This window comes from uncultured Paraglaciecola sp. (assembly GCF_913020055.1).
Classification (GTDB): domain Bacteria; phylum Pseudomonadota; class Gammaproteobacteria; order Enterobacterales; family Alteromonadaceae; genus Paraglaciecola.
The window spans coordinates 1-53,442 of the sequence record NZ_CAJWCF010000017.1; the positions used below are offsets into that span (position 1 = coordinate 1).

A 53,442-nucleotide genomic window follows, 5' to 3' on the forward strand; every position below is an offset into this window, starting at 1 on the left:
AACGTATCGCATCAACTAAGACAGGTTCAATCACTTCAATCCAAGCAGTATACGTACCTGCGGATGATTTGACAGATCCCTCACCTGCTACAACCTTTGCTCACTTAGATGCAACAGTTGTATTGTCGCGTGATATTGCGTCTTTGGGTATTTACCCAGCGGTTGACCCACTTGATTCTACTTCACGTCAACTTGATCCACTTGTTATTGGTCAAGAACACTACGATACAGCTCGTGGTGTGCAATCAGTATTGCAGCGTTATAAAGAATTGAAAGACATCATCGCTATCTTAGGTATGGATGAACTCTCTGAAGAAGATAAGCTTTCTGTATCACGAGCTCGTAAAATTCAGCGTTTCTTGTCACAACCTTTCTTCGTAGCAGAAGTATTTACCGGTTCACCTGGTAAGTATGTTTCCTTGAAAGACACTATCAGTGGTTTCAGCGGTATCTTGAATGGTGAGTTTGATCACCTTCCAGAACAAGCTTTCTACATGGTCGGGTCAATAGAAGAAGCAAGCGAAAAAGCTAAGAACATGTAGTTTATGCCCATCTAATTTGGACGAATTGTCTCAATTAGATGGACTCGAATAACATGTTTATTTAGGAGGTTTTTATGGCAATGACCGTACATCTAGACGTAGTAAGCGCTGAAACCAGTATTTTTTCTGGTTTAGTTGAAGCTATTCAGATAACAGGTAGTGAAGGTGAGCTAGGTATCCATCCTGGTCACGCACCTTTGTTAACTACTTTGTTGCCAGGAATGGTACGTTTAGTTAAGCAACACGGTGATGAAGAGAATATCTACATCAACGGTGGCGTGCTAGAAATACAACCCGGTACAGTAACTGTATTGGCCGATACCGCTATTCGTGCAGAAGACTTAGACGAACAAGCAGCACTAGACGCGAAAAAACGCGCCGAAGAGCACATCGCCAATCCAACAGCCGATTTTGAATACGCTGAAGCAGCCATTGAGTTAGCTGAAGCAATTGCCCAGTTAAGATTGATTCAAAAACTGCGTAAGTAATCAAAAAACGTTTTATAAAAACCCAGCCTAGAGCTGGGTTTTTTGTTTTACCTAATGAAATTGAAAGTTTCTATCCTAATTATGGTCTTAATCTGCATGGATAGTGTATTTAAACTATATGTAATGAGGATAATTCACATGAAACTAAAACTACTTTTACCGATTATCGGTATGTTTGCATTTCACGCCCCAAATGCAACTGCCGACAAAGCTATTTTTGCTGGTGGATGTTTTTGGTGTATGGAATCAGATTTTGAGAAGCTTGATGGGGTAACAGATGTTATTTCAGGTTTTACCGGTGGCACCTTAGCCAACCCCACTTATGGTGGCAATCATACCGGGCACTATGAAGCGGTTGAAATTACTTACGACCCTAGCAAAGTGACTTATCAAGGTTTACTCGACCATTATTGGGTGAACATCGACCCATTTGACGAGCGTGGGCAGTTTTGTGATAAAGGCTTCAGCTATTTAAGTGCAATTTTTGTAGGTAATGAAGCAGAAAGAACACTGGCCGAAGCGTCCAAAAAAAGAGTGATGAAGCAATTCCCAAAACAAAAAGTCATTACCCCAATCTTGCCCACTACAACCTTTTATCCCATAAAAGGTGATGAAAGTTATCATCAAGACTATTACAAAAATAATCCAGTTAGATACAAGTTATATCGTTGGAATTGTGGTCGTGATCAGCGACTCAGAGATATTTGGGATGATAAAGCAACACACTGATCATTAAAGTAAATATTCTCAGGATCTGGTTCGGCCGATCTCTTAAATCTTAAGCCTTCACTGTTTATTTTTTAAAGACAGCCAATCGATGCGATTACCGCTAGATTGGCCAATTTTATCTTTGTTTGAAATACCTTCATTTGAATTGGTTTCTAAACCCAGTAAACCGATCCAGTCACCTTACTGTTTAAGTGTTTTTCTACCCAAATAGCCAAACGTGCTGCTGCCTGAATTGACAAAATACTAGATTTCATCCATTAAGCTAGGTTGTAATGCCTCACTTAATTGAGCGAAATGCGCCCCGATAATAGCCAATTGCGGAGAATAGTGGTCTGATTCAAGTTTACCCTGTTTAATCACCTCTTCTAAGGCTCTAAATGCCGCTTCAGACTGCTCCAATGCACAATCATAGGTGGCTGGGAAAAACTTATACAAATGCACTAAGGCACTGTTAATTTCATTGTTGTCTAGTGCAGCGGTTAAATCTTTAAGTGTCTGTTGTGAATGTGCAACCAATTCAGAAATCGCCCGTAGAAAATTCTCAGCACTATTATGGAGTTTAACAATGCCCTGTGCGATGTCGACTCCCGGTAGATCGATACATTGTTTAGTTAACGCTATCGCTTTAGGTAACTCGTAGGTCACTGCTATTTCGTCATCTTGCAATGCACAGTGTTCAATATCAGCAAATTTTTGACCTATGATATCGAAACCAAATGAACCTGCCGAGCCTCTTATTCTATGGGCAATCTCGCTAATAATGGTTAAATCACGCTGTTCTAGCGCTTTTTCTAAATTATTAACTTGGTCTCTTAAATCTTGTTGATAGTCTTCTATTAATTTCAACATATCGCCATTTTGAAGTGGATTATCAATATCCCCTTGTTTATTAAGATAATGAGACAGTTTACTAATAAAGTGATGACGAGAAATGGGCTTGGCTAAATGGTCAGAAAAACCTAGACGCATATAATGTTCGATTTCATGTTTCATATTATTGGCAGTAAGCGCGATCACGGGCGTGTAATTACCGGCTGCTCTAATTTGCTTAAGTGCTTCGGTACCATCCATTAGAGGCATATGAATATCCAGTAAAATTAAGTCAAATTTCTGATAAAAAACCGTTTCCAATGCTTGCTGGCCGTTTTCTACTTCAGTGACTGTTATATTCATTCGTTTTAATAGAATGGAGATCAATTCGCGATTGCTAGGATGATCGTCTGCGAGTAATACCTTATTGCCTTGAAAATTTGGTAATGCCACAGGTTGCACAGATTTAGTTGGAGTAGACTGCCATATTTCTCCCACATTATTTATCCATGGAGAATTCTGTACAACCGACAAGTCTATATTTAGGGTAAAGGTTGAGCCCTTTCGAGGTGTGCTATCTACGCTAATGTCGCCACCTAACCCATGCGCTAAACGACGTGAAATACTCAAACCTAAGCCCGTGCCACCGAAGCGTCTATTGATAGAACTGTCAGCTTGGGTAAAGGGTTGAAATAGCTGTTCCTGCTGCTGCGCTGAAATGCCTTCACCAGAGTCTTTGACTTTTATTTGTAAACGATTGTCGACCAAACCTACCGACAAGCCTATGTAACCTTGTTCGGTAAACTTTATCGCATTATTGGTTAAGTTAAATAAAATCTGTTTCAAACGTGTTGGGTCGGTATTTATTTGCGCTGGTAACGGGAACTCATACTCTAAATGAAAGGCTAGGCCTTTGTCTCTGGCTCGTTTACCGACAATTGACTCTATTTGAGCTAACACAGAGAATAAAGGAGTAGGTATCGATTCAAAGTCTAGTTTGTTGGCTTCTATCTTACTGATATCCAAAATATCATTAATAACTCTTAATAAGTGATTACCGTTTTCAGCAATGATTTTTGTCACGCGCTCTTGTTCTGCTTTGTCTATATCACCTAGTAGTATGCCGTCGGCATATCCAATTATAGACGTTAAGGGGGTGCGAATTTCATGGCTCATAGTGGCTAAAAAACGGCCCTTAGCATCGCTGGCTTCAATTAGGTCGCTATTGGTTTGTTCGAGCTGCAGGTTGGCTTGTTTAAGCTGCGCAGTCCGATTTTCGACGGTGTGTTCTAAGGTGTTGGTCAGTTCAAAATTTTTCTGTGTGACGATATTCAATCTGTCTGCTAATGCAAAGGCTAAGAATATTGCGTCAATAGCCCCTCCTAATAATGTGACTAATTCGGCGTTATCCAGTAAATCAGGGATCAAGCCAATATTCGCTGGCAAGATAAATAAAGCTGGAATTAGCAGTGACATAAAAGCAATAACGAAATAGGCTGCTGGTCTAAAACCCTTAAGCCATCGATGTACTCCAGCGAAGGTTGCCGCGACTACCCATATACCAATTGTGATTGTTGCTAAACTGTGTGCATAGCCGATTAAAAATACTGAAGATGGTAACAACGCTAAAGAAATGAATCCGTTTATCTTCAGTAGTTTTGCCAGTCTCGGTAAGTATATTTCCAGCTGCAAAAATGTCGTACAGAAATATGCGCCAACCAGTGGCAGTATAAAGAAAGGTACATAAGTTAATTCTAGCAAGTGCCAATTGAATAGATTATTAGGCACTTGAAATACTAGCGCCCATCCAGAAAAATAAGTAAATAGATAAAGTGCATAGTAAAGGTGGCTTTTTTCCCTCGAGCCAGCATAAACAAACAGGTTGTATAACCCAAGTGCAAGTAAAGTCCCAAGGGATGAAATTACAAGTACTGTGTCAAACAAGACCAATTGTCGATATTCACTTTTACTATGTATTTCGACCCGAGGTTGGGAGGCATAGTAGCGGCTATCTAAACGAATCAATAGCTGGTAAGGCTTATTTACTTCCAGCGTTAGTGGACGCCCATAATGAAAAGCATACTCGCTAGGCTCATAGTAACCGCTGGGTTGGTGCCAAAGTAACGAATCGTCGTAAAGATAAAAATCAATATTTTCTACAAGACTATTAGTGACATCTATGACCCAGTCACGCTCATGTGATTGAGGGGCAATGGTTAAGTGGTACCAATACGTACCGCCGGTGAGTTCAATTTCATTTGTTGCATTTAGAGAAGATAACCAAGCAGTTATTTTGTTAGTTTGTTTTGGAGGTAATATATTGCTATTTGACTTGAAAACTTGGTATTCGAACTCGAGCGTTTCTCTTTGATTGGTTTGTTTGGCATCTACTTCAACTGCCGTTGCCAATGCACAAGTACCCATAGTTATCATAAACAGTAATATGTTTACATAAAGACGGCACATCATTTGAGTCTGTTTGTAGTCAGTAGGTATCAACTTATTATTTTCCAAAATCGTAACTAAATTCTAGCAATGCGCGACGGCCTTCACCTTTATTGCTATTAACCAAACCTAAAAAATCGATCAAATCAAATCTCAGAGTGTCATATTCAGTATCAAATATATTCTTCACGTTGAATGTAATCTTCCATCCATAACTTGCATTATGATAAGAAATCGCTGAATCCCATAGAGTGTATCCAGGTTGCTGAGTATAAGGACTTTGATTCTGGTCAAAGTATATTTTTGACTGGTAGCGGCCCAATAAATTCAATAACACAAAGTCATTATTAGCTAAGTTAATCTGGTACCCGACTACTGCACTCGTTTGAAACTCAGGCGTAAAAGGTTGCCTATTATTAGATAGTTCTTTCCCTGTGGGGTCAATATAGTGCCCAAATTTTGCAGTTGCCATATATCCAGTGGTCAAATTAATATGAAGTTCAGGTGTGATTTGCCATTCAAATTCAGACTCAATACCATTTATTGTTGAATTTGGAATATTTTGTAGAAGTTGTAGGTTTGGCGCATCAGGTATGCTTGACGGCTGATTAATAAACACTTGTTGATTGCGATAATCGTAATAAAAAGCAGTGACACCTATTCTGGCACTTCTATCCCATAATTCGGATTTGCTGCCTATCTCATACGAGTAAAGAGTTTCAGGTCCATAAGCAGCCATTTCTGCTTCAGCCTCGGTGAATAAGAATCCACCATTAAATCCCCCGCTTTTATAGCCACTACTGGCACTGGCATAAACCGCCCAATTATTTGCAAGTTTGTAGGTGAGTGCTAATTTACCAGACCACTGATTATTTTTGATTGAATCTGTTACCGACCAAAAAGGAAACGTCAGACCTTTAACATTATCATTTTGTGGAATGTTAAGGTCAGTATTACTGGTAAAACTAATCTGTTCATTGTTGTAACGCAAACCCGCAGTTAAAGTTGTTTGGGATTTAATGTTAATATCTATTTGGCCAAAAATCGCCTTCGACTCTGTGTCTATAGTGTTGTTGTAGAAATATTGGGCTGCACCTGAAGTGGGGCCAGAAGCACGAAAGTCTCGTAAAAGATCAATGCTATTTTGTTGTTGTATATTTTCTTTTAATAAAAATATGCCACTGATCCAATGTAATTTTTCTTGCTCTCCACTCATTTGAAATTCTTGGCTGTATACTTGATTATCCAATCCAAAAAAACCAACGCAAACATTAATTGAACTAGCATCACAATGAATTTGGTGCTGTCGCTGTAAATCACTAAACGCAGTTATTGAGGTGATATTGATGTTTTGATCCAGCTTCCAATTAAGTTTTAATCTAGCGCCTAACTGTTCAGTGCTATGCGGGCTATCATTGTCTACAGAAACATCTCTAAATTCATTCGAACCGTCACTAAAACCAAAGGCATCTGTACATACTCCACTAAGTGCTTTTTCTGCACTACAAACAGTACCTTCTTCTAAATCTAATACACCAGTATGTCCGTATGGTTGGCTGATGCCACTCCAATCTGCAGCGCTTAATTTAAGATTTAAATCAAAGGAGTCGGTATTCAAACCATACTGCCATCTAAAGGTGTTCCGCTTAATCCCTTCCTGAGGAGCCGGTTCAAGGTTATTAGTTGCTGAATAGTCATAGTCCACATGCTGGAAGACAACACGAGATGCGCTGTTATCACTAATTGGCAGGTTGAGCATACCTTCTATTTTCTGGTAAGCGTCACTGCCCACACCTATTTTTGTATAGGCAGAGAATTCCTGTTCCGGTTGATGGCTAAAAAATAATACTGCTCCCCCGGAAGTGTTGCGTCCAAATAATGTACCTTGTGGGCCTCTAAGCACCTCAACTCTTTGAATATCAAGTAATTCAGCGAATTGGCTATTGACTGAACCGCCAATCACGTCATCGAAATAAAAACCAATAGGCGATGTATTGGAGGTGTTGTAGTCAATCAACCCTACTCCACGGATATTCACTGCTGGTGGAGAGCCAGCACCGGCATTTTCCGTAATAAAAACGTTTGGGCTCAAACCACTAATTTGATAACTATCTTGAATATTACTATCTTGCAGCTGTCTTTGATTAAAAGAGGTAACGGCAACCGCTACCTCTTGAATATTTTGCAGACGTTTTTGTGATGTGACTTCAATAATTTCAAGTTCAGCGGTTTTTTCAGCAAATACTGAAAAATTCACACAAAATAAAATTAACGAAAAAAAAACAATTTTAAGCACGGAAACCTTAATATCATGATTAAGTATCCGTACTTAACTATAAATTATTCAATCGTACATTCTCACGGTTTGTTACACTTTTTACAATTAAAACATGAAATAAGAGAAAGTTATTTGTACAATTAATTGAGGCTAAAAGTCTTTTTCTCCAGTAATTATTTTGGGATGACCGCATATGGCTCTTGATGTTTGCATACCTGCCATGGTGGCCGCTTCCACACAGCCAGCATTTAAGCCTATTTTAATCCAATCACCAGTGATATAGAGGTTTTTAAAGGCAGTTTTATCTGTATCCAACCTATGTTGTGTGCTGTCTTTAACTGATAATACGTAACGCTCAGAAGGGTCAATATTGGCCCGCCAAAATTGACTGTTAAACCTGTTTTCAGCTGATTGGCAATCCAAATCGACTAAAACGTTCCAATCAAAACTCCCATCTCCAGCAACCTTTGGCCATAAATGATGGATTGAATTAGTCAGATTGCCAATGGCGTTCTGTTTTACTTTTTCAGACCATACATTTGGGAACTGGTAGTCGCTTGAAGGTGGGTAGCTATCTAAAGGGAGTGCGCTACAGAAATAGGCAACATTCTTAGGCTCCTGATCTGCTGGCCAAGTTTCCTTGTCCAATAACTGATCCATAGATGCCCAAGTATCAAAAGGTTCGACAAAGGCACTTAATACAGGTTCTTCTCCACTTGGAGGAGTATTAGTCCAACCTAAATCAGAAAGGGATTTATTTCCCCAAACTTGGTAGGCCTGAGTGGCAACTGTTTTGACCTTATCTGACATTGTTTGCAAATTCGGGTCTTGTGCAAGTAATGTAGGGCAGAGATGGGGAAGTGAGGCTATTGATATTCCATATATGACCTTGTCAAAATCTACACCTTTCACTAAGGTCTTTTGCGGTAACGATTGACCAAAATTCTGCTTGTATATTTCTGACCAATTACTCCAAAAAGATTCTAAGTTAATTTTGTTTTCTTGTAATAGCGCCGCTTGTACAGGATTTAGTTGATCGTAATTTGGCCTGTCAGGCCAACAATCTAGATCCTTAACATTTACTAAAGGGTTGTATTCTTTTACTCCTTCTTTCAGGGCGACTTGTTGAGTCAGGCGTATTTGTTGAATACTATCGCTATCTGCTATCACCTCTTCTACTTTATTGAAAAACTCAAATTTAACCCCGCGAGCTTTTAGTACTTGGTAATAGGGTGTAAACATAGTATCTCCCATACCTGCTTGCATCTTCCACATGATAGCGCCCTTATAATTCAAGGCTATTCTCATCATGCTGCGCAGTATAGTGCCAGCTTCAATATTGGGTTTTGAAAAGTCGCCTTTTTCATAAGCAAAAGTTAGGTCGTAAAAACCACGAACAGGGGCCGACTCCACCGTATATTTTACGTTGGCGCCATGTTTTGTCAGCCATTCTTGGTAGTCGTATTTATTAATGACATCAAACCCTTCAGAAAACACCCTATCTTCAAGCATGCCTATTAAAATAGTGATACCTAGATCAGCGCTGATAAATAGGCGACGTAAGTTGTCATTGCTATCTAAGATCTCTGAAAACTCTTTGTTTAACCAACGTCTTAGACGTTTCACTAAAATTTAATCGCACTATGATCTTCACTATTATGTTCAGTTAGATTCTTAGGTAATGCGGCCATAAAACTCTCAAGATGATCAAACGTATCTTTCACGTCATCAACTAACTCTTTACCTTCAATTTTAATGAAGTTGGCAATTTTTTCTAACCAAGAATCGTGGTCGTTATCGTCATCAGAGTCTTTCTCGGGTAATTTGGCGCTAGAAAGTGCATCTTTTTCTTGTCGAAGATCATGTAAAAACTTTTTGATCCATATATAAGCCGTTCGAAATAAATCCCACAGATCCAGACTTTCGTCCATCCCTCCCGGGATCTGATCATTAGTTGGAAAGTCTACAGGCCAACTTTTCCATTCGTTGTTAATCAGTTCCTGCAATACGATATAACTGTGTGGTTTAAACGCTTCTTGCCAAGTTGCTAAAGGAGTTCCTGACGGTCTATCAAGCTCTTCGTAAGCTTGTTTTATACTATTGAAAGCGTTGTCGTAGAAGCCGAACCAAATGTGCAAGCCATGTTCTTCAATACGCTCAGCATAATCAGCATTGCGACCACTGGCTCCTTTCCCGCCGATTCTCCAGCCCATCTGATACAGAGTAATATCATAGTTATTTTGCCAATCAGGTTGATTGGTTAAATGGAAGGCTGCGGTAATTGCACTGACCCCACCACCTAAAATAGCGATTTTTTCGGGCTCAATAACCGAGTTATTAACTAACTCTTCGCCAGGTGTCACTTCAAAGTCGAAATGTAAATGAAATGGTAATATGGCGGCTTGAGAGCCTAATTCAAAACCTAATGTTTCAGCCAACGGGAAGCTGTCAACTTGGTGTAAGTTAAGGTCATATTCACCACCCAAAAGGCTGACAGAATGTACTTTTTTGACCACCGCTGGTGCGGCAACTATTGCTTGGTAAACGGCCTTTTCGCCGGCGCTATCTGGAAACTGTTTGAGGAATAGTTGGTCAATTTCGGGCTTCAATAACATTTCAAGTGCTTGCTCAATGCCGTGAACATCTAAGTCAAGGAATTCGGGCACTGAGGCTAAAAATTTTCCTGCTTCTACAAGTAAATCAAGAAAATTTTCCAGCTTTGTTTCGTGATTGGCTGAGTTTCGCTTCACTTCCATCAACATATGCCAATCAATTTTCGTGTCAGGTGAAAAAGGCTGAAAGGCATTAACGGCACAACTGAAATAGTCAGGTTCTTGATCGGCAGTAGGAATAGAGTATTGACAGAGATATTTTGGATAACCAAATAACTCCCGACCATTAATAAGTGCCATCGCACTGTCTACAAAAAAATGATGAGGAAACCAGTAAACGTGATCTAACTTTAACTTGCCATCGACCTCCTTCATGCTGCCGACCATAATCCAGGTGATGATATCTATTTCAGAAATAAACCCTTTATTACGGTCGACGTCTATTGCCGAATACGCCTTATTAACTCTGGTATATGTGGTTAAAACATAAGGTGATAGGACCTTAAAACACATTCTGTTATTTGCTGGTCCATTCAAACAAGTATCAACAGTACTCTGCAAATTGCCAAGCTTGCCTTTGACAAAAAAACCATACATTTGTGCATCATTTAGTACCAATGGTGTATGCATTAAGACGTTACTTTTCGAATAGATAAAATTAGGGCGTTGGCAGTTTTTCATTCTGGTTTGGTTCCATTCCATTATGACTTGTTGGGTTGAGTTTTTACCCTAACAAATCATTAATAAAAAACCGAATGCTTTTATACCAATCAGCTCAAAATCGGCAAGGGCTTTTCTAAAGGATGAGCTTTAAACAATCTGAGTGAATAAATCTTTTTGCTGATTGGAATTACTCAGACATTTTTGCCTGTGGTTCTCTAAAACACTTTTGCTGCATTTTTGAGAACAAAGTCGTTAACGGTTTACAATTAACCTTGTGAGTATGTTCAAGTACGTACACCACAGATTCTAGTGTGGATAGACTACTTTCCTGCGTTGTTCGCCTAATGTGGTATTGGTTTTCTGGGGGAGTGGAAAAATGCCAGCTAGCGCATTGTTGTAACCAAGGGTTTAGATGCCATATTTTAAGTGCTTTACGCCATGACGCATCGATGAATATCACATTATGCTTTGCTGGAAAATGTTGTGATTTTTGTGCTGGTGAAGAAACCGTCTCAATCGAGATACTTTGTTCGTGAGGGTAGACTAAACAGTAGTTTTGCGGCTCACTCGAGACCTTTTCAGCCAATTCCGCCCAGTCTTGTGGTGTCTCTCCCAGTAAAACGGACACATGTTCTAACCCTAAAGTTAATAGTTTGACGGTGTTTTTTGCATGTTTTGCTTCTTTAGGGTGCTGTAAAATAATGATGTTGAGTGGTGCAGTGATCGGGCTTACCCAAACACACAAGCAGGTACTCTGCGGGTAGCTACACTTTTTACAAACTTGTCTTTTGTTGGTTTTTTCAGTCATTATGTTTTAAATATTTAGGCCCATTGCAACTTATGCTTGGTGTTTGTGAGTAGGCTTGTTAAATTTGTTAGCCTATGTCGTTTGTGCAACTTTGCGGCTGCCTCTAACTAAAAATATGTGCTCACCGGAAATTGTTTGATTAAATTAGCTAGCTGTTTATTTACTTTAGGTTTGTCCCATGTCATTTAACAACAAAGTTGATTACATGCCAAATCAACCTTTTGCCAATGTCGGCATAGATCCATCAGAAGACCAACATAAGAGCTTTCAAAAGCGAAAATGGCAGGTTTTGATTGCTACATTTTTATTGATTTTGATTATTGCTAATGCTGTGATTTGGAGTCGAGCACCTATTTATCAAAGCCAAGCTATCTTGCATTTTTCTTATACATCACAAAACGAAATACAGCTTACTGAGCTAGCCCAAAGGCAAATTACCTTGCATCAGCAAAGGTTAAAAAGTAACAGTGTACTGAGCTTAGTGTCCGACGAACTCGCACAAAATCAGATGTTAATGATTAACGTACAAACACTTTTTGATGCTCTGACGGCAGAAGCAAGTTTGACAGGGCGTATTATTACTTTAAAAGCTAACGGTACCGAGCCACAAATTATTAAACCAATGTTAGATGCATGGGTAAAAGTGTATCTGCAATTAGTTGAATCCGAAATGCAAGAGAACAACAGTGAAGAGTTGCTGGTTGCAGACGAACGATTACTGCTACTGGAATTGAAAATATCTGAACAACAACAATATTTACAATTTTTTGCCAGTGAAAATAATATTACCTCACTTGAAAGAGATGAAAATCGAGCCTTAAGTCAGACTAAAAATCTAGGGAATAACCTTGACAAAGCCTTAGCCGATGAGTCACATGCTAAAGCGTTATTGAATAGTTTGCTTGAAGCCACAAATAACGGGCAAATTATTATTCGACCAGACGACAAAGCAACAATTGATGCAACAAAACAAAGTCTGCGAGAAATTAATGCGAGTTTGTCCGCTTTATCTGAAAAGTATACTCAAGCTTATTTAGAGCGAGATCCCACTATTGTCGCTAAGCAGAAAAAAGTGCAGCAGCTGCAGATTCAGCTGGAAGAGCAAATACAAACCAGCCAAACAGACTATTTATTGGATGTACAACGTGATCTGAGCGCCGCTAAAGGTAACGTTCAGCAGATGAATACTCAGCTTGTTGAGCAAAACAAACTCGCCCAAGTGTTTAGCCAAAATCTAGAGCAATTTAAAAGATTAGACGACGAATTAAAGGCACTTCAATTTCAGGCTCAGACATTAAAAAATCAACAAGTCGCACAAGAAGTGTCGAAACCCTTCGATGCCAAGGTTTCGTTACTAGAGCCAGCTTTTATTCCTGATTTTGCCGTCGGCCCAAACTATCAGTTTAATAGTCTAATGAGTGTGATAGCGGCAGTTATCGTGGCTATCTTAGCCTTATTGTTGTTTAGTTTTATCTTCAAACAAAAAGCGTCAGGCACTTCAAGTCACTTTGTTGTGATCCCTGGGCAAGCTGGAACGAATGACTATTCAAACCTTGGATATGCGCAAAATAGGCAACTTGCAACGCCCGATCCTCGGCTATCTGCCGAACCCGCTAAATTAACATCCGTACCTCAAACATTACGTTTATTAAGCTTTGAAGAGTGCCAGCTGCTTTATTCTGTTGCCAATAAACAAGGTAAGGCATTAATAGGCCTGACGTTAAGTGGAGTAAATATTGACGAATTATTGTTAGTTGGGAAAGCGAATTTCGGTCAAAACTATTTGCTGTTACAGATAGATAACTCGTTTTCTCGCGCTATCAAAATGCAAGAAAATCTGGCTGATGTTGTGCAAGCAATATGTCATAACTTAGCCGCGGAACAAACAATTTGGTCGAATATCAACAACCAACAAGACTTAGTGCAGTTATTGGTAAATATTGGACATGATGCGCAGTTGGCTTTTCCGGAGCAACTATCACTTCATGTTTTACGGCATACTTATTTAACCTATTTAGCCAGTCAAGGCGCAAGGCTCAACGATATTGAGCAGGTAGCTGGATATACTTCGCCAAGCGATTTAGCGCTATATCGAAATGTAAACCAACAGGGCAAGTTGCTTGATTTAGATCAGATCAATATTCAATATCCTTTTGTAGTGACAAGTTGAGCAGTTGTTATGTCCGAGCACCCTCAATACGCTAAAATTTGGCGCACTGTGCAGCTCATCCCTTTAGGTAAAGTGGCGAGTTATGGCCAAATTGCCGATCTTGCTGGGTTACCTGGACGGGCGAGGTTAGTAGGCAAGTCACTAGGTTTTGTACCAAAGGATATGCAAGTACCCTGGCATAGGGTGTTACGTTCCTCTGGACAAATTGCCTTCCCCAAGGGGTCTGAACAATCACAGAGCCAAACAGGCTTATTGCAACAAGAAGACGTCGCTGTTTTTAACAACCGAGTCAAATTGAGTCTTTTTCAATGGCAACCTGATTTGGCAGAAATGCTATGGAAATTAGAGTATTAGCTTAGTATTCTGCATAGTTAATCTTGCTCTTAAGGGGTAAATCAGATATTTTTGCTAACTATTTTGTGAATTCACCTACTCGAGATTTTTGTTGTGTTAAAAACCTTTGATATAGACGACGTTGAAGAAGGGATGTTCGTTGACTCTATAGCAAAACAACAGGGGAAATTTAAGATCACCAGCCGTGGTAGGGTCACGTCTCTTGCCGCCATAAGTCAACTCAAAAAGAAAGGTATTCTGTCGGTTGTTGTTGATATGAGTAAACAACTGAAGCCCAAAGTGGTTGAGCAAGAAGAGCCAGAAACACCTCCTGAAGAGCCTGAACATAACATTGAAGTGACTTTTGAAGAAGAACTTGAAGTCGCCACTAAGCTTCATGCCAAAGGTAAACACCTACAAAAAACAATGTTAGAGAGTGTGGGTAAAAATCTACCCGTAGACATTGCCATTCCAGAAGCATTCACTAACAACCTTGTATCGTCTATTGATCGCAATCCAAATGCTTTGATGTGTATGACAAAAATACGAGAGAAAGACACTTACCTGTTGGAACATTCGTTAAACGTGGCAATTTTGTTAGCCAATTTTGGTACACATGTCGGTTTAGATGAAGAACAAATACAAGAATTAGCGTTGTCAGGTTTTTTACATGACATTGGAAAAATTAAAATTCCGGATGAAATATTACATAAACCTGGGCGTTTGACTGACCAAGAAATGACAGTTATGAAAGACCATGTGTATTACGGCACAAAAGTGCTGATTGAGATGGGAATTCCTGATTCAATCGTTGAGACTATAGTCCAACACCACGAGAGACTTGATGGTTATGGTTACCCTGATGGCCTACGAGGTGATGAAATCACTCAGTTTGGTCGCATGATTGCTATTGTAGATACCTATGACGCGATAACCGCAGACCGATGTTATAAGGTGGGTATGTCATCTAAAAAAGCGTTACAAATTTTGATGCAAGATGCACCTGAAAAATATGATGAGGGGTTAGTAAAACAATTTGTGCAATGTATCGGAATTTTCCCCGTTGGCAGTTTAGTCAAACTCAACAATGAAAAAATAGCCATGGTACTCAAGCAACATCCAGTACAAGCCACTAATCCTGTAGTCAAAGTTTTTTATTCGATTCGAGGCAACCATTATTTGCAGCCCAAGGAAGTAGACTTAGCTACATCCAGCAATGGCCTCAAAATTGTTGATGCGGTCATCGCCAGCGATTTTAAGCTGGACTTCAACAAATATTTTAATGAATCAATAGTGGTCTAGGCCAACACACTCAAAAACTCTCAACCTTTCTTAAGCCAATTCTAGGTTAACTATTTTTCGCTTCTTTCAATATGACTCTGAGTTGATCAGTTGTTACATCAGAGGGGCACACCCCTTTGTTGACCAACTCTTCACGAATACATTCAGGATCATTAGAAGAAAAACGAGGGCTGTTTTTCTGCACGTAACGCGTTAGTTTTTGCTGCAATTTTCGAGTTAAACAGGACATCTGTACATCTTAACCAGTTAAAAGTGAAACATAATTTATGGGCAAGCCATAGATATAAGAAATTTATATAATGCATCTTAATTTCTATACTTTAAATTATAATCAAAAACTGAGCCAACAAAATTTTAACAATATAATTCAATAAGATAGATGATTTTAAATTATTGAAAAAATCGTACCTGTAAAAATAACTGACAACTATCTATGCTTATCTAATTGAATTACAGGGATTATTTGTAAATTAATTGTTAATTTAAATGGCTTTACGTTGTGCAAACCGTTTAGGGATACAACTGTATTATGCCGCTGTCACCCGCCCAGTCACCTACCATCCAAATTTGCTCAAATGGATGATTGACGGGTACATCGATACAATGTTGCAGCGCTTTAATTTGTGGTGTTTCCCATGCAGGATGAGCGTTACGGATTACTAGCCATACCCGATTCGACTTGTAAGATTTATGAGATTTGTTAATTAAAATTCGGTTCAGTGCATTTAGTAGCCGCTGATTGGGTTTGAACATTTTATTTAAATTGCGCAGCTCCAAAATGGTTTTATCATCCAGCTCATGACCTAAAATTTGCCTGGCTTCTGCTTCAGAGCCATATAAATGAGCGACTTCTATATCCAAACGCTGCCCTTCGAGCCAACAGGACACATCTGGTTTACGTGGGCGATTATGCCAAATGTGACGTATTTTTTTACCACTGTCGTGTTCATACCAGCGCATAAATATTTTTGCTGCTTGGTGCTCAAGAACAATTTTTTCACGTTCACTGTTTTTAAATTCTGCCACCAACACCCACCTAAAAAACATCCAATACATTGCTATATAAACGCTCAGTAAAGAATAACACAGCCTTGAGCCAGCGGGATAAATTGAGCCAGCGGGATAAATTGAGCCAGCGGGATAAATTGAGCCAGCGGGATAAATTGAGCCAGCAGGATAAATTGAGCCAGCAGGATAAATTGAGCCAGCAGGATAAACTTGGTTTCAGAAGGCAAAGCAAATAATGTGCTGCCACAATGACTATTCTGAAAAATAAGCGACAACTTATTATTACGACATGGTGAGAAATACATAATTATCTACACACTCCCTGAATCGTGTCCGCAGCAGCAAGACTGCGGAGCTTGGCTCAAAGGTGTCGGTATCTATTCCAACTTATTTAAGTGTTTATTCTATATTCGCGATCTGCTCACGCATTTGTTCAATTAGTACTTTTAATTCTACTGCTGACTGCGTTATGTCGGTGTTGATGGACTTTGAGCCTAGGGTATTTGACTCGCGGTTAAATTCTTGCATCATAAAATCCAATCTGCGGCCAACTGCGCCGCCTTTTTTGAGGATTTTGTGGGTTTCACCAATATGTGATAACAAGCGGTCGAGTTCTTCGGCTACGTCTACTTTTTGTGCCAGCATTACCATTTCTTGTTCTAATCGTGTTGCGTCGAGTTCAATTTTGGCTTCTTCGAAGCGAGCTTGAATTTTCTCTCGTTGCCATTTGATTACATCTGGCATGTGAGCTGTGACTTTTTCTACTTCTACATTAATGCCATCTAAACGTTGTTCGATCATGGCTTTAAGGTTAGTGCCTTCGGTTGCGCGAGCGGCGATAAAGTCAGTGAGTGTGAGGTCAAATTCAGCTAACACATCACCTTGGATACTGTCCATATCGGCTTCTTCGGCAGAAATAACGCCAGGCCAACGTAATACATCAAGAGGGTTTACACCGGCAGATTGGCCGTGGGATTGCACCCAGTCTGCGGCGTGCATCACTTGTTTGGCTAAGTCTTCGTTAAGGCTTAATTTGCCCACTGCCGCGTCATTAGCTACAAAACGTAATGAACACTCGACTTTGCCGCGTTGTAGTTGTTTGCGAAAACGTTCGCGCAGCACCGGCTCCATGCTTTTAAAGTGCTCAGGAAGACGGAAATAGGTTTCAAGAAACCGTTGGTTAACCGAACGTATTTCCCATACGGCTGTGCCCCAATCGGCTTTAAGTTCACGGCGGGCGAAAGCTGTCATACTGTAAATCATAAGATGTCCTATTTACTGCGACTCAATATCTGAATAGGAATCGCTATGTATTTCTGTGTCTTTATATTAACTCAATCCAATATGTTCGTTGTGCTCTTTTTTGCTTAATAGCATTCGAGGACATTTATTTATATTTCAATTCCCCGTATCCAGCTCATTGCGTTATAATCCTGCGCCATAACCATCCCCCCAATAATTGTGGAGTACAGCATGCGTCCAAGTGGCAGAACAGCCGGGCAAATTCGTCCCGTTACCATTACCAGAAACTTTACTTGTCACGCCGAAGGTTCTGTCCTAATTGAGTTTGGCAATACCAAGGTGCTTTGTAATGCATCGGTAACAGAAGGTGTGCCTCGTTTTATGAAAGGCCAAGGTAAAGGCTGGGTAACCGCAGAATACAGCATGTTACCTAGAGCGACTCATACTCGTTCTGACCGTGAAGCGGCTCGTGGTAAACAAGGCGGTCGTACTCTTGAAATTCAGCGTTTGATTGCACGTTCATTACGCGCAGCGGTTGATTTAAAGTTGTTGGGTGAAAATACTATCGTTGTTGATTGTGATGTTATTCAAGCTGACGGTGGTACCCGTACTGCCTCTATCACCGGCGCATGTGTGGCACTAGCCGATGCATTAAGTTGGATGCGTGCTAAAGGTATTTTAAAAGCGAATCCAATTAAACATATGATTGCTGCTTTATCTGTTGGTGTTTACAAAGGCGTCGCTATTGCTGACTTAGAATATCTTGAAGATTCTGATGCTGAAACAGATATGAACGTTGTAATGACCGACACTGGTAAATTCATCGAAATACAAGGCACAGCTGAAGGTGACCCCTTTGATTCTGATGAGCTAAATGAAATGTTGGAACTGGCTAAAAATGGTATTCGTGAATTGTTCGATGAGCAAAAATTGGCTTTGAATTAGGACGGTAAAATGCAAGATTATCAACGTAACTTTATTGAATTTGCCCTAGCACGCAATGTTTTGAAATTTGGTCAGTTTACCCTTAAGTCCGGTCGAACTAGTCCCTACTTCTTTAATGCGGGTTTATTCAATACGGGTGGTGATTTGGCCAAGCTCGGTCAGTTTTACGCGCAAACTTTGCAAACATCTGGTATCGATTACGATGTGTTATTTGGCCCTGCCTATAAAGGTATTCCTATCGCCACTACTACTGCTGTGGCGTTAGCAGACAAACACAACGTAGATAAGCCTTATTGTTTTAATCGTAAAGAAGCGAAAACCCATGGTGAAGGTGGCAATTTAGTCGGCAGCCCGCTTGCAGGTAAAATCATGCTGGTGGATGACGTTATTACTGCAGGTACTGCCATTCGTGAGTCTATGCAATTGATTGAAGCAAATAATGCCCAGCTTGCAGGCGTGTTAATTGCCCTTGATAGGCAAGAAAAAGGTCAAGGTGAGCTGTCTGCTATCCAAGAAGTTGAGCGTGATTTTAATACTAAAGTGGTGTCTATCGTCAGCTTGGCCGATTTGGTTGACTATCTCAGCGATAAACCTGATATGGCCGAGCACTTAGCTAATATCAAACAATATCGTTTGGATTACGGGATATAGTCATCGATGGGTAATGTTAGTGCTTTTGATGACGCCAATTACCAATTAGACGCGATAGGCTTACGCTGCCCAGAACCCGTAATGATGGTGCGCTTAAAAATACGTGAGATGCAAGTTGGCGAGACAGTTACTGTAACCGCCGACGATCACTCCACTACTCGAGATATCCCCAGCTTTTGCCGATTTATGGAACATGAGTTGCTGGACTCACAAAGTGTTAATTCTCCCTATCAATATTTGATAAAAAAAGGCCGCTAACTTAGCGGCCTTTTTTTATCTACAGAATCTTATCTAATTGGGTTTGCGGAACTTAATAGTCCAGCGATCTGTATTGCCAGTGACCGATTTAGCGCCCACTTCGTAGCGTAATTCATCATCTGCGCGATAGTGTAAGTTGGAGTAGTCAACCAGTTCAAAGCCAGCTTCTTGAATTTCTTTAATCGCTAAAACAGGGTCAACACGGCGACCGTTAAAGGGATTGGATTCTTCCATATGGCGAGCAGTGTGATCCACTACAGCATAAACACCGCCTGGCCTGAGGGCTTCGAAAGCCAACTTATTCATGTGGCGACGACCTTCTTCACCAAAGTTATGGTAATTGCGAAAAGTCAGCACCATATCTAGATCTTTTACTTCAAGTGAATCTGCGTCTAATGAATAAAAACGTTCGCCATCTTTTCTATATAATTTTGCATCTTCAGCGACAATTTTTACTTTTTCGAAACCAGGCTTTTCAGTTAAACCTTTAATACGCCCTGTGCCCATCGCAGCATAATACTGACCTTTTTCACTTACTACTGGGGCTAAAATTTTTGTGTACCAGCCACCACCAGGGATCAGTTCGATAATTTTCATATCATCACGCAAACCAAAAAACTCTAAGGTTTGTAAGGCTTTTCGGTTTCTATCACGGTCGGTTTCTGCTTCGGTTCTGATTTCCGCTTTTAATGCCGATTTAATTTTTTCTGCGGTAGCGTCAAAGTTATCAGCCGCTATTGAGCTGACACTCACTGCGAGTAACAATATGGGTAGAAGTTTCTTCACTGATGTATCTCCATTTTTTTTATTGTTTAAAATTGTGAAAGTGGTTTAGCCTATCGCTGTTACAGACCGTTGAAATTAAACATAAATTTCAAATTAATCAACAGCCTACTGATGTTTATAAACCACACCATCTTTCATCACAAAACTTACCTGTTGTAGTAGTGATATTTGCGCTAAAGGATCACCTTTTACTGCGACTAAATCGGCTAATTTGCCCACTTCGATTGTACCAAGGCGGTCGCTAATTTTTAGTAAGTCAGCTGCGCTTTGTGTGGCACTTCGAATGGCTTCAATTGGTTTCATGCCCGCTTCTACCATCAAAACAAACTCTAGGCCGTTGTCACCATGAGCAGACACGCCAGAATCAGTGCCAAACGCAATTTTCACTCCAGCTTCATAAGCTTTGGCAAAAGTTTGTTGAATGAGTGGACCAATAGCCGCTGCTTTAGGTCTAACAAGGTCGGGAAAAAAACCATCAATTTTGGCTTTTTCTGCAACCCAGTTTCCAGCCATAATAGTTGGCACATAATAAGTGCCATTCTTTTTCATTTGTCTAAATACTTCTTTATCCATGTAGGTGCCGTGTTCGATAGAAGTAACCCCTGCTTTGATAGCGCGCAACATGCCTTCTTTGCCATGGGCATGTACTGCGACCGTCATACCATAGTCTGTAGCAGTTTCTACTATGGCGGTAAGTTCGTCGTCCATAAACTGTGGGTTTTGACCATTTTTAGCCACGCTTAACACACCGCCTGTTGCAGTGATTTTTATTAAATCAGCCCCGTCTTTATAACGCTGTCGCACTGCTTTGCGAGCTTCTGCGACACCGTTCACTACACCATCGAGAGGTCCAGGGTTACCCATAATTGACTTGCTGCGGCCATTAGTTGGATCGGCATGCCCACCTGTAGTCGCGATGGATTTGGCGGCAGTATAAATGCGCGGCCCTTTGACCAAGCCTTTATTAATCGCGTTTCTAAGAGCAACCGTTTCATTGTGGCCATCACCCAGATTACGTACAGAAGTAAAACCCGACATCAAGGTTTTTTCTGAATAGTGAACGCCCTTAATTGCATAATCTGCTTCGTTTAGGGTAAATCGTTCCATGTAACTTGCTGGACCGTTATGTTGGCTGGATATGTGTGTATGCATGTCCATAAATCCAGGCATCAGGGTGTAAGCTGATAAATCAATGACAGTGTCTTCGCTGCCACCTTCAGTGAATCCTTTGTTGATAGCGGTAATTTTGTTGTCGGTGACAATCACAGTTGCATTTTGAATGACTTTATTTGAGGTGCTGTCAATTAGACTGCCAGCATGAATAACCGTGGCAGCCATTACTGTACTGGCTATAAAAGATTGGGCTATCGCTGCAAAGATTAGCGTTGATTTTAAGGTTTTGTTTTTCATATTAATACTTCCTGTTATAACTCGCCAAGGCTAAAGCTGAAGTCACCGCTGTTAAGCATTAGATGGTGCTTACCATCTACTATTTGCTCTTCACCCAACTCAGCGAGTTGGTAAAATACATTTTGATGTAAACGAGCCCATAAGTTTCTGCGAACTAAAGCATAAGGTAGATATGCAGCTGTTTTTTTATCTGCAAATATTTGAATAGGATTTTCTGAACTAACAACTAAATCGTCGCCAGTGTTGGTTGTAAGAGCTAACTTACCGTCTTCTTTGTGCCATTGAGTAATGATAAAGGGGGCGTCTTCGACTTGAATTCCCACCTTTTCTACAGGTGTCACTAAAAAGTAATGATCGTCTTCGCGCTTTAAAACGCTGGAAAAAAGCTTAACTAATGCTTTGCGACCAATGGGTGTGCCCATGTAAAACCAAGTGCCGTCATGTTTTATTTGTATGTCTATGTCACCGCAAAACTCAGGGTTCCATTTATCCACGGGAGGTAAAGCCGCATTTTGAGAGCTGATTTGTTGTTGAAAAGCACCTAAGTCAAAACTCGCCATTAAAGCGTTTCTTTTATCTCACGTAATTTAGCTTTAATACGACGCATGTTTTCCGGTCCTGTGCGCAATAATTGCTTTTGCGGGGCAGTTAACGATTCTAGTTGGCTATCTGCAAACTTGTACATAACGCTATCAGTATATACTTCGACTGGAAAAGGTACTTCTGGGGTATCGAGTAATACATCAATGGCCTCTTCAAGCTTTTCATCAAAGCTGTCAGATGGGTTACCAATTTCAGCAAATATCCGTTCAATTGCTGGTTTGTACTCCTGATAAAGCTGCAATAGTGATTCTGTTTCGAGAGACTCAAGCACCTCTACATAAGGTGCATAACGTTTATAACTCGCAGGATCTATCCATTCTTTATCGGCTTGTCTGTATGTTCGAAATGGTTTGTCTGGTTGAACTAACATTCTATTGTTAGTGGCTATTTCTTCCTCGGCTAGTGTATTGGTCATTATAACGAAGCGCTCTAAGAGTGCGTCATTAACAAGCAAACGTGCAAAGGCATCATAATCAGATAAGGTTAATAATTTAGTTTTTACCGTGCCATCGCTTGTATCTAATGGCTCTGGCTCAGGAATGATTTCTGGTTCAGCTTGTTCCTTTACCGGGGCTGGGATAATAGCGACAGGTTGCTCTTCAATAATGGGTTCGACTGTTGGTTCAATAACAGGAGTGTATGGCTCAACAACAGGTTCAGGCTCAGGTTCGCTAGGCCAAAGCACAACGGCCAAAATAATAGCCAGTACTATTAAACCTATAGTGAAATGGGGAACTAACGACTTTTTCGATTCTTCACTCATGATTTTCCTGTTGACCAAATACCCTAAATTACACTAACACTTCAGCCTACTTAAAATTCCATCTAAATGATACGCGTAGATTGTAAAATACTGTAATTACATTCTTATCTGGACTGACCATTAAGAGGTAACTAAACTGGCTATGTGGTTCACCTAATTTTAACGTGTGTGGAAGTCTTTTGAATATTATTTTATATGCAGTGCCATTGTTTTTCCTGTTAATTGCTATCGAATTGTTATTAGAAAAAGCAAAAGGTACCGATTATTATCGTGTTAACGACAGTATAAACAGCTTAACTGCTGGTGTATTAAGCAGAATGACTGGCATTATCAAGCAGTTATTTCCCCTAACAGTATATGTGGTGGCGTATGAGCAGCTGGCCTTGTTTGAAATTGAACCAAGCTGGTGGAGTTGGCTCGGTGCCTTTGTAATTTATGATTTTTGTTACTATTGGAATCACCGGCTAGGTCACGAAATGAATATTTTGTGGGCTGCTCATGTCGTGCATCACTCAAGTGAAGAATACAATTTAACCACGGCTTTAAGGCAAAGTGGTAGCAGCGTGTTCAGCTGGATTTTTTACTTGCCTATGGCCATATTAGGCTTTGATCCTATTGTTTTAATCACGGTAGGTTCGTTAAATCTGATATATCAATTTTGGGTGCATACTCGGCATATTCCCAAGTTGGGCTGGTATGAATGGGTATTTGTGACACCTTCCAATCACCGAGTGCACCATGCGCAAAACCAAATCTATATAGACCGCAATTATGGTGGCGTGTTTATTCTTTGGGACCGAATTTTTGGTTCATTTCAAGAAGAATTGGATAACGATAAGCCTATTTATGGTATTCGAAAGGCGCTCAAAAGTTGGAATCCATTGTGGGCAAATGTGCATGTGTACAGTCAATTGGCCAAAGACTGCTGGCATGCAAAACGTTGGCAGGACAAACTACTGATTTGGTTTAAACGCACAGGTTGGCGACCTGCAGATGTTGAGCAAAATTACCCACTGAGTAAGGTTGATCTCACTAAATTTAGAAAATTCGATATTCCGCTAACGTTGATCAATAAATTTTATAGCCTGTTACAGTATTTATTGATTACTTTTGTTGGTTTGTTACTAATGATGAACGTTGCAAGCCTAACTTTAGCAGAACAAATTTTAGTGGTGATATTTGTTCTTTATGCCAGTTTATCCGCGGGCTTAGTGATGGAAAATAATCCTATAGCTATTTATTTAGAATGGGTTAAATATTTGCTAGTTTTAATTACTCTGCTTATGTATTCGTTACCTGAATGGATCGAATGGGCACTAGGAATTAGCATGCTCATAAACGTAGTGGTTTTGTTATTTAAAAAGAACGATATTATCAATTCAACTGGGCCTTTGATGGAGGCTAATAATTGAAAAAATCACTCATAGATTCAGCGCAATCGGTATCAATATAGAAGGGTTTGAAGAATTTTCGCCGATTGTCGCTTAGGTCCAAAGTACCTAACTTAATACACTAAATCAGTTTGTCGAAAAGTAACCTTAACTTAACGGTATAGTGACTCTAGTCACTCCATCACATTTTAGATAAAGAAGAATAATAATATGATATTTTTAAGATACTTAGTGCTCCCCTTTCTCCTTGGTAGCGTTGCGGTCATGGCTAAACAAGCACCATTGGTCTCAATCCCCACTCACGATGCTTTTTTCTCCAGTATTGCCCAGTACTGTGGCAAAGCTTTCGAGGGAAAAGTTGCGGTAGATAACCAGCCTAGTCCGGCATTTGAAGCCAAATTAGTTATGTTTGTGCGCAGCTGTAATGACGTTGAATTGCAGATCCCATTTTATGTGGGAGACAATGCATCTCGTACCTGGATTATTAAAAAAACTGGCAGTGGTTTAAGTCTAAAACATGACCATCGACATAAAGATGGTACTTTTGATCTTGTGACTATGTATGGTGGGCATACACTCGACGCAGGTTATAAACAAATACAGTCTTTTCCTGTTGACCAATATTCAAAAGAATTGTTTGCCGAACATGGATTGCCTCAATCTATTACCAATACATGGCAAATGTATATATACCCAGATTCGTTTTCTTATCGTTTAGTGCGTGAAGGAAGAGAGTTTAGAGTGGATTTTGATTTAACTCAGCCTATACCAGTGCCTGCTGCTCCTTGGGGATATGAGGAATAGATTGTTGTTTCACCACTGCACACCACCATAATGCATTGAGGCTAAACGGCCCAATTCGGAACCAGATAACAATGCTTGTTGTATATCATTGTGTCTAAGGTAACTGCATGTGAACCCAGCTTGAAAGGCGTCTCCACATCCCGTAGTGTCGACCACGTTTGTAGGCAACGCAGGCTGCGTAAATTGCTGCCCTTTATAAAACGCTATGCTGCCATTTTTACCTAGAGTAAGAACGATAAGTGATGTGTTTTTTGTAGATAAATTAGCTAGTTTTCCAATCATTTCTACATCACCACCGACATAAGCAATATCGACATTGGTTATAGTATCCGCCAGCACCTGAAAAGCAGGAAGATGTAAATAATCCACAATTAAACTGCTTTTGCCTCTTCTGGCTAACGTTTGCTGAAAATTAGGGCAGCTAGAATGGGTTGTCCAAATATCAAAATTAGAGATTTTCTGCCAGGTTTCCTCACTAATTTTATAGTTTTCGAAAACACCGCCATTCCAAGCACCTTCTTCTCCAAACCTTTCGCCAAAATCGTCGTTAATAATACGATTGTTAGCGGTATGCCCTTTAAGTATTTCCACGAGAGCAACATCAACATTATTTTGTTTTAGTAAGGAATATATTTTATTACCGTGATTATCATCGCCCAATGCACCTGCGAAGTGACAATTAACACCCTGACTCGAGAGCCGAATAGATTGATTGAGTGCATTTCCCCCAGCAAAATGTTTTTTCTGTTGTGGGAAAAAATCCATAGCGGCCACACTAAAACAAGCAGCTTTCATAGATATACCACGGCTGGAACTTCAATAAACCTAATGAGGCATACGTAAAACTGATCGGGAAATAACACCTTTTAAACCTTAGTAATTTTTAACTTGTGATTACTTTTCTCTGATTAAATTGGATTTTCAATTTATAGTGTCGTTAGTATTGACGTAACTAGTTGACAATTTGGGCGTCAATTATCCATTTTCTAGCTTGCTCAACAGATTCAAAAAATAGTGGTTTACTCGCTCTATCTTTATGGATATCCGAAAATAAAGCTTCGTAAAAAGAATGCCCTTCATCTCCTGGGAATACAAATGCACTAGGGTATTCAAATCCTTTATTTATTCGCCACGCCTGTAGTGCTTGAAGTTCTTTTTTTGCATCATGGGTAACGATGCACTCTCCTCGAAGAACAGTAATACATCCTATACACGCATGCCCCACATCGACTTGAATAGTTTTCATTTGTTCTATAAATGACAATACTGATTCTATATTCCAAGGCCCCACACCTTCGACTAGAATAATCTGGCCATCAAATGTAGTTTTGTATTGTCCATGTTCTTCAAAATTCACTTTAATTACCTTTAAACATGTCGAAAAAATGCTTCTTGTGCACATAACACATTAAATAAACCAATAGTCGGCTTGACGACTTTGTTAGGTGGTCCCTTGTCGATTCTCAAATAACGTTGCACTCAAGACTACTCAGAAGTAATAACTCTAATGGCTAGCAACGCCCACATTGAAAGTAAGATAAGCCAGCTAGAAAAATAAGCATAGACTCTTGGCCATATTTTGTTACTACCCGTATGAATATAAGTGTGAATTGCCCTTGCAGCGACATATGCCCATGCTAGTAGAAAAAATGGGAGCCCAGTCGTATTGACTGAAATAGCAGATACACAACAAACATAGAAAAGAACAGGAGCTTCATACAAATTAGTAAAGTTTCGCGCTAGCTTCGCAGATTGTTCTGGCTCAGCTTTACCTTGATAAATACTGAAATATGCAGGGTCAATTTCCCCTGCTCGGGCCAATTTTGATCGTAAGCTGAACAGCCGGACCAAGACAGAGAATGTGAGTAATACCATTGCGAACATGGGGAAAACTAAGTAGTGATTATTGATATCCGTATCCTCTATAAATTTTTGAATAACACTCTCAACTGAAGAGTGTTTAACCGTTTATTAGGTGGAAGTAGGGTTAAATATAAACACTACTCTCATTCTTACCTCAATATTCAGGTTAATTTTTTCTACAGCATTTCATAAATTTAAGCGTTTGAAAAAGCTAGTTTATATTTGTTGTTTTGTGATTAACCCAAGATAGGTATCTATTTAGAAAAATGTGAAAAATGATTATTGAACTACTATAAGGATAGAAACGTATTGCGTATCTATACTTTTAGCTAAATCTGAGATGGCCCTGTGCATCAAATCAAATACCAATTAAAGCATGTCTTAACTCAATCCCCAGTGGTCGAGATGTTGACTGTGCGTTCATACGAAATGAATATCTATCTTGTTGAGCTTAGAGTGGGTGATGAGATGGGGTTGGTTTATGAGGGGGATAGGCCAAAACGTTTTCATAGCACGCAGCATGTCCGCGATACGTTTGATAGTTGCATCATTTTGGCTGCACAAATGCTACACGAGTCGCCCTATGATGAGATGATAGGTAACCCTGAATCAGCACAAACTCTAGGCGCCTTGCCTTTCTCTATGGGCCAGCCGTACTAGTTTTTTGCTTGTAGTGAAGAGTTATCGCTTAAAGTTTTTCTTTAGTATTGTGGATAAATAAGTACGTATAATAAGCACCCATCACTACCATTATACCAATGCCAAGAATAGAGCCCCAAGCGACTGGGTCGTTCAATATTAGATCCCACATAATGATTCACCTTTGTTAGATAACGTTTTAACTAAGGTGATCTTATGCAATTAACACTGGCTCATATTGATCTAGATCAGTTTTGCGGCAAGGCTTTATTGAGTTTTAAATGTGAGTTTTAGTAGTTCAATTGAATCTGTAAATGTCAGTGTTTGTAATTTTCCTTTGCCTTCAACATTAATCGTATTGACTTGCTCTGGCCAAAGATCACGAAGTGCGTCGTGACGTATTGTCAGATTATCTAATGTGGTGGGTTGTGTGGTTTCCTGGTATACCCAAAAAAACTGACCTTCTAACTCAACGCCGACCATTTTTAATGGCAGTGGTTGTTGATTACTGGCAAACAAATTAAACCGTTGATTAACGTATTCGCCAAATTGGTTTTGAGTTTTTTTCGAGTCGATGATATCTGCATCTTTACCAAATATTTGTTTTACCGCGTGTTCAGCATCATGCACTCTAAAGCGGTGCATGATTTCAATGTTTTCAGTACGCGGATTAAACAATACTGTGCTAATCGCGGTTTTTTGCTGGTGGGCTGAAAGTGAGAACGCTGCAAACAGCAGCGCTCCTATCGCCCAATTTACGATTTTATTCATCGTTGTTTTGGTCGTCTTTTTTAATATCTTTGTCTTCTTTCAGCTCAGTTTTAATATCTTGCATGATATCGCGAGATACTTTTCTAGTGCTTTTTTTCCTTTTGTAAGCTTCGATACGTGACGGGATGATTTTGCGAGGGTAATGATTATTACTCACATCAACATCTGCAGTCTCCCAACGTGGATCAACAGTAACACTGACCAATTCTTTGTTTTTGTCAGTGATAATCATTTTATTCACTGCTTTGGGAGTACGACGCCAAATTTCTGCAGGAATGTATTGATTTTCCGTACTACCGTCAGCAAACGTGAGTTCCATGATGATTGGCATCACTAACCCGCCTTTGTTTGAAAACTCTAAAACGTAATAGTTTTTGTCTTCTTTTACTGCGCGCTCCAAAGCTGTTTTTTCCCAAGGTTTCAATTTTTTTAGGAATTTTTTATATTTATTACGTTCTTTGTTGGTCACGGTAAAACGATCGTTTTCGTCATAAAAGTCTGTGATATCAGAAAAACGCTCGACCCAAAGATCTTGGCCTTCAGCTTTATTACGTTCGTCGGTTAACGACATAGGTTTGTCTAATTCTTCTTGGCGTAAACGATCAAAGTCTATATCTGGGTTTTTGGTATCCAAGCGCAACTTAGAAATTTTATCTAAGGAAATATCCACGTGATCAGTGCTGTAAAACCATCCACGCCAAAACCAATCTAAATCAACACCTGAAGCTTCTTCCATAGTGCGGAAAAAATCTGAAGGTGTAGGGCGTTTGTATTTCCAGCGCTGTGCGTATTCCTTAAAGGCAAAATCAAATAATTCACGACCTAAAATAGTTTCGCGCAAAATATTTAATGCCGCAGCAGGTTTGGTGTAAGCATTCGGGCCTAAACGTAATACGCTATCTGACTGAGTCATAATTGGCACTTGAGTAGAGGATTTCATATAGCTGACAATATCCCGAGGCTCTACACCCCAAGGAATAGTGGGGTCCCATTCACGGCCTGCAACACCGTCTAGAAAGCTGTTTAATCCTTCATCCATCCAAGTCCACTGACGTTCATCAGAATTGACGATCATAGGAAAATAGATGTGCCCTACTTCGTGAATAACCACACCAATTAAAAAGCGTTTTTCAGCTTGCGAATAGGTTCGGCTTCCGTCGTCTTGCAATTCGGTGCGAGGACCATTAAAGGTGATCATGGGATATTCCATGCCGCCTACTGGGCCGTTAACTGATTGTGCTACGGGATAAGGATAATCAAAAGAAAAACGGCTATACACTTCTAATGTTTGGATAACAGCTTCGGTCGAATATTTTTTCCATAAATCGCCGCCTTCTTTGGGATAAAAAGACATGGCCATAACTAAAGGTTGATCTGCACCACCTTGTTGATGACCACGAGCATCCCACATGAATTTACGTGATGAAGCCCATGCGAAGTCACGCACATTTTCAGCGCGGAATTTCCATGTTTTGGATTTGTTGCTGCCTTCTTTTTCATTTTCTAAGGCTTCTTCTTCAGTGACAACAAATACTATACGGTCAGCTTTTTCAGCTTCTTTTAAGCGTTTGCGTTGCGTTGCGGTGAGAACGCTTTTTGGATTTTGTAACGCACCAGTAGAGCTAACAATATGATCGGCTGGCACAGTTAACTCAACATCGTAGTTGCCAAATTCTAAAGTAAACTCACCACGGCCAATAAATTCTTTGTTGGTCCAAGCTTCATAATCTGTATAAGCATGTAAACGTGGGAACCATTGGGCTAACAAAAATATATCGTTACCGCCAACTCGTTCGTCATCAGGAAAATGCTCATAACCTGAACGTGCCGATACCGCATCTTCTTCAACAATATTGAAAGCATAGTTGATTGAGAATTCGACTTTTTTACCCGGCTTTAGGTGCACAGGTAAATCGATACGCATATTGGTACCAACAACGGTGTGCTTAAGGTTTTTGCCCTTATTGTCTTTAACCGCTTGAATGTCATAACCCAGCACGTTGTCGTCAGTAAATTGTTGGCGGCGTAATGCGCCCAAACTCATCTGTGCTGGTTTACTGCTAGAGGCTGTTGATGTGGCTGGTCCACGATTTCCAATGCCACCGAAGGTGGTAGTCATGGCCGACATAGAGTCATGACGAAATTTATTCTGATCCAACTGCACCCAAAGGTATTTAAGGGTATCAGGTGAATTATTGTGGTAAGTGATTTCTTGGCTAGCTTCAATTCGACGCTTTTCTTCGTCAAGTTTTGCTTTGATTTTATAATCTACTTGTTGTTGCCAATATTCATGGCCGGGTTCACCAGCCGCGTTACGGTATACATTGGGTGTAGGCAGTGACTCATCTAATTGACGAAATTTATCTTCAAAATCGCCTTTTGTTTGGTTAATCGCCGCATTTGCCGAGCCAATAGTTGCAAGCGACAGGACTGCTATCGTTATAAATTTCTTAAACATTGTATTCCCTGGTTGTCGTGATGTAGTAGTTAACGGCGTAATTTTTATTGTTATTTTGCCGTCGGCGGGGATCTTATTACAATTTTACTGACAGTTCTTTGCTGAACTAACCAGTATTAAGAACGTTTTGTTAGCACTTTTCGTTCAAAACCGTTGTTTTTGCATGAATGAATTGGTAAATAGTGTGTTTTTAGACCATAGCTTATAACTACATTAGCTTGTTAATCCCTTGTTTTATCGTACTCTAAGGGCATAGCGAAGTGAGGTGTTGTATGTTTAAGGTAAACTGGAAGCGAGCAGTGATTAAAGTAGGTAGCAGCCTGATTGCGCCTAGCAATAATCAATGCAGTCAAGAGTATCTAAGGCATATTGCACAATTTATTAGTGATAGCCGAAAACAGGGAAAAGAGGTTATTTTGGTCTCTTCGGGTAGTGTTGCTGCTGGAAAGGGTAAAATTGCTTTTAAACACCGCCCATCTATTACTGAAAAACAAGCCATGGCCGCAATAGGTCAAACCCAGATGATGGCAAATTGGGCGAGTTTGTTTGATTTTGATTGTGCACAAATATTGCTGACATCGGATGATTTACATAATCGCACTAGATACGTGAATATCAAAAGTACCTTGCGCGAGCTGCTAAAAAATTACGCCTTACCCATAGTTAATGAAAATGACACTGTGGCAATTAACGAACTAAAGGTGGGCGATAACGATAATTTGGCGGCCTATACTGCATTAGTAGCTGAAGCCGACACCCTTATCATTTGTTCGGATATCAATGGTTTATATGATGCCGATCCCAGAAGTAACCCCTCTGCTAAGTTAATACCTGAAGTCGACGTTATTGATGACAGTATTTATCAATTAGCCGGTGGCGCAGTGTCCGAGATGGGCACTGGTGGAATGCAAACTAAAATTCAAGCTGCGCAAAAATGCGTAGATTCAGGTATTCAGACTTTGATCGTTAACGGCCGTGACCCAGCTGCGTTCGAAACACTGGCCAAAGGTTATTCACCAGGTACTTTATTCAAGCCAAATAAAAGTTTAGCCAGTGCCCGTGATAATTGGTTACGACATACCTTAAAAGTGAAGGGGCATATTGAAGTTGATCAAGGTGCAAAACGTGCACTATTGGAAAAAGGTGCATCATTACTACCTTCAGGCATAACCGCTGTGAACGGGGCCTTTGTATCTGGTGAAGCGGTCAATGTGACCTTTGAAAGTAAAGTTATTGCCAAAGGTTTAGTTCTTTACAGCGCCAAAGATTTAGCCAACATACAAGGCTTAAATAGCCAAAAAATAGAAGCTACTTTAGGTTACTCATTTGGTGAAGCTGCCATCCATCGAGATGATTTAGTGCTGCTTTGAGTTTGCTGATTACATTATTTATACAAGGATCCACAAAATGAGTTTTTCGATTACAGACGCTGCAAAACAAGCTAAAAAAGCAGCTAGGCAAGTAGCGAATCTAACGTCTGGGCAAAGAAATCAACTTTTGTCAGATATTGCTGAGGCGTTGATATCTAATACATCATCTATTTTGTTGGCTAACGAGAAAGACTTAGCTGCAGCCAAAAGCAATGGTTTAGATGCCGCTATGCTTGATCGTCTAGCTTTAGATCCAAAAGGGATTCAAGGCATTGCCAATGCGGTGCTTGAAATTGCTGGTCAGCCAGATCCCGTTGGTTCAATTTCCAAAATTGAACGTATGCCAAGTGGCATTCAAGTGGGCAAAATGCGCATACCTTTGGGCGTGATAGCGATGATTTATGAATCACGGCCTAATGTGACCATTGATGCGGCGGCATTATGTTTAAAGGCAGGCAATGCAGTGATATTGCGCGGTGGTAAAGAAGCAATACATTCTAATTTGGCTTTGGCCAAATGTATTGAGCTTGCCCTAGCTAAAAAACACCTAGACCCAGCAGCTGTGGTGGTTGTGCCTGATCCCGATCGGGCAGTGATGAACGAATTAATGACGCTTAATGAATCCATTGATTTAATTATCCCTAGAGGTGGTGAAGGGTTGATTCGTTTTGTTTCTGAAAATAGTCGTATTCCTGTGATCCAACATTACAAAGGTGTATGTCATTTGTATGTGGATAGTGCAGCCGATGAAGTGAAAGCATTGAACATCCTTAAGAACGGTAAAACCCAACGCACAGGTGTGTGTAATTCACTTGAAACTTTAGTGGTACATCAAGATCTCGCCTCTTCGTTTTTGCCAAAGGCCGCCGCACTATTAGCCGAGCACAATACGGTTATTCATGCTTGTGAAGACAGCATTGAATACTTTGATGGCGCACAAAAGGCGACTGAAGACGATTGGCACGCAGAATATTTGGCAATGGAGATAGCCGTAAAGGTGGCTGACGATTTTGAACAAGCTATCGCCCATATCGAAGAATACAGCTCGGGTCATACCGAAGTGATTGTCAGCCAAGATTACTCTAAAACCCAAGCCTTCATTCGCCGGATTAATTCGGCTGTGGTGATGGCCAATGCATCATCGCGTTTCTCAGACGGTGGTCAGTTAGGTTTGGGTGCTGAAATTGGCATATCCACCAGCAAATTACATGCTTACGGACCAATGGGTGCTGAATCGCTCACTACCGAAAAGTTTATCGTGATGGGTGACGGCGAAGTCCGTAGCTAATTTCAAATGATAAAGACGCAACACTACTTGTTTGATTGGGGTGACACCTTAATGGTTGATCTGCCTAGTCAGACTGGTTCTATGTGTGATTGGCCCAAAGTACAAGTTGTTGACGGGGCTAAAGCATGTTTGCAGCGATTAAGTGAGCACGCTTATTGTCATTTGGCGACCAATGCCGAAGATTCTTCAGAAGCACAAATTCGCTTGGCGCTAAAAAGAGCAGGGTTAAGTGATTATATTGAACGTATATTTTGTCGTGAAAATCTTGGTGTCGGGAAAACAGCTCCGAGTTATTATCACAAAATAACCGAGCGCTTAAATGTCAGCCCAGAACATGTCACCATGATCGGAGACTCACTCGAACGAGATGTTCATCAAGCGTTAAAAGCTGGTATAAAAGTGGTTTGGTACAATCCTAATGGCGGTCAAGCTGAGTTCGACACTTTAACTATCAATAAGTTAAATATGCTGACTTAGTGAGTCTCAGATTTATTTAGGATAAAACAGTATGATGGTTTCATTGTTTAAGGGATCTATAAAGAAGAAGGTTGAGGCTGCACTTTCTTTGATTATGAGACAATAAAAACAAGCATGACCACTAAAGAAACTTAAGTCGTCACGATTATCTATTACTCATAACCCACCATTTCAATTTTTACTTATATGCCAACGCAGCCCGGCATTTTATGGCATAAATGTTGTACCACTAAAGTGGATAAATTGTTATGCCACCGTCCATCACTATTGACTGTCCTGTCATAAAATCACTCTCTTTTGAAGCCAGAAACACTGCCACGCCTTCCATATCTTCAACTTGTCCATAACGTCTAGAACACGAACGCCTGAGACATGCCTCTTTGAATGCCTCTGGTGTGTCCGTGGTAAAGTCAGTTTCTACATAGCCAGGTAATAAAGCGTTTACTTGTATTTGATTCGGTCCAAGCTCAACGGCAAGTGCGCGTGTCAGGCCAACCATTGCTGTTTTAGTTGTAGAGTAAGAAGCCTGAAAACCAGTGCCTATTATTGCTGCAGCAGAAGAATTAATAATCAGTTTACCGGGTGATTTTCTTTCTAGTAGGTGAGTAATCACTGGTTTAAAGGTATTCACCACTCCGTTGATATTTATATCCATCACCCGGTCCCAATCGGCCTTTTCGGTTTGATGTAAATAACCTCGTGTGCCTGAGCCCCCGGCATTGGCAAAACAAATGTCTACCTTTTTGAATCTAGACAAGGTGGCAGCAAATGCAGCATTTACTTGTTCAATATCTGTAACATCGGCTTCAAATGCCTCTACGTCAGCACCAAGAGCACGTAAGATAGCAATAGACTCGCGGTTTTTGTCAGGGTTTCGCCCCCATACAGCCACCTTAGCACCACACTTCACTAACCCTTTTGCAAAGGCTAAACCAATACCGCCATTACCGCCTGTTATTAGCGCGACCTTGTCCGTTAAATCAAACATTCTTGAATCTCTTGCTATCAACATTTTATTTCAGCGCCGTCCTTAACCGGACACCCCTGTAATCTATAAAATAAAAAAGCCCCACCAAGAGGTGGGGCAAAAATACCTGAGAACACAGTCCAGGATTTTTTACGCAAATTTAAAAGGTTATTCGAAGCGATAAGTGACACGTATACCGTAAGTCCTTGGGTCAAGATAAGTGGGCGTTCGGTAACGTCCAACCAATGAATTATCGACACCTAAACCTGTTACCGAGGCTTCGTCTGATGCATTTTTAATAAAAGCTTCAAACTCCCAGACATCGTTTAAATCTCTAACCGTTACACTTAAGTCAGTTTGTTGCCAGCTATCTTGTAAGTCCGTGGCAATGTTATATAACCTTGTATAAAACTCATCCTGCCAAAACGTTTGTAACCGGTACGCAATTTCCCAATCTCCAGCTAATCCGTGGGTATATTGAATACCAAACTGAATTGAACTTTCTGGTGAGAACAACAAAGTATTCCCTTTCAAATTAACTGGACCAGATCCGGAAGCGGCAGAAATATCGGGTGAGGTGAAAAACTCTTCATTGATTTCAGAGTCTAGCAAAGACAGGTTCAAATTCATTCGTAAGCCGTCTATTGGCGCAGCAACAAATTCAAACTCAGCGCCTTTTACGTCCGCATCAACGTTGGTATTAAAAGTGGTACCGTCACCTAAAATCCCACCCACTTGAAGGCCATCATATTGGTAGATAAAAGCAGTCACATTGGCCTGAAACATGCGGCCTGCAAAAGTGTTTTTAGTGCCCATCTCTAATGATTTGATGTATTCAGGATCGAAGGTTGGAAAAGACGACTCGCTCGCTCCTGGGTTAATACCTCCCCCTTTATAGCCACGAGACAAAGTACCAAAGAACAAGGTTTCATCGGTCATATCAAAATCTGCCGAATAACTGAGCCCGATTTTGCCTGTTACTTCTTCCCAAGCACCTTCACCGTCAACGAAGCTGTTGTCTAAATCAAAAGCGGGGTTGAGAAACGAAAGAGGAGAAATTGTTCGTGTTTTTACTTCTTTTTCTTCATCGGTATACCGCAGTCCGACTGTCAATTTGAGGTCATCACTAAAGTCATAATAACCTTCACTAAATACGGCCCAAGATTTAGTGGTTATTTCTGGCGACTGAAAGCTAAAAGTGGCAAGTTCATCAGGTAATCCCAGATAACCGACTACCGCTGTTAACTCTGGTAGGTAAAAATTGACAAAAGATTCACCGTCATAATCAAAGTAATAAGCACCTGCAGTAAAGTTAAACGGCCCCTCACTATAAGATGCAACTCTAAATTCCTGACTCATTTGCTTACTGGCACCTTCATCTGTGCGAACCGTACTATGACGTGTGGTTAATTCAGTTCTGCCGCTAGGCAATAGCAGAGTTTGTGGGGTCAACATGCCATCTGCACCATCTCCGCTATCAAAATCTCGTTCGGCCTGAAATTCTCTATCATGGTAAGCAGAGACTGATGTAAACACATAATCGCCAAACTCATAATTGAATTCAAACGAGACTAAGAGGTCGTCGCCATTAAATACAGGCTGGGTATCCATGCGCACTTGTCTTGGGTCGCTTGGGTTGCTACGAACAGAGCCATCCAGGTTGGTATTATAAAAATTATCACGTAAACCGTAACCCAACGCACCTAGTAGGCCAGACAAACCACCATTGGCCAATGCGCCGTCGGTATGACTGGTATTAGGGAATTCACTAGCCAGGGTTTCACTATTATCACAACCCAGAACTGGATCTGACTTACACAAGACACCCACCACCCCACTGCGGTCACTGTGCTCTTTAAAATACTGGACGAATAAAAACCCATTGGCTTCTTCACTAAATTCGAAGCTGGTTGAGCTGCGCACAGACCATTGGTCTCGTCCGTCAAGCTCTTCGAATCCAACGTCTTCAGCCACGTTCTCGGTGTAACCATCACGTTTCACCGTATTAAAAGCAAAGCGCTGTAAAACGGAGTCACTAAGAGGAATGTTAAGGTAACCTTTTGTTCTTAAGCCATTAAAACTAGCAATTTCTGTTGTTAACTCAGCTTCAAATATATCATCAGGCTTTCTTGTGAGTGAGTTCAGTACGCCGGATGTAGTGTTACGGCCAAAAAGTGTACCCTGCGGGCCACGTAAGACTTCAATGGATTCCAAATCGTAAAATTCGTTTTGGATAGAATTGGCCCTTATATATACGCCGTTAACATGGACTCCCATGCCAGGATCAGCAGTGGAGGAAACAGCGTTATTACCGACACCACGCACACTATAGCCTGAGCTACGAGATACCATAAGATTAGGCACGGCATATTGAATATCTAAAGCATCTTCAATATCCTGATCGTCTAGCATAGCGCGGCTAAAGGCACTGATGGCAATAGGCGTTTCTTGCAAACTGTTTACACGCTTTTGCGCGGTGACTTGAATGACTTCAAGGCCTTGGTTTTCTTCTTCTAAGTTATTAACTGCCTGCGCAACGTCTTGTGCAAGTGCAGAAAACGCAAAGGGCAATAAGGCAATGATACTCAACATTGGGTTTTTGGTGTTTCTCGCTGGCATGATAGGCTCCCAGTTTTTATGTTTGTGTGGTGATATTAGATTCAGACAGTAGTCATCTCGGCCGCTACTAAGCAATGTGTCAATAAGGTCAATTTATTGACAAAACGTTCAATAGTCAACCTGTTTAGTTGCAATTATGTTAATTTATTAGAAATTTTTGGGTTTGATATAAAAATGAAATTTTTAAAACATCAATATAAACAACAAATTAACATGATTTTTTGAAAGTATTCTGTTATTAACTTATTGTTAATTAAAAATTTACAGTTTTTATTGTACCGCCATCAACACGCAGATTTATCCCGGTTATGTTGGATGCAACTGGACTGGCCAAGAAGACTGTGGCGTTTGCCACCTCTTGTGCCGTGCCTAAACGACCAAATACCGACAGGGCTTGGGCCCGCTTATACAAGTCGGGTTTATGTTTTTCTACCCCTTGCCAAAAACCATTTTCATGATAGATCGGCCCCGGAGAAAGCAAGTTAACCCGAATGTTTTCTTTGCCTAACTTATGGGCCAATTGCGAGGCGTAAGAAATAAGCGCGGCCTTCATTGCCCCATATTCAGTTTCAGTCGGCATGTTTGCACTCATAATTGAGGCAATGGATGCGATATACACAATGGATGCATCTTTGCCTTTGCGCAGGTGTGGTAGCGCCAATTCGGTGGCCCTAATATGTTGCATTAGATCAGCCTCAAAGGCCTGTTTCCAGCGGGCTTCACCGCTATATTCATTGTTACTGGTAACATTAGATACAAACACATCCAGGCCACCAAGCTGTTCAACTGCAGACTCAAACCACTGGCCAAATGCCTGGGAGTCACTCACATCTACAGTGGCACCGTAAGCTGTTGCACCTTGTGCGCGCCAATCGGCGAGCGCGGCATTTAAGGCATCGGCTCCCCGAGCACAGGTTGCAACTGCCGCCCCTTCATTAATGAGTGTTTGCGCCGCAGCGTGACCGATACCGCGACTGCCACCCGTGACTATTACCCGCTTATTAGCAAATCCTAAATCCATACCAAGCCCTCATGACTATGTAATAAAATTGTTAATTTAAACCCTACATGGTATTGAACTGTTCGTCAATAAGGTTTACATTACTGATTATGCGGATAAAAGAAAAAACAACTTTTGTGTTGAGTTGTTAGCGGTGAGAATTAAAATGGCAAATAATCGTCGAATTGGTGTTTTACAGGGATTGCGGTCTGCGACCCTGCTAGGTCTGTGGTTTACGAATATGGTGATTGTACAGGCAGAAGAGTCAATTGATGCTGGGAAGATTTTCCAGACTAACTGCGCAGCTTGCCATTCGGGAGCCCTGCTCGAAGCACCCAAAGTTGAAGCTTTTAAACTCTATCCTCCCGAAAGAATAGTAAAAGCCCTAGAATCGGGTTTAATGAGTACCGCAGGAATGGCCTTATCCCGAGAGGAAAAATACGCGGTGGCTGAGTTTTTAAGCGGCAAAAAAATCGCTGAATCCAGCGCTAAAGTCACTGCTTATACCTGTAAAAGAGCCGGTATTGACATGCCTAGAGACGCAGCTGATTCAGTCTGGAATGGGTGGGGCGGTAAAACTGCCAATAGACGACATCAAGACAAGGATCAAGGTTTGTCACCGGATAATGTGGCTGCTCTCAAATTGAAATGGGCATTTGCTTTTCCTGAGGCAACAAGAGTAAGGGCACAGCCTGTTGTCACTCAGAATATTGTGTACGTTGGCAGTCAGGCCGGGATTGTTTATGCTCTTGATGCCCAAACAGGCTGCGTACACTGGGAGTATAAAGCCAAGGCTGAAGTGAGAGGTGCGCTTTTTTTACAGCAAAACACCCTGCTATTTGGTGACTTAGATGGCAATGCTTACGCATTAGATGCTCAATCAGGCGAGTTGAACTGGCGTAAAAAAGTACATAGCAGTCCATTAGCAGTAGTAACCGGTTCAGTGATCGCTGATGAGAATAAGGTCTATGTACCGGTTTCATCGCTGGAAATTATCCCTGCGGCGAGAGTGGACTACGAATGTTGCTCGTTCAGAGGGGCGGTAGTTTCCTTTGAGATTAAAACAGGTAAAAAAGTGTGGACCACTTACACAGTTGACGAGCCTAAACCTACCTATAAAACCTCGGCTGGCACTCAACAGCATGGACCTTCGGGAGCCCCAGTTTGGTCTGGACCAACTCTAGATGTGAAACGTAATTTACTGTATGCCACCACAGGGCAAAACTATTCAACTCCTGCTACCGGAACAAGTGACGCTGTATTGGCTATGGACCTAAGTTCGGGTGAGATAAAATGGGTTACTCAGGTCACCAAAGGCGATGCCTGGAATGGAGCCTGTTCCCGTAAAACGCCCAATTGTCCTAAAGAAGACGGCCCCGATTTTGATATAGGTGCTTCTGCGATGTTAACTAGCCCGGAAAACGGTAAACAACTGCTTGTCATCGGTCAAAAGGGTGGCATGGTGTATGCCTTAGATCCTGATGCCAAAGGTGAAATTGTATGGCAGCAAAGGGTTGGAAGCGGCGGTACCATGGGTGGCGTGCATTGGGGAATGAGCAGTGATAATCACAAGGTTTATGTGGGTGTGTCGGACTTGCCTACTAATAACCCTTACATCGTTGGTGAGCCTCGTCCAGGGCTGCACAGTCTAGATCTGCTGAGCGGTAAGTTTGTCTGGCGCACAGCATTGCCAAACGTTTGCCCCAAAGAGCGCAAGTTTTTATGTTTTCCCGGCATATCAGCAGCGGTATCAAGCTCTGCAGACTTAGTTTATGCAGGTAGTCTGGATGGCATGTTTAGAATTTTCTCTGCAGACACAGGTGAAATACTTTGGCAGTACGACACTAAACTAGCGGTAAACAGTATCAATGGGGTAAAAGGCTTTGGTGGCGCGATTGAAGCTGACGGCCCGGTTATTGCCAATGGCAATATCTATCTAAGCTCAGGCTATGACAAGTGGGGAGAAATCCCGGGTAATTTACTGATGGTGTTCTCACTTGATGGCAAATAAACCTTAGCTTGGCCTAAAACAAGATTCATCTAGCAATAAACCTAGAAATAAAAGCAAGTGTAGCGTGTTTGAAACTTTCATTTGGAGATAAATATGCATCTAATTAAAAACCTAACGACGGTGGTTTTTTTATCAATCGTTAGCTCGTCTGTTGGGGCGATAGAAATAGACAAAACTGCCACTATCAAAGATACCAAAACCACTATTATGGGGATCAATCATATTGGCTTGTCTGTGAAGAACCTCGATCAAGCGCTGGCTTTCTATCTACAGGCTACGGATTTTGAGCTAGTAAAACGAGAAAAAATATTCGCCAATAGCCACTCGGATGCATTGTATGGTGGGCAAAGCCTGGAATATGAAGTGGCGACCCTTAAAGCGCCCAATATGTTGTTTGAGCTGACTGAATTTGCCATTAATAAAGAGCTAAGATTAAGCGATATGCCCGCTCAGGGCCCCGGTATGACCCATACCTGTTTTCAATCTCCTAAAGCTGAATCCGGCTACGATAAATTTGTCGCCGCAGGCGCTCGTTTGCTCACGCCGGGAAATACCCCAGTTGACTTAGGCGGATACGGCGTAACTTATGCTTATGGATATGATCCAGAAGGCAATATGTTTGAAATGGAACAGCTGGATGGGAAAATTCTGGCTCGCGCCGGTTATGACAATGCCTGGCAAGAATGGGACAGCCCTATGTGGATGACACAAGTTGCTTTTGCCACCCCGGATATCGAAAAACTAATGGACTTTTATCAAGACGTATTAGGCATTAAGCCTTATCGAAAAGCCGAAATCAGCAAAAATCCCAAAATTGATCGTATCACCGGACTCACCGACTCAAATGTACTAGCTGGTTGGTTCAAAATGAACGAACAGTCAAAGATGATGGAGTTTTGGCAATTCAAAACACCTAAAACAGAGGCCTTCACCGGCCAGCGTAAAGCAAGTGATTTAGGGTATAGCTACTCTCTAGAAGTGGGTGATATTCAACAAGAGTACAAACGTCTTATATCTCTTGGCGTTGACTTGATCAGTGCCCCGCAACAAGTTGGTGGATATTGGCAGATGTACGCCAGAGATGTAGACGGCAATATATTTTCACTTCGTCAAGTGATCAAGGCCAATTCGAACTATTCCATTGTTAGCTTTGAGCTACCTGGCTAAGTGCCTTTTACCGATTTTGTGAAGTATCTGTAGAAAGGTAACCTATGTAGATCCATTAAAATGTGTGTGAAAGCTCACCTTCTTCTAATGATTAATGGTTTTATATGAATATTAGTGAAAATGTTGCCAATCGGATTGCACGATTCAAAATTGACATGTAGTCACCACTGTTAGAATTTATCGGCCCGATAGGGGCCACAACTGCGAGAATTCTTTTATGTTAGATAAGCGATATTCCAAATTAGTAAGCATTGCTTGCTACTTGTTGATTGCACCGTTTGTGCTGATCTCCAACCTTGCCTTCGCGGCCGCACCGCTAGCTGAGACCGCATCGACAACTGAAACTATGACATTAGGCTATGACTCCAAATATGCCACGCTTAATGGTCTGAAGTTTCACTATGTACAAAAAGGTGAAGGTGATTTAATCGTCTTTTTGCACGGATATCCCTTTTTTGGCGCGTCTTGGGACAAACTTCTGTCTCATTTTTCAAATACATATCATGTAGTTGCTCCAGACAATCGAGGTTACAACTTATCGGCAAAACCAGAAGGGGCTGAAAACTACAAAATTGAACTACTAGTAGAAGATGTAAAAGCCCTGATTAAGCATTTTCCAGCAGATAAAAAAGTTACTCTGGTGGGTCATGACTGGGGCGGAGCGTTGGCATGGACAACGGCGCAAAAATACCCCGAATTAATTGACAAGGTAGTGGTTATTAACGCCCCCCCTTACAATGTTTTACTGCACATGATTGTCAACAATGAAGAGCAAAAAAAATCCTCCGCTTATATGGAAAGACTCAAGAGCCCGAAAGTTGAAAAGGTATTTGCAGAGCATGGACCAGAGATGTTATGGCGTTATGGCTTTGACCGAGGTTATGCAAACGGACACCTAGACGACGAATTCAAGCAGGCATTTTTCGCCGCCTGGAATCAACCGGGTGCGCATACCGGTGCAGTGAACTGGTATCGCGCCAACGTACCTGCGGTAGCCGATATAAACGATTCGTCTTACTGGCCATCAAAAATGGCCAGAGTTACGGTGCCTAGTTTGCTGATATGGACAGAAAATGAACGCACCTTTGTGCCGGCTATGCTGGACGTAATCCCCAAGTATGTAGATGATTTAAGCATCACTGTGATCCCAGGCTCAGGGCACAGTCCGTTTTTTGATAAACCGCAGGATGTTATCAAAGCAATGGAAGCGTTTCTCAAGCCCTAAACATTGACTTGTTAGCATCGTTAAATGCTTCACCGTTGTATCTTCAAGAAACTACTAATTGTGACTGCCAATAAATAAGTAGGGCAGTCTGTTGTGCACTTTCGTACATTTTAAGAGCTGGGATATCGTCTATTCTTGCGAAACATTATTAATGGAACGTTTTCAATGAAATACCTTGTACGCATCTCTATTTCCTTATTCCTTGTTCTTATTGTTACTGCTGCACTAGGGTATGTTTATTTGGCTCCTGTCACTAAGCCAGAACCTGTATCATCAGATGCAACTCGCGTTTCGATAAATAGTGGAGACTTAATTGGTTATCAAAACGAGCTCGACGTGTCGGTCTGGCAAGGTATTCCTTATGCAGAACCGCCCATTGGCGACTTACGTTGGAAAGCACCACGCCCAGTAGCCCATTGGGAAGGGCAAAAGTCTGTCTTGAAAATTGGTCCTGACTGTGCGAGTCAAAGCTTCAAAACATCAATCGACAACAACCATTTTAACGGCAGCGAGGATTGTTTGTACTTGAACGTTTACGCTCCAGAAAAAGCGGAGAACTTGCCCGTATTGTATTGGATTCATGGTGGTGCAAACAATGGAGGTAGCAGCAGTAATCCTGTCTATGATGGTTCTCAGTTAGCATCAAAATTTGATGTTGTCGTTGTTAGCATTAATTATCGTTTAAGCGTTTTTGGTTGGTTATCACACCCAGCACTGCGAACCAGCCCAGACTTACCTGAAGACGCATCGAGTAATTATGGCATTCTTGACCAAATTGAAGGCTTAAAATGGGTACATCAAAATATTGTAAAATTTGGGGGCGATGCTAATAAGGTGACTATTTTTGGTGAATCTGCTGGTGGCTGGAATGTCATGGCTTTAATGGCTTCACCTCTTGCAAAAAACTTATTTCACGGTGCAATTGCCCAAAGTGGCGGCTTGGATATTGAGACCATTGCTAGGGCAGAAAACTACGAAGATGCAGGAGGTCATCAACATAGTTCTCGGGAATTTATTACTCAACTCCTCATAAGTGAGGGAAAGGCTAACGATATCGCTAGCGCTAAAGCGATACAAAACAGTATGACTACAACTTCCCTTGCAACATATTTACGTAGTAAAAGTACAGCAGAGGTTTATCAAGCTTTTCGTAGTGAAACCGGTGGCAAAGTTTTCAGAAATCTAAATTTAATTGGTGACGGCGTGGTATTGCCCAAAGCTATAGCGTCTGAGACTCTTTTTTCAGATCCAGCTAACTACAATGCCGTTCCAGTGATGTTAGGGACCAATCGCGATGAAATGAAGTTGTTTTTAAGCTTTAACCCCGACCATGTGGATATGTTGATGGGATTGCCCATCGGCATTAAGGATAGCAAGCGCTATGACAAATTCAGTCACTACGGCAGTAACCAATGGAAGATTAAAGCGGTAGATCGTTTAGCTGCTGTTATGCGCCAAGGCCAGGGCAACAATGTATTTGCCTACCGTTTTGATGCCGATGATTTACGTGATTTTGGTTTTATCGATCTAAAAGAGTTGTTTGGGGCAGCGCATGGACTCGAAGTGTCTTATGTGTTCGGAAATTTTGTCACAACGATGAGCCGTATTATCCACCCGACAGAAAATCATAAAGCAAGAAATGCGCTATCACAAACCATGATGTCATACTGGGCCGCTTTTGCCCACCATGGGACGCCTGGAAGAGGCTATTTCGGAAAACAAATTGAATGGTCAGCTTGGCAAAATAGCAGTAATGAAAATCGAGTGATGATTTTAGACACGAGTTTAGATGGTGGTATTCGTATGTCTTCTGAACAATTATATATGGATAATTTAAGGAAAGCATTTTTGACAGATACGAGTTTTGTCAACCAACAAGAGTTTTGTTCTGCATATAAATTGTTATTTAGAGGAAAAGATTTTGTGCAGAAAGAGTATGATTTCTTAGGCGAAAAAGGCTGTTCCGACGTCGAATCGTAGACAATGATTGCTTAACGCAATGCTTTAATGAGCGGTTTAAAACGAAAAAAATCTTCAAGTTAGCTATTTATTTTTGTTTCTTAAGCAGTGGTTTTAGCGCCGTATCGTAGTTGCGTTTTAACCCTTCAATGCTACCAATCATCATAGCAACGGTTATGTCTTCAATTGTTTGCCGGCTGACATCATGGCGGGTAAGGTAATGACCAGCCGCTGCAGGCATACCAAAAGAAATATCTATGGCGATTAATGCGATACCCATATCGATTCCAAAATGATCATGCACGATTTCAGCCACATATTTAACTGCTGTTCCTCGGCTGTATTCGGTGGGATCGCCATGCTCAGACAAACTAGGCTCAGCCGCTAATCTATCTAAGATTAAGCCTCGTTCGTCAATATAACTCAAATAAGCCTTGGTCGTTTGCCGGACCAATTGCTCAATGGTTTCAGCACCTTCTGCTGCTTTTGATTGGCGTATTCTTAAGCTTTTATATTCTCGTTTGAGTAAGGTAGCCAGCAATTCCTTCAAACTAGGATAATAAGCATATACCAACGACTTACTGATCCCAGCTTCCTGCCCCAGTCGTTCCATGCTTATCGCAGAGACACCTTCAATTGCAACCATTTCGGCCGCGTGATCAAGGATTAAATTTTTTCTAACCTCAGGTGAAAGTCTGGTGCGTGTTTTTTTGGATTCTGTCATAGCAATAGAACTGGCCCATTAGAGGTGAAAGGTGAGCGCTAATAGTATGGATGATAGTGATAAATGCAAGCTTTGTTAAGACACATTGGCTGGTTAATACTGTTCACTTACTCAAAAAATGAATCGAAAGCAAAATCATTACTTTGGGCTAGCTATAAATTTGGTTTTGGAGCTTGGTTGGTTTGCGTATATTGCTTAGGGTAATATCTAGAAACCCATTAAAGTCTCTAATTAGGTGTGACTGATCAGCATAATCCAAGTTAGCAGCCAGCTCCGTTAATGAAAGTTGTCTATTCTCTAACATTTCTAAAGCGTGGCTTAGCCGATATTTTCTAATTAACCACTTGGGTGGTAAACTAACATAGGTTTTAAATAAGCGTTGTAGCGTTCGCACAGATGTACGGGAAATGTCTGCTAGCATTTCAACGCGCTTAATTTCGTTGTTATTTTTCATCTGTTCAGCAAGTGCCTGCACGTTACTAAGTGCTGAGTCCTGCGGCATAACTATTTTTCGTAACGTTTCATCTAAATGGGTAACTACGTCTTTATCACAATCTGCATTGAGCGTATTTTCTACTAGCTTCTGCTGATCAAATAGCAAAATATCAGCGGCTTCAAATTCAGTATCCACAGCTTTATCTATTGGGCAAGGGAGTCGTTTGGCTAATACCCCTAAATTGAACTTCACCCCGATAATTTTGCCTTGGCCCTGCATGCAATAGTGATACTTTTTACTCACCGGCCCCAGCACTTTTGCACCTTGTTGGCTAATGACCAAGTGCATATTCGGGTCAGGCAAGTTTTGTTGATTGTGGGGCTGTTGGCCGCGCAAATCCCAATCCACCAGCCAAAATTGCTCAATTAAAGGCGCCAGAGTTGACTCTGGTAGGTAGCGCCTTAATTGAAAGTGTTGGGCACTGGAATTTGGGTGCAATACACCTGATATTTTTTTATCGTTGCTTTGCATTAATCGAATAATATGTCGTGTTTGTTCAATATTGACTGTCGATCATGCATTAGGGTATGGGCTGTTGATCTTTCATATATCATCGAGACTGAGGTCATTTATTTGGATACCTAGGCGTTTGCCTTGAAGTTTAGCCATTCTAAACGAAAGGTAAACAACGAAGGTAGGCGAATAAATGGCCCAGCCCGAAGGGTTTTCCTCAAAACGCCCTCACTCTGCGTTAAAATCTGTTTATTTGGATGGCCAAATTTCACAGATTTGGCCTTGATTGAGCACATTTTGAGAAAAATCTCGGTGACATATGAAAGATAAACAGACCATTGTATTTTGAGCAAACGTCATGGGGATAAATATGCACACTTTAACAGGGCAATTTCAGATAAAAGATTGGCAAGAAACTACTCAGAGTGAATATAAAGTAGGAAAACGTAGTTTAGCGAACGTTAAACTTGACTATACCGGTCATGTTACTGGGTCCAGTGAATTGCAGTATTTATTAAGTTATCAAGCAGATGGCAGCGCTGATTTTGTTGGATTTGAAAGTCTACAAGCAAGCGTAAATGGAACATCGGGTAGTTTAATAATAAGGCATATTGGTCGTTTTGTTGCTGGGGTGGCGAGCAGCCAATTTGAGGTGATCCAAAGCACCATTACAGATAAGCTTATTGGTTCAAAGGGACACTTTACTTCAGGTGAAAATGGGCAAGCTGAATACACTATTGAAGTCAGTTAGTAATGATTATTAGGAGGATATATGAGTGAAAAAATTAGCGGTGGTTGCCTTTGCGGTGTAGTTAAGTTTGAAGTAGAGAATGACTTTAAACGTTTCTATTTTTGTCATTGTCAGCAATGCCGAAAAATTACCGGTTCGGCCCATGCATCCAATTTATTTGCACGCCCCGACGCTATAACGTGGATAACAGGCGAACAACATAAAAAACAATTCAATTATCCAGACCGTGATTTTACCGTGGTATTTTGCAGCGAATGTGGTTCAGGTTTGCCTTTTGTGACTAAAAGCGGAAAAGCCTTACTAGTGCCTGCAGGTAGTTTAGATTCTGAGCCGAACATTCAACCCAATAACAATATATTTTGGGCTGAACGAGCTGCTTGGTATGACAATGGAAAACTGGCGACTACCTGTGAGGGTTTTCCCAGCTAATTAGTCTGAGCTTCACCGCTGGCAGTTTGTTCTAACATCGCATAATAAAACTGGATGGCGTTGAGGTAATCTTGCACCGAAATTTGCTCATTCAGACCATGGAATTGTTCTAATGTCTCTGGATTCAGTGACACCATCATAAAGCGATAAATATTCTTAGACAGGCTTTGAAAATGTCTTGAATCGGTTGCCCCTAAAACTAAATAGGGAGTGACGAGTACATTGTCGTCCAAGCGCCTTATTGAGCTTTCAATTAACTTAAATCCAATGTTATCGGTAGGTGATACAGCCGATGCTTCGTTGGCTAGTTCGGTAGCAAGTGTCACTCTAGGGTCGTCAATTACACGCTCTAGGTGTGCTTGAATACTCGCCACCGTATCGCCGGGTAATATCCTAAAGTTGACTACTGCTGTGGCAATAGTGGGCAGTACGTTTGATTTAGTGCTGCCTTGTAACATAGTGACCGCTGTTGTTGTGCGAGCGCTTGCTGCTGAACTAGGACTTTTCAGTAAGGTACTGAGTACCACAGGTTCAAATAACCATAAATTAGCCAAAGGTAAGCGCTGTGATAACGGCATTGAATAACCAATGTTATCGAACATTAAATCAAAAAATTCAGTTCGAGCATCAAAAGGGTTGTTTTCAACATTGACTATGGCACTGGCTAAAATACCCGCAGCAGTATGTGCTGGTGGTTGTGATGAATGTCCACCCTCTCCTTTAACAGTTAACCTAAAGTTAACGAAACCTTTTTCAGCCACACCCACTAGGCCTATAGGTTGAGTGGTGCCGGGAATAATGCCGTCGGTGATCACGCCGCCTTCGTCTAAGATAAATTCGAATTGAGTCTTTTTCTCAGCAAAATACTCAGCTATGGCTATTGCCCCTTCACCGCCTGTTTCTTCATCGTGACCAAAGGCAAAATAGATATCTCTTTGTGGTTGGTTATTTTGTTTTAGGTACCATTCAAGTGATTCCATCAGTGCAAGCACACTGACCTTGTCGTCAATTGCACCTCTACCCCAAATGATGCCGTCTACCACTTTTCCACCAAATGGTGGTTGTAACCATTGGTCTTTGGTTTGTTCGTCAACCGGTACAACGTCCATATGCCCCATAAAAAGTGCGGGTTTGAGTTGTGGGTTTTGGCCTTTTAAGTGGAAAACCATGCTGTAATCATTGAACTTTGTTAGCTCTGTTTTTTCGAACACTAAGGGAAAAGATTGTTGCAAATGTTGGTGAAAGGCTTGAAATGCCGAGTGATCTAGCTTGCTTGAATCGTCATAAGAAATAGTGGGAATTTGTAGTGCTTGACTAAACCTCTCTATGGCTGCGCTTTCATTTAATGTAATCGGTGTAAGAGATTCTGTGACCTGGTATTGGTTATTTTCAAAAACGCTAGTGGCGCGATAAAACAAAATAGCTACTAAAACAACAATGAGGAACGCGGCAGACAACAGTATTTTTTTCATTAGGTAGTCACTTATTCTTATTTACTGGGTAAACTTGTCAGCAGTATATCCTTTCACCGAGATTAATAAAGCCTTGTCTAACCCCGTTCTGTTTTCTGTTGTGGTGCTTATTTGGGGATCAACCTGGCTGGCCATTACTTATCAGTTTGGCGAAGTCGACCCTACTCTTTCGGTTGCTTATCGTTTTTTAATTGCCGCGACGATCCTATTTACCTACTGCAAAATCAAAAAGTTATCTTTGCATTTACCTACGCATATTCATGTCAAAATGGCTGCTGTTGGTTTGTGTTTATATACTCTTGATTACACGCTTTTATACCAAAGCCAGCAGTATATTATTAGTGCGATTGTAGCGTTGATGAGCTCAGGCATGGTGTATATCAATGTGTTGTTGCGTCGGGTGTTATTGAAAAAACCTATTCGCAGTGAAGTCATGATAGGGGCGACCTTGGGCATGTTTGGCATTGGTCTAATATTCTTGCCGGAGTTTGCCAAAGTCAGTGCTAATCAATATCTGGTATTGGGTATTAGCTTGGCATTTGCCTCGTTCTTTTTTGCTTCTTTGGGCAATGTTGTATCTGAGCGTATTCTGGATCATGGCACACCTGTCATTCAAATGAATTTTTGGGCTATGAGTTACGGCGTTATTTTTATTTTCACTGCAGCCATGTTTAATGGTGCGGAATTTAGCCTACCCACTAATCCTAATTATTATTATTCAATGTTTTATTTGTCGGTATTTGGTTCGGTTTTGGCCTTTGGAGGCTATATGCAGCTAGTCAAACAAATGGGCTCAGATAAAGCCGCGTATGTAGTGTTAGTTTATCCCATTATTGCCTTGATTTTGTCGACAATGTTTGAAGGTTATCAATGGCACTTGGAGGCATTTATTGGTGTGGCAATAGTATTGTTTGGCAATGCGGTAGCTATGGGCAAACTACCGCTTCCATTTGGTAAAAAAGCTTAGTCAAAGTTGATTCAGCTTTTGGTTCAGCTCATAACTAGGTTCAGTGACAATTTTTTCCAGTATCTGCACTCTTTCTGTTAATTGTTGAATTAGCAGATTTTTTTCATCCTGACTTGGTGTGGTTTTTTGTGTTTGGCTAAATGGGTTACTGCAACGGCCATTTAACCAGTCTGCTAGTTGCCAGTTGTTTTTGTGATCCAACCAACAAACAGCCAAAGAAATCACAGCGATAATCGATAATATAAGGGTAAATTTGAGTGGATCCATAAGTTTCTCCTGAGTGATTGGTTATATAAATGTGTTGTTTGTTATTTGCCTTTAACTCAGTAGTCTTAGCTAAGCAAAATTTATTACAGAATATTTGTAATAAATTTATTAAGTTAAAGACTATGTTATTGAACCTATTATTTTAATTGCCTTTTTTAGGGAACATTGAGCCACTTGAGCACGGATTTTAGCCAAGTTTTACGAGAGCATGCCGCCTTATTGGGCCGTGTGGCTGCGACCTATGAAGCCAATTTTCATAAGCGCCAAGAGTTGCTTCAGGAAATTACCTTAGCGGTGTGGCAGGCTCTGGATAAATTTAAAGGTGACAGCAGTATAAAAACCTATGTATTACGAGTGGCTCACAATAAAGCTATTACTCATGTGGCTTATCACGCTAAACAACCTCGCAACGATAGTTATTGTGAAATGGAGTCCCCTGAACCAAGTCATAAACCATCTGCAGTTGAGCAAATTGACCAACAGCAAAAATTTCAAATGATGTTGGGCCAAATTCGACAAATGCCCATACAAACTATGCAAGTGGTGACCATGTCGATGGAAGGTTTGAGTTATGACGAAATAGCAGACGCTTGCGGTATTAGTAGCTCAAACGCGGGTGTAGTGCTCAATAGAGCAAGAAAAGTATTGATGGAGAGCATGCAAAATGGCTGATAATCAAGATCCGCTAAAGCAACTTTGGTTACAGCAAGAAGTCGTGTTGCCAGATCTTTCCCAAGTGAGCAAAAATTGGCATAAAGTCAGACTTAAACAATGGTGTTATGTTGCATTGGATGTTTTAAGTTTATGTTTTTGTTTTTTAATTGTATGGCTTAACGCAGATAAGTTGGATGGTTTAAGCATGACATTAATGTTAGTAGTCATGTTAGTGTCAGTTGTCTTTGTCGCGTACATCACTTGGTTGCGGCGTTTTTCTTTTGGTTGGTCTAATGCTTCAACAGACGAGCATATTCAAAGGCTACTAAAACAAATTGAAAGTAATATTAAAATCGCTAATTTGAGTTTGCACTTGGTGTGGTTTGTTACATTGTTGACGGTGATTTTTTATGCTGGCTTGTATTATTTTGAGGTGTTTCCAGAAGATAGGTTTATTCGCAAACTTACTGTTACTCTAGGAATACACGCTGTTGTGATGCCTGGTATCTGGGTTTGGGCTTCTAGGCGCAAAAAAAGATTCATTAAAGAATTGTCAGAACTAACTAAATTATTAGCGGGTATCAAGGTCTGATTGCCTTTCGGGTTGGGCCATTTATTCGCCTACCTTCGTTGTTTACCTCTCGTTTAGAATGACTAAACTTCAAAGCAAACGCCTCGGTATCCAAATAAATGACATCAGTCTCGAGGACGTATGAAAGATCAACAGCCCCTAGTGTTATCTTTCTGGTCCCTTAAAAAATCGGACTTTTTGAGACTAAAGTAAGCTGTTATGCTGTGTTATGTTTTTCATTCTGGCTAAAATCAAAACATGACAGATGTTTATCAAAACTTCCTGCCAAAACAACATTTTTCTGACCTGCAACGCTTGTTCATGACCAACATCTTACCTTGGCATTATTCTGATCGTGTGGTGTCTACGCAGCGACACTTTATGTTTGGGCATACGTTTATGGAAGATGGCCAGATTGTTAATCCAACCTATTTTGAGCCTGTAAGAGGTATGTTGTTACAATTACAACAGAAGGTTAAATTTATTGGTGTGAGCCGCATTCGAGCTGTGATGTATACCAATCAAGGCAAAGAAATAAAACACCCAACTCATGTGGATATTCCTCTCGATTCAGGGGTATCAGACAAATTTCGTATTGCTGTTTTTCATGTTAACACCTGCAATGGAAAAACGGTGATTGGCGATAAAGAAATCGAGTCCCAACAGAATCAACTTATTTTGTTTAAAAATGTTCCGCATTACGGCACCGTACAAACTGACACGGACACGCGAGTTGTCATAAATTTTTCTCTGAGAATTGAATAAGAAATATTGGATTCTTTTAACTTACAAGTTGGGCTGTGAACTCAAAACCTTAGTAAATTTGTGGTTGAAACCTTTTGTTATGCCTTTACTCTACTGATATATAAATCAAACTGATTAAGAGACTATTATGCCTGACATTGTTGTCATGTTTTTTCTGCTTGGCCTGATTGCTGGCTTAGTTCGCTCTGATCTAAAAGTCCCTAAAGCCACCTACGACACTATGAGTTTGTTGTTGATGTTAACCATTGGCCTCAAGGGTGGCATGGCTTTACATGGAAAGTTGAGTTGGGACTTAGTACCTGAACTTTTGTTGGTTGGTGCCTTGGGCGGCATTATTCCGCTATTACTATTTCCGATACTGAGGAAGCTGATACAGTTGTCATTAGCTGACAGCGCCAGTATTGCAGCGCATTACGGTTCAGTAAGTGCAGGTACATTTGCTGTGGCATTGGCTTATGTTGAAACCAACCAACTCGCGGTATCCGCGCAAGTTACTTTATATTTAGTCTTATTAGAACTGCCTGCCATTGTGGTGGGATTGTTGTTGTATCGCCGATATCAAACTGGCACTGCTTCTACTAGCATGGGTAATTTATGGCATGAGTCATTTACCAATAGAGGCGTTATTTTACTATTGGGCGGTGTGATCATTGGTTTTATGTATGGTTATCAAACCGGTAGTGAAGTCACCGAAATGTTTACTGGTGTCTTTAAAGCCGTGCTTGCATTGTTTTTATTAGAAATGGGCTTAGTGGCGGCAGGTACATTGCAACCTATTCCTTTTAAACATTGGCGCTTGCTAGTGTTTGCTCTATTAGCACCTAGCTTGTTGGCTGGTTTTGGTATTGCAACGGGTTATGTGTTGGACTTAAGTGTGGGCTCTACGGTTATTCTAGCCAGCCTACTCGCCAGTGCTTCATACATTGCAGCACCTGCAGCGATCAAAAGTAGCATTAATGAAGCTGATATTGGTTTAGCCATGTTGGCTTCGTTGGGGCTGACATTTCCGTTTAACGTGATAATCGGTATCAGTTTTTA

The 53,442-nt window shown here is 40.9% G+C and carries 49 protein-coding genes and 2 pseudogenes; 26 read left to right on the top strand and 25 right to left on the bottom strand.

Translation table 11 applies throughout. From position 1 onward, the window contains the following. The 3 genes and pseudogenes from QZ488_RS05425 to msrA all read left to right on the top strand — a co-directional run. Window positions 1-542, top strand: a pseudogene (locus QZ488_RS05425) (F0F1 ATP synthase subunit beta); the annotation flags it as partial. A 74-nt stretch (window positions 543-616) separates the two neighbouring features. Beyond that, window positions 617-1,030 (top strand): F0F1 ATP synthase subunit epsilon, encoded by a 414-nt coding sequence (locus QZ488_RS05430; RefSeq protein ID WP_293746789.1) that lies wholly within the window; start codon window positions 617-619, stop codon window positions 1,028-1,030. Window positions 1,031-1,201: 171 nt separating this feature from the next. Next, window positions 1,202-1,759, top strand: coding sequence for a peptide-methionine (S)-S-oxide reductase MsrA (msrA, locus tag QZ488_RS05435; RefSeq protein WP_293746834.1), 558 nt, complete (start codon window positions 1,202-1,204; stop codon window positions 1,757-1,759). Between the two features lie 243 nt (window positions 1,760-2,002). Here msrA and QZ488_RS05440 read toward each other — a convergent pair whose 3' ends face one another. The 4 genes and pseudogenes from QZ488_RS05440 to QZ488_RS05455 all read right to left on the bottom strand — a co-directional run bounded on the left by QZ488_RS05440 (window position 2,003) and on the right by QZ488_RS05455 (window position 11,375). After that, window positions 2,003-5,083 carry a response regulator gene (locus QZ488_RS05440; protein ID WP_293746790.1) on the bottom strand — a complete coding sequence of 1,027 codons (3,081 nt, stop codon included), beginning with the start codon at window positions 5,081-5,083 and terminating at the stop codon, window positions 2,003-2,005. After that, entirely contained in the window at window positions 5,073-7,310 is a 2,238-nt protein-coding gene (locus QZ488_RS05445; protein WP_293746791.1) for a TonB-dependent receptor, read from the bottom strand. Before QZ488_RS05445 ends, QZ488_RS05440 begins: the two co-directional genes overlap by 11 nt. Before the next feature lie 132 nt (window positions 7,311-7,442). Continuing rightward, window positions 7,443-10,585, bottom strand: a pseudogene (locus tag QZ488_RS05450) (NAD(P)-binding protein). Between the two features lie 169 nt (window positions 10,586-10,754). Next, window positions 10,755-11,375: a tRNA-uridine aminocarboxypropyltransferase gene (locus QZ488_RS05455; protein WP_293746792.1), complete on the bottom strand. Its 621-nt coding sequence runs from the start codon at window positions 11,373-11,375 to the stop codon at window positions 10,755-10,757. Window positions 11,376-11,553: 178 nt separating this feature from the next. Here QZ488_RS05455 and QZ488_RS05460 point away from each other — a divergent pair, with 178 nt between their 5' ends. The 3 genes from QZ488_RS05460 (at window position 11,554) to QZ488_RS05470 (ending at window position 15,180) form a co-directional block, all read left to right on the top strand. After that, window positions 11,554-13,545: a tyrosine-type recombinase/integrase gene (locus QZ488_RS05460; protein WP_293746793.1), complete on the top strand. Its 1,992-nt coding sequence runs from the start codon at window positions 11,554-11,556 to the stop codon at window positions 13,543-13,545. A gap of 9 nt (window positions 13,546-13,554) precedes the next feature. Beyond that, window positions 13,555-13,899, top strand: a complete 345-nt coding sequence (locus tag QZ488_RS05465; protein ID WP_293746794.1) for an MGMT family protein — start codon at window positions 13,555-13,557, stop codon at window positions 13,897-13,899. Window positions 13,900-13,992: 93 nt separating this feature from the next. Beyond that, on the top strand, window positions 13,993-15,180 hold the full coding sequence (locus QZ488_RS05470; RefSeq protein ID WP_293746795.1) for an HD-GYP domain-containing protein: 1,188 nt from the start codon (window positions 13,993-13,995) through the stop codon (window positions 15,178-15,180). Between the two features lie 46 nt (window positions 15,181-15,226). Here the strand turns inward: QZ488_RS05470 and QZ488_RS05475 are convergent, their stop codons facing one another. From QZ488_RS05475 to QZ488_RS05490, 4 genes are all read right to left on the bottom strand, one after another. Then, entirely contained in the window at window positions 15,227-15,409 is a 183-nt protein-coding gene (locus QZ488_RS05475) for a hypothetical protein (protein WP_293746796.1), read from the bottom strand. A gap of 281 nt (window positions 15,410-15,690) precedes the next feature. Next, on the bottom strand, window positions 15,691-16,227 hold the full coding sequence (locus tag QZ488_RS05480) for a hypothetical protein (RefSeq protein WP_293746835.1): 537 nt from the start codon (window positions 16,225-16,227) through the stop codon (window positions 15,691-15,693). A 23-nt stretch (window positions 16,228-16,250) separates the two neighbouring features. After that, window positions 16,251-16,493, bottom strand: coding sequence for a hypothetical protein (locus QZ488_RS05485; RefSeq protein WP_293746797.1), 243 nt, complete (start codon window positions 16,491-16,493; stop codon window positions 16,251-16,253). Between the two features lie 94 nt (window positions 16,494-16,587). Beyond that, complete coding sequence (locus tag QZ488_RS05490) at window positions 16,588-17,451, bottom strand: YicC/YloC family endoribonuclease (protein WP_293746798.1); 864 nt, start codon at window positions 17,449-17,451, stop codon at window positions 16,588-16,590. 210 nt (window positions 17,452-17,661) lie between these two features. On the opposite strand from QZ488_RS05490, the gene rph reads away from it, so the two are divergent. From rph to tusA, 3 genes are read left to right on the top strand one after another with little or no spacing between them, the layout of a single operon-like run. After that, complete coding sequence (gene rph / locus QZ488_RS05495) at window positions 17,662-18,375, top strand: ribonuclease PH (protein WP_293746799.1); 714 nt, start codon at window positions 17,662-17,664, stop codon at window positions 18,373-18,375. Window positions 18,376-18,384: 9 nt separating this feature from the next. After that, window positions 18,385-19,026, top strand: a complete 642-nt coding sequence (gene pyrE, locus QZ488_RS05500) for an orotate phosphoribosyltransferase (RefSeq protein ID WP_293746800.1) — start codon at window positions 18,385-18,387, stop codon at window positions 19,024-19,026. A gap of 6 nt (window positions 19,027-19,032) precedes the next feature. Further along, window positions 19,033-19,284 carry a sulfurtransferase TusA gene (tusA, locus tag QZ488_RS05505; RefSeq protein ID WP_293746801.1) on the top strand — a complete coding sequence of 84 codons (252 nt, stop codon included), beginning with the start codon at window positions 19,033-19,035 and terminating at the stop codon, window positions 19,282-19,284. Window positions 19,285-19,317: 33 nt separating this feature from the next. Here the strand turns inward: tusA and QZ488_RS05510 are convergent, their stop codons facing one another. The 4 genes from QZ488_RS05510 to QZ488_RS05525 all read right to left on the bottom strand — a co-directional run bounded on the left by QZ488_RS05510 (window position 19,318) and on the right by QZ488_RS05525 (window position 22,846). Then, window positions 19,318-20,070 carry a methyltransferase gene (locus tag QZ488_RS05510; protein WP_293746802.1) on the bottom strand — a complete coding sequence of 251 codons (753 nt, stop codon included), beginning with the start codon at window positions 20,068-20,070 and terminating at the stop codon, window positions 19,318-19,320. A 105-nt stretch (window positions 20,071-20,175) separates the two neighbouring features. Next, window positions 20,176-21,480 carry an amidohydrolase family protein gene (locus QZ488_RS05515; RefSeq protein WP_293746803.1) on the bottom strand — a complete coding sequence of 435 codons (1,305 nt, stop codon included), beginning with the start codon at window positions 21,478-21,480 and terminating at the stop codon, window positions 20,176-20,178. Window positions 21,481-21,494: 14 nt separating this feature from the next. Further along, complete coding sequence (locus QZ488_RS05520) at window positions 21,495-22,040, bottom strand: DUF1285 domain-containing protein (RefSeq protein ID WP_293746804.1); 546 nt, start codon at window positions 22,038-22,040, stop codon at window positions 21,495-21,497. Beyond that, complete coding sequence (locus tag QZ488_RS05525) at window positions 22,040-22,846, bottom strand: DUF3014 domain-containing protein (RefSeq protein WP_293746805.1); 807 nt, start codon at window positions 22,844-22,846, stop codon at window positions 22,040-22,042. The genes QZ488_RS05520 and QZ488_RS05525 overlap by 1 nt, the downstream gene beginning before the upstream one ends. Before the next feature lie 179 nt (window positions 22,847-23,025). Between QZ488_RS05525 and QZ488_RS05530 the strand changes: the two genes are divergently transcribed. Together QZ488_RS05530 and QZ488_RS05535 are read left to right on the top strand one after the other, a co-directional pair. Then, on the top strand, window positions 23,026-24,258 hold the full coding sequence (locus QZ488_RS05530; RefSeq protein ID WP_293746806.1) for a sterol desaturase family protein: 1,233 nt from the start codon (window positions 23,026-23,028) through the stop codon (window positions 24,256-24,258). Window positions 24,259-24,447: 189 nt separating this feature from the next. Further along, complete coding sequence (locus QZ488_RS05535; protein WP_293746807.1) at window positions 24,448-25,041, top strand: hypothetical protein; 594 nt, start codon at window positions 24,448-24,450, stop codon at window positions 25,039-25,041. 9 nt (window positions 25,042-25,050) lie between these two features. Here the strand turns inward: QZ488_RS05535 and QZ488_RS05540 are convergent, their stop codons facing one another. The 3 genes from QZ488_RS05540 to QZ488_RS21485 form a co-directional block, all read right to left on the bottom strand. Next, the gene (locus QZ488_RS05540; RefSeq protein WP_293746808.1) at window positions 25,051-25,836 is read right to left on the bottom strand and encodes a carbohydrate kinase family protein; all 786 of its coding nucleotides are present in this window, start codon (window positions 25,834-25,836) and stop codon (window positions 25,051-25,053) included. Between the two features lie 157 nt (window positions 25,837-25,993). Further along, window positions 25,994-26,398 (bottom strand): hypothetical protein, encoded by a 405-nt coding sequence (locus QZ488_RS05545; RefSeq protein ID WP_293746809.1) that lies wholly within the window; start codon window positions 26,396-26,398, stop codon window positions 25,994-25,996. 128 nt (window positions 26,399-26,526) lie between these two features. Then, window positions 26,527-26,925 carry an MAPEG family protein gene (locus QZ488_RS21485; RefSeq protein WP_366508984.1) on the bottom strand — a complete coding sequence of 133 codons (399 nt, stop codon included), beginning with the start codon at window positions 26,923-26,925 and terminating at the stop codon, window positions 26,527-26,529. A 327-nt stretch (window positions 26,926-27,252) separates the two neighbouring features. Between QZ488_RS21485 and QZ488_RS05550 the strand changes: the two genes are divergently transcribed. Beyond that, window positions 27,253-27,564, top strand: a complete 312-nt coding sequence (locus QZ488_RS05550; protein ID WP_293746810.1) for a DUF6482 family protein — start codon at window positions 27,253-27,255, stop codon at window positions 27,562-27,564. Window positions 27,565-27,592: 28 nt separating this feature from the next. Here the strand turns inward: QZ488_RS05550 and QZ488_RS05555 are convergent, their stop codons facing one another. The 3 genes from QZ488_RS05555 to QZ488_RS05565 all read right to left on the bottom strand — a co-directional run bounded on the left by QZ488_RS05555 (window position 27,593) and on the right by QZ488_RS05565 (window position 30,772). After that, window positions 27,593-27,715 carry a DUF3149 domain-containing protein gene (locus QZ488_RS05555; RefSeq protein ID WP_293746811.1) on the bottom strand — a complete coding sequence of 41 codons (123 nt, stop codon included), beginning with the start codon at window positions 27,713-27,715 and terminating at the stop codon, window positions 27,593-27,595. Window positions 27,716-27,810: 95 nt separating this feature from the next. Continuing rightward, window positions 27,811-28,314 carry a DUF6702 family protein gene (locus QZ488_RS05560; RefSeq protein ID WP_293746812.1) on the bottom strand — a complete coding sequence of 168 codons (504 nt, stop codon included), beginning with the start codon at window positions 28,312-28,314 and terminating at the stop codon, window positions 27,811-27,813. Beyond that, on the bottom strand, window positions 28,307-30,772 hold the full coding sequence (locus QZ488_RS05565) for a M1 family metallopeptidase (RefSeq protein ID WP_293746813.1): 2,466 nt from the start codon (window positions 30,770-30,772) through the stop codon (window positions 28,307-28,309). The genes QZ488_RS05560 and QZ488_RS05565 overlap by 8 nt, the downstream gene beginning before the upstream one ends. Window positions 30,773-31,044: 272 nt before the next feature. On the opposite strand from QZ488_RS05565, the gene proB reads away from it, so the two are divergent. Genes proB through QZ488_RS05580 form a run of 3 tightly spaced genes read left to right on the top strand, consistent with a single transcriptional unit; the run spans window position 31,045 to window position 33,907 of the window. After that, window positions 31,045-32,142, top strand: coding sequence for a glutamate 5-kinase (gene proB / locus QZ488_RS05570; protein WP_293746814.1), 1,098 nt, complete (start codon window positions 31,045-31,047; stop codon window positions 32,140-32,142). A gap of 37 nt (window positions 32,143-32,179) precedes the next feature. Then, window positions 32,180-33,430, top strand: a complete 1,251-nt coding sequence (locus tag QZ488_RS05575) for a glutamate-5-semialdehyde dehydrogenase (protein ID WP_293746815.1) — start codon at window positions 32,180-32,182, stop codon at window positions 33,428-33,430. Window positions 33,431-33,436: 6 nt separating this feature from the next. Next, a complete protein-coding gene (locus tag QZ488_RS05580) occupies window positions 33,437-33,907 on the top strand; it encodes an HAD-IA family hydrolase (RefSeq protein WP_293746816.1) in 471 nt (156 codons plus the stop codon). Between the two features lie 229 nt (window positions 33,908-34,136). Here the strand turns inward: QZ488_RS05580 and QZ488_RS05585 are convergent, their stop codons facing one another. From QZ488_RS05585 to QZ488_RS05595, 3 genes are all read right to left on the bottom strand, one after another. After that, the gene (locus tag QZ488_RS05585) at window positions 34,137-34,895 is read right to left on the bottom strand and encodes an SDR family oxidoreductase (protein WP_293746817.1); all 759 of its coding nucleotides are present in this window, start codon (window positions 34,893-34,895) and stop codon (window positions 34,137-34,139) included. 147 nt (window positions 34,896-35,042) lie between these two features. Continuing rightward, the gene (locus tag QZ488_RS05590) at window positions 35,043-37,493 is read right to left on the bottom strand and encodes a TonB-dependent receptor (protein WP_293746818.1); all 2,451 of its coding nucleotides are present in this window, start codon (window positions 37,491-37,493) and stop codon (window positions 35,043-35,045) included. Window positions 37,494-37,746: 253 nt separating this feature from the next. Then, complete coding sequence (locus QZ488_RS05595; protein ID WP_293746819.1) at window positions 37,747-38,514, bottom strand: SDR family oxidoreductase; 768 nt, start codon at window positions 38,512-38,514, stop codon at window positions 37,747-37,749. 145 nt (window positions 38,515-38,659) lie between these two features. Here QZ488_RS05595 and QZ488_RS05600 point away from each other — a divergent pair, with 145 nt between their 5' ends. The 4 genes from QZ488_RS05600 (at window position 38,660) to QZ488_RS05615 (ending at window position 44,876) form a co-directional block, all read left to right on the top strand. Continuing rightward, window positions 38,660-40,504: a PQQ-binding-like beta-propeller repeat protein gene (locus tag QZ488_RS05600; protein ID WP_293746820.1), complete on the top strand. Its 1,845-nt coding sequence runs from the start codon at window positions 38,660-38,662 to the stop codon at window positions 40,502-40,504. Window positions 40,505-40,597: 93 nt separating this feature from the next. Then, window positions 40,598-41,671 carry a VOC family protein gene (locus tag QZ488_RS05605; protein ID WP_293746821.1) on the top strand — a complete coding sequence of 358 codons (1,074 nt, stop codon included), beginning with the start codon at window positions 40,598-40,600 and terminating at the stop codon, window positions 41,669-41,671. A 217-nt stretch (window positions 41,672-41,888) separates the two neighbouring features. After that, window positions 41,889-42,896 carry an alpha/beta hydrolase gene (locus QZ488_RS05610; protein WP_293746822.1) on the top strand — a complete coding sequence of 336 codons (1,008 nt, stop codon included), beginning with the start codon at window positions 41,889-41,891 and terminating at the stop codon, window positions 42,894-42,896. A gap of 165 nt (window positions 42,897-43,061) precedes the next feature. Beyond that, a complete protein-coding gene (locus QZ488_RS05615) occupies window positions 43,062-44,876 on the top strand; it encodes a carboxylesterase family protein (RefSeq protein ID WP_293746823.1) in 1,815 nt (604 codons plus the stop codon). A gap of 67 nt (window positions 44,877-44,943) precedes the next feature. Here the strand turns inward: QZ488_RS05615 and QZ488_RS05620 are convergent, their stop codons facing one another. After that, window positions 44,944-45,579, bottom strand: a complete 636-nt coding sequence (locus QZ488_RS05620; RefSeq protein WP_293746824.1) for a TetR/AcrR family transcriptional regulator — start codon at window positions 45,577-45,579, stop codon at window positions 44,944-44,946. Window positions 45,580-45,727: 148 nt separating this feature from the next. Continuing rightward, the gene (locus QZ488_RS05625; RefSeq protein WP_293746825.1) at window positions 45,728-46,546 is read right to left on the bottom strand and encodes a helix-turn-helix transcriptional regulator; all 819 of its coding nucleotides are present in this window, start codon (window positions 46,544-46,546) and stop codon (window positions 45,728-45,730) included. A 352-nt stretch (window positions 46,547-46,898) separates the two neighbouring features. Here QZ488_RS05625 and QZ488_RS05630 point away from each other — a divergent pair, with 352 nt between their 5' ends. Then, window positions 46,899-47,279: a DUF3224 domain-containing protein gene (locus QZ488_RS05630; protein WP_293746826.1), complete on the top strand. Its 381-nt coding sequence runs from the start codon at window positions 46,899-46,901 to the stop codon at window positions 47,277-47,279. A 21-nt stretch (window positions 47,280-47,300) separates the two neighbouring features. Beyond that, window positions 47,301-47,708 (top strand): GFA family protein, encoded by a 408-nt coding sequence (locus QZ488_RS05635; RefSeq protein WP_293746827.1) that lies wholly within the window; start codon window positions 47,301-47,303, stop codon window positions 47,706-47,708. On the opposite strand, the gene QZ488_RS05640 is transcribed toward QZ488_RS05635, so the two are convergent. Beyond that, entirely contained in the window at window positions 47,705-49,180 is a 1,476-nt protein-coding gene (locus QZ488_RS05640; RefSeq protein ID WP_293746828.1) for a M20 family peptidase, read from the bottom strand. The genes QZ488_RS05635 and QZ488_RS05640 overlap by 4 nt on opposite strands. A gap of 73 nt (window positions 49,181-49,253) precedes the next feature. Here QZ488_RS05640 and QZ488_RS05645 point away from each other — a divergent pair, with 73 nt between their 5' ends. After that, the gene (locus QZ488_RS05645; RefSeq protein WP_293746836.1) at window positions 49,254-50,147 is read left to right on the top strand and encodes an EamA family transporter; all 894 of its coding nucleotides are present in this window, start codon (window positions 49,254-49,256) and stop codon (window positions 50,145-50,147) included. Here the strand turns inward: QZ488_RS05645 and QZ488_RS05650 are convergent, their stop codons facing one another. Next, window positions 50,148-50,414, bottom strand: coding sequence for a hypothetical protein (locus QZ488_RS05650; RefSeq protein WP_293746829.1), 267 nt, complete (start codon window positions 50,412-50,414; stop codon window positions 50,148-50,150). Between the two features lie 174 nt (window positions 50,415-50,588). Here QZ488_RS05650 and QZ488_RS05655 point away from each other — a divergent pair, with 174 nt between their 5' ends. The 4 genes from QZ488_RS05655 to QZ488_RS05670 all read left to right on the top strand — a co-directional run. Beyond that, entirely contained in the window at window positions 50,589-51,086 is a 498-nt protein-coding gene (locus QZ488_RS05655; protein WP_293746830.1) for a sigma-70 family RNA polymerase sigma factor, read from the top strand. Next, window positions 51,079-51,660: a hypothetical protein gene (locus tag QZ488_RS05660; RefSeq protein ID WP_293746831.1), complete on the top strand. Its 582-nt coding sequence runs from the start codon at window positions 51,079-51,081 to the stop codon at window positions 51,658-51,660. The genes QZ488_RS05655 and QZ488_RS05660 overlap by 8 nt, the downstream gene beginning before the upstream one ends. Window positions 51,661-51,897: 237 nt before the next feature. Next, window positions 51,898-52,404 carry a hypothetical protein gene (locus QZ488_RS05665; RefSeq protein ID WP_293746832.1) on the top strand — a complete coding sequence of 169 codons (507 nt, stop codon included), beginning with the start codon at window positions 51,898-51,900 and terminating at the stop codon, window positions 52,402-52,404. A gap of 127 nt (window positions 52,405-52,531) precedes the next feature. Next, window positions 52,532-53,442 (top strand): sodium-dependent bicarbonate transport family permease (locus QZ488_RS05670; protein WP_293746833.1); only part of this gene is annotated, 911 nt, incomplete at its 3' end.

What these genes read in the sequence shown, in the direction of transcription:
- QZ488_RS05630 (WP_293746826.1), top strand. Translation starts at nt 46,899, where the DNA reads ATGCACACTTTAACAGGGCAATTTCAGATAAAAGATTGGCAAGAAACT.
- QZ488_RS05515 (WP_293746803.1), bottom strand. Translation starts at nt 21,480, where the DNA reads ATGAAAAACAAAACCTTAAAATCAACGCTAATCTTTGCAGCGATAGCC.
- QZ488_RS05595 (WP_293746819.1), bottom strand. Translation starts at nt 38,514, where the DNA reads ATGGATTTAGGATTTGCTAATAAGCGGGTAATAGTCACGGGTGGCAGT.
- QZ488_RS05480 (WP_293746835.1), bottom strand. Translation starts at nt 16,227, where the DNA reads ATGTTTTTTAGGTGGGTGTTGGTGGCAGAATTTAAAAACAGTGAACGT.
- QZ488_RS05490 (WP_293746798.1), bottom strand. Translation starts at nt 17,451, where the DNA reads ATGATTTACAGTATGACAGCTTTCGCCCGCCGTGAACTTAAAGCCGAT.
- QZ488_RS05455 (WP_293746792.1), bottom strand. Translation starts at nt 11,375, where the DNA reads ATGACTGAAAAAACCAACAAAAGACAAGTTTGTAAAAAGTGTAGCTAC.
- QZ488_RS05605 (WP_293746821.1), top strand. Translation starts at nt 40,598, where the DNA reads ATGCATCTAATTAAAAACCTAACGACGGTGGTTTTTTTATCAATCGTT.
- QZ488_RS05665 (WP_293746832.1), top strand. Translation starts at nt 51,898, where the DNA reads ATGACAGATGTTTATCAAAACTTCCTGCCAAAACAACATTTTTCTGAC.
- QZ488_RS05580 (WP_293746816.1), top strand. Translation starts at nt 33,437, where the DNA reads ATGATAAAGACGCAACACTACTTGTTTGATTGGGGTGACACCTTAATG.
- QZ488_RS05635 (WP_293746827.1), top strand. Translation starts at nt 47,301, where the DNA reads ATGAGTGAAAAAATTAGCGGTGGTTGCCTTTGCGGTGTAGTTAAGTTT.
- QZ488_RS05640 (WP_293746828.1), bottom strand. Translation starts at nt 49,180, where the DNA reads ATGAAAAAAATACTGTTGTCTGCCGCGTTCCTCATTGTTGTTTTAGTA.
- QZ488_RS05620 (WP_293746824.1), bottom strand. Translation starts at nt 45,579, where the DNA reads ATGACAGAATCCAAAAAAACACGCACCAGACTTTCACCTGAGGTTAGA.
- QZ488_RS05575 (WP_293746815.1), top strand. Translation starts at nt 32,180, where the DNA reads ATGAGTTTTTCGATTACAGACGCTGCAAAACAAGCTAAAAAAGCAGCT.
- QZ488_RS05625 (WP_293746825.1), bottom strand. Translation starts at nt 46,546, where the DNA reads ATGCAAAGCAACGATAAAAAAATATCAGGTGTATTGCACCCAAATTCC.
- pyrE (WP_293746800.1), top strand. Translation starts at nt 18,385, where the DNA reads ATGCAAGATTATCAACGTAACTTTATTGAATTTGCCCTAGCACGCAAT.
- QZ488_RS05460 (WP_293746793.1), top strand. Translation starts at nt 11,554, where the DNA reads ATGTCATTTAACAACAAAGTTGATTACATGCCAAATCAACCTTTTGCC.
- QZ488_RS05535 (WP_293746807.1), top strand. Translation starts at nt 24,448, where the DNA reads ATGATATTTTTAAGATACTTAGTGCTCCCCTTTCTCCTTGGTAGCGTT.
- QZ488_RS05520 (WP_293746804.1), bottom strand. Translation starts at nt 22,040, where the DNA reads ATGGCGAGTTTTGACTTAGGTGCTTTTCAACAACAAATCAGCTCTCAA.
- QZ488_RS05610 (WP_293746822.1), top strand. Translation starts at nt 41,889, where the DNA reads ATGTTAGATAAGCGATATTCCAAATTAGTAAGCATTGCTTGCTACTTG.
- QZ488_RS05430 (WP_293746789.1), top strand. Translation starts at nt 617, where the DNA reads ATGGCAATGACCGTACATCTAGACGTAGTAAGCGCTGAAACCAGTATT.
- tusA (WP_293746801.1), top strand. Translation starts at nt 19,033, where the DNA reads ATGGGTAATGTTAGTGCTTTTGATGACGCCAATTACCAATTAGACGCG.
- QZ488_RS05660 (WP_293746831.1), top strand. Translation starts at nt 51,079, where the DNA reads ATGGCTGATAATCAAGATCCGCTAAAGCAACTTTGGTTACAGCAAGAA.
- proB (WP_293746814.1), top strand. Translation starts at nt 31,045, where the DNA reads ATGTTTAAGGTAAACTGGAAGCGAGCAGTGATTAAAGTAGGTAGCAGC.
- QZ488_RS05475 (WP_293746796.1), bottom strand. Translation starts at nt 15,409, where the DNA reads ATGTCCTGTTTAACTCGAAAATTGCAGCAAAAACTAACGCGTTACGTG.
- QZ488_RS05650 (WP_293746829.1), bottom strand. Translation starts at nt 50,414, where the DNA reads ATGGATCCACTCAAATTTACCCTTATATTATCGATTATCGCTGTGATT.
- QZ488_RS05465 (WP_293746794.1), top strand. Translation starts at nt 13,555, where the DNA reads ATGTCCGAGCACCCTCAATACGCTAAAATTTGGCGCACTGTGCAGCTC.
- QZ488_RS05590 (WP_293746818.1), bottom strand. Translation starts at nt 37,493, where the DNA reads ATGCCAGCGAGAAACACCAAAAACCCAATGTTGAGTATCATTGCCTTA.
- QZ488_RS21485 (WP_366508984.1), bottom strand. Translation starts at nt 26,925, where the DNA reads ATGTTCGCAATGGTATTACTCACATTCTCTGTCTTGGTCCGGCTGTTC.
- QZ488_RS05555 (WP_293746811.1), bottom strand. Translation starts at nt 27,715, where the DNA reads ATGTGGGATCTAATATTGAACGACCCAGTCGCTTGGGGCTCTATTCTT.
- QZ488_RS05560 (WP_293746812.1), bottom strand. Translation starts at nt 28,314, where the DNA reads ATGAATAAAATCGTAAATTGGGCGATAGGAGCGCTGCTGTTTGCAGCG.
- QZ488_RS05485 (WP_293746797.1), bottom strand. Translation starts at nt 16,493, where the DNA reads ATGTATTTCTCACCATGTCGTAATAATAAGTTGTCGCTTATTTTTCAG.
- QZ488_RS05565 (WP_293746813.1), bottom strand. Translation starts at nt 30,772, where the DNA reads ATGTTTAAGAAATTTATAACGATAGCAGTCCTGTCGCTTGCAACTATT.
- msrA (WP_293746834.1), top strand. Translation starts at nt 1,202, where the DNA reads ATGTTTGCATTTCACGCCCCAAATGCAACTGCCGACAAAGCTATTTTT.
- QZ488_RS05600 (WP_293746820.1), top strand. Translation starts at nt 38,660, where the DNA reads ATGGCAAATAATCGTCGAATTGGTGTTTTACAGGGATTGCGGTCTGCG.
- QZ488_RS05525 (WP_293746805.1), bottom strand. Translation starts at nt 22,846, where the DNA reads ATGAGTGAAGAATCGAAAAAGTCGTTAGTTCCCCATTTCACTATAGGT.
- QZ488_RS05540 (WP_293746808.1), bottom strand. Translation starts at nt 25,836, where the DNA reads ATGAAAGCTGCTTGTTTTAGTGTGGCCGCTATGGATTTTTTCCCACAA.
- QZ488_RS05585 (WP_293746817.1), bottom strand. Translation starts at nt 34,895, where the DNA reads ATGTTTGATTTAACGGACAAGGTCGCGCTAATAACAGGCGGTAATGGC.
- QZ488_RS05615 (WP_293746823.1), top strand. Translation starts at nt 43,062, where the DNA reads ATGAAATACCTTGTACGCATCTCTATTTCCTTATTCCTTGTTCTTATT.
- rph (WP_293746799.1), top strand. Translation starts at nt 17,662, where the DNA reads ATGCGTCCAAGTGGCAGAACAGCCGGGCAAATTCGTCCCGTTACCATT.